This is a genomic window from Faecalibacterium sp. An122, assembly GCF_002160895.1.
Lineage (GTDB): Bacteria > Bacillota > Clostridia > Oscillospirales > Ruminococcaceae > Faecalibacterium.
Window position 1 is genome coordinate 1 of the sequence record NZ_NFLL01000010.1, and the last position, 55,904, is coordinate 55,904.

Annotated in this window: 51 protein-coding genes, 1 tRNA gene and 1 pseudogene; 30 read left to right on the plus strand and 23 right to left on the minus strand. The window is 62.4% G+C overall.

Going from position 1 to position 55,904, the window contains the following annotated elements; translation table 11 throughout:
- Window positions 1-312: 312 nt before the first annotated feature.
- From B5E67_RS07970 to B5E67_RS07985, 4 genes are all read right to left on the minus strand, one after another.
- Window positions 313-1,515: an ATP-grasp domain-containing protein gene (locus B5E67_RS07970; protein ID WP_087384559.1), complete on the minus strand. Its 1,203-nt coding sequence runs from the start codon at window positions 1,513-1,515 to the stop codon at window positions 313-315.
- Between the two features lie 127 nt (window positions 1,516-1,642).
- A complete protein-coding gene (locus B5E67_RS07975) occupies window positions 1,643-2,395 on the minus strand; it encodes an alpha/beta hydrolase-fold protein (protein WP_087384561.1) in 753 nt (250 codons plus the stop codon).
- 10 nt (window positions 2,396-2,405) lie between these two features.
- Window positions 2,406-3,176, minus strand: a complete 771-nt coding sequence (locus tag B5E67_RS07980; protein ID WP_087384563.1) for an alpha/beta hydrolase-fold protein — start codon at window positions 3,174-3,176, stop codon at window positions 2,406-2,408.
- Window positions 3,177-3,623: 447 nt separating this feature from the next.
- Window positions 3,624-4,703, minus strand: a complete 1,080-nt coding sequence (locus B5E67_RS07985) for a branched-chain amino acid aminotransferase (RefSeq protein WP_087247458.1) — start codon at window positions 4,701-4,703, stop codon at window positions 3,624-3,626.
- 309 nt (window positions 4,704-5,012) lie between these two features.
- Between B5E67_RS07985 and B5E67_RS07990 the strand changes: the two genes are divergently transcribed.
- The 3 genes from B5E67_RS07990 (at window position 5,013) to B5E67_RS08000 (ending at window position 7,014) form a co-directional block, all read left to right on the plus strand.
- The gene (locus B5E67_RS07990; RefSeq protein ID WP_087247460.1) at window positions 5,013-5,666 is read left to right on the plus strand and encodes an HAD family phosphatase; all 654 of its coding nucleotides are present in this window, start codon (window positions 5,013-5,015) and stop codon (window positions 5,664-5,666) included.
- Between the two features lie 4 nt (window positions 5,667-5,670).
- Window positions 5,671-6,474 (plus strand): Cof-type HAD-IIB family hydrolase, encoded by an 804-nt coding sequence (locus B5E67_RS07995; protein WP_087247463.1) that lies wholly within the window; start codon window positions 5,671-5,673, stop codon window positions 6,472-6,474.
- A 156-nt stretch (window positions 6,475-6,630) separates the two neighbouring features.
- The gene (locus B5E67_RS08000) at window positions 6,631-7,014 is read left to right on the plus strand and encodes a desulfoferrodoxin family protein (protein WP_343286519.1); all 384 of its coding nucleotides are present in this window, start codon (window positions 6,631-6,633) and stop codon (window positions 7,012-7,014) included.
- A 151-nt stretch (window positions 7,015-7,165) separates the two neighbouring features.
- Here B5E67_RS08000 and B5E67_RS08005 read toward each other — a convergent pair whose 3' ends face one another.
- Window positions 7,166-9,283 (minus strand): AMP-binding protein, encoded by a 2,118-nt coding sequence (locus tag B5E67_RS08005; RefSeq protein ID WP_087384565.1) that lies wholly within the window; start codon window positions 9,281-9,283, stop codon window positions 7,166-7,168.
- A gap of 71 nt (window positions 9,284-9,354) precedes the next feature.
- The gene (locus B5E67_RS08010) at window positions 9,355-9,876 is read right to left on the minus strand and encodes a hypothetical protein (RefSeq protein WP_087247467.1); all 522 of its coding nucleotides are present in this window, start codon (window positions 9,874-9,876) and stop codon (window positions 9,355-9,357) included.
- Between the two features lie 336 nt (window positions 9,877-10,212).
- Here B5E67_RS08010 and B5E67_RS08015 point away from each other — a divergent pair, with 336 nt between their 5' ends.
- On the plus strand, window positions 10,213-10,626 hold the full coding sequence (locus B5E67_RS08015; protein ID WP_087247469.1) for an EamA family transporter: 414 nt from the start codon (window positions 10,213-10,215) through the stop codon (window positions 10,624-10,626).
- 81 nt (window positions 10,627-10,707) lie between these two features.
- Here the strand turns inward: B5E67_RS08015 and B5E67_RS08020 are convergent, their stop codons facing one another.
- Entirely contained in the window at window positions 10,708-11,238 is a 531-nt protein-coding gene (locus tag B5E67_RS08020; RefSeq protein ID WP_087247471.1) for a MarR family transcriptional regulator, read from the minus strand.
- Between the two features lie 100 nt (window positions 11,239-11,338).
- Window positions 11,339-12,391: a hypothetical protein gene (locus tag B5E67_RS08025; RefSeq protein ID WP_087384567.1), complete on the minus strand. Its 1,053-nt coding sequence runs from the start codon at window positions 12,389-12,391 to the stop codon at window positions 11,339-11,341.
- A 298-nt stretch (window positions 12,392-12,689) separates the two neighbouring features.
- Between B5E67_RS08025 and B5E67_RS15600 the strand changes: the two genes are divergently transcribed.
- On the plus strand, window positions 12,690-12,833 hold the full coding sequence (locus B5E67_RS15600) for a hypothetical protein (RefSeq protein ID WP_158098861.1): 144 nt from the start codon (window positions 12,690-12,692) through the stop codon (window positions 12,831-12,833).
- A gap of 3 nt (window positions 12,834-12,836) precedes the next feature.
- Here the strand turns inward: B5E67_RS15600 and B5E67_RS08030 are convergent, their stop codons facing one another.
- The gene (locus B5E67_RS08030) at window positions 12,837-13,223 is read right to left on the minus strand and encodes a thioesterase family protein (RefSeq protein WP_087365216.1); all 387 of its coding nucleotides are present in this window, start codon (window positions 13,221-13,223) and stop codon (window positions 12,837-12,839) included.
- Window positions 13,224-13,475: 252 nt separating this feature from the next.
- On the opposite strand from B5E67_RS08030, the gene B5E67_RS08035 reads away from it, so the two are divergent.
- From B5E67_RS08035 to B5E67_RS08045, 3 genes are all read left to right on the plus strand, one after another.
- Window positions 13,476-13,793 carry a metalloregulator ArsR/SmtB family transcription factor gene (locus B5E67_RS08035; RefSeq protein ID WP_087384569.1) on the plus strand — a complete coding sequence of 106 codons (318 nt, stop codon included), beginning with the start codon at window positions 13,476-13,478 and terminating at the stop codon, window positions 13,791-13,793.
- A gap of 30 nt (window positions 13,794-13,823) precedes the next feature.
- Complete coding sequence (locus B5E67_RS08040; RefSeq protein WP_087247479.1) at window positions 13,824-14,045, plus strand: cation transporter; 222 nt, start codon at window positions 13,824-13,826, stop codon at window positions 14,043-14,045.
- 225 nt (window positions 14,046-14,270) lie between these two features.
- A complete protein-coding gene (locus B5E67_RS08045; RefSeq protein WP_087384571.1) occupies window positions 14,271-16,166 on the plus strand; it encodes a heavy metal translocating P-type ATPase in 1,896 nt (631 codons plus the stop codon).
- An 88-nt stretch (window positions 16,167-16,254) separates the two neighbouring features.
- Here the strand turns inward: B5E67_RS08045 and B5E67_RS08050 are convergent, their stop codons facing one another.
- Window positions 16,255-17,010 (minus strand): TIGR02206 family membrane protein, encoded by a 756-nt coding sequence (locus B5E67_RS08050; RefSeq protein WP_087384573.1) that lies wholly within the window; start codon window positions 17,008-17,010, stop codon window positions 16,255-16,257.
- 24 nt (window positions 17,011-17,034) lie between these two features.
- The gene (locus B5E67_RS08055) at window positions 17,035-18,042 is read right to left on the minus strand and encodes an asparaginase (RefSeq protein ID WP_087384575.1); all 1,008 of its coding nucleotides are present in this window, start codon (window positions 18,040-18,042) and stop codon (window positions 17,035-17,037) included.
- Between the two features lie 147 nt (window positions 18,043-18,189).
- Between B5E67_RS08055 and B5E67_RS08060 the strand changes: the two genes are divergently transcribed.
- The 5 genes from B5E67_RS08060 to B5E67_RS08080 all read left to right on the plus strand — a co-directional run bounded on the left by B5E67_RS08060 (window position 18,190) and on the right by B5E67_RS08080 (window position 22,784).
- Window positions 18,190-19,320 (plus strand): hypothetical protein, encoded by a 1,131-nt coding sequence (locus tag B5E67_RS08060; RefSeq protein ID WP_087384577.1) that lies wholly within the window; start codon window positions 18,190-18,192, stop codon window positions 19,318-19,320.
- 96 nt (window positions 19,321-19,416) lie between these two features.
- Window positions 19,417-20,289 carry an NAD(P)/FAD-dependent oxidoreductase gene (locus B5E67_RS08065; protein ID WP_087384579.1) on the plus strand — a complete coding sequence of 291 codons (873 nt, stop codon included), beginning with the start codon at window positions 19,417-19,419 and terminating at the stop codon, window positions 20,287-20,289.
- The gene (locus tag B5E67_RS08070) at window positions 20,279-20,998 is read left to right on the plus strand and encodes a Crp/Fnr family transcriptional regulator (RefSeq protein ID WP_087247491.1); all 720 of its coding nucleotides are present in this window, start codon (window positions 20,279-20,281) and stop codon (window positions 20,996-20,998) included. Before B5E67_RS08065 ends, B5E67_RS08070 begins: the two co-directional genes overlap by 11 nt.
- A 155-nt stretch (window positions 20,999-21,153) precedes the next feature.
- Window positions 21,154-22,485 carry a prolyl oligopeptidase family serine peptidase gene (locus tag B5E67_RS08075; RefSeq protein ID WP_087384580.1) on the plus strand — a complete coding sequence of 444 codons (1,332 nt, stop codon included), beginning with the start codon at window positions 21,154-21,156 and terminating at the stop codon, window positions 22,483-22,485.
- 35 nt (window positions 22,486-22,520) lie between these two features.
- Entirely contained in the window at window positions 22,521-22,784 is a 264-nt protein-coding gene (locus B5E67_RS08080) for a hypothetical protein (RefSeq protein WP_087384582.1), read from the plus strand.
- 270 nt (window positions 22,785-23,054) lie between these two features.
- Here the strand turns inward: B5E67_RS08080 and B5E67_RS08085 are convergent.
- Window positions 23,055-23,131, minus strand: a tRNA-Ile gene (locus B5E67_RS08085).
- A 761-nt stretch (window positions 23,132-23,892) separates the two neighbouring features.
- Between B5E67_RS08085 and B5E67_RS08090 the strand changes: the two genes are divergently transcribed.
- The 5 genes from B5E67_RS08090 (at window position 23,893) to B5E67_RS08110 (ending at window position 28,849) form a co-directional block, all read left to right on the plus strand.
- Window positions 23,893-25,197, plus strand: coding sequence for a family 10 glycosylhydrolase (locus B5E67_RS08090; RefSeq protein ID WP_087384584.1), 1,305 nt, complete (start codon window positions 23,893-23,895; stop codon window positions 25,195-25,197).
- A gap of 116 nt (window positions 25,198-25,313) precedes the next feature.
- Window positions 25,314-25,862, plus strand: a complete 549-nt coding sequence (locus B5E67_RS08095; protein ID WP_087365113.1) for a hypothetical protein — start codon at window positions 25,314-25,316, stop codon at window positions 25,860-25,862.
- Window positions 25,859-26,791: a DMT family transporter gene (locus tag B5E67_RS08100; RefSeq protein WP_087384585.1), complete on the plus strand. Its 933-nt coding sequence runs from the start codon at window positions 25,859-25,861 to the stop codon at window positions 26,789-26,791. Before B5E67_RS08095 ends, B5E67_RS08100 begins: the two co-directional genes overlap by 4 nt.
- Window positions 26,781-27,332 (plus strand): YgjP-like metallopeptidase domain-containing protein, encoded by a 552-nt coding sequence (locus tag B5E67_RS08105; RefSeq protein WP_087384586.1) that lies wholly within the window; start codon window positions 26,781-26,783, stop codon window positions 27,330-27,332. The genes B5E67_RS08100 and B5E67_RS08105 overlap by 11 nt, the downstream gene beginning before the upstream one ends.
- Window positions 27,333-27,352: 20 nt before the next feature.
- Window positions 27,353-28,849 (plus strand): polysaccharide biosynthesis C-terminal domain-containing protein, encoded by a 1,497-nt coding sequence (locus tag B5E67_RS08110; RefSeq protein ID WP_087384588.1) that lies wholly within the window; start codon window positions 27,353-27,355, stop codon window positions 28,847-28,849.
- A 1,424-nt stretch (window positions 28,850-30,273) separates the two neighbouring features.
- On the opposite strand, the gene B5E67_RS08115 is transcribed toward B5E67_RS08110, so the two are convergent.
- Window positions 30,274-32,370 (minus strand): AAA family ATPase, encoded by a 2,097-nt coding sequence (locus tag B5E67_RS08115; RefSeq protein ID WP_087384590.1) that lies wholly within the window; start codon window positions 32,368-32,370, stop codon window positions 30,274-30,276.
- 261 nt (window positions 32,371-32,631) lie between these two features.
- On the opposite strand from B5E67_RS08115, the gene pulA reads away from it, so the two are divergent.
- The gene (gene pulA, locus B5E67_RS08120) at window positions 32,632-34,587 is read left to right on the plus strand and encodes a type I pullulanase (protein ID WP_204246538.1); all 1,956 of its coding nucleotides are present in this window, start codon (window positions 32,632-32,634) and stop codon (window positions 34,585-34,587) included.
- A gap of 90 nt (window positions 34,588-34,677) precedes the next feature.
- Here the strand turns inward: pulA and brnQ are convergent, their stop codons facing one another.
- On the minus strand, window positions 34,678-36,027 hold the full coding sequence (gene brnQ / locus B5E67_RS08125; RefSeq protein WP_087384591.1) for a branched-chain amino acid transport system II carrier protein: 1,350 nt from the start codon (window positions 36,025-36,027) through the stop codon (window positions 34,678-34,680).
- A 986-nt stretch (window positions 36,028-37,013) separates the two neighbouring features.
- Between brnQ and B5E67_RS08130 the strand changes: the two genes are divergently transcribed.
- Together B5E67_RS08130 and B5E67_RS08135 are read left to right on the plus strand one after the other, a co-directional pair.
- Window positions 37,014-37,868, plus strand: coding sequence for a transketolase (locus B5E67_RS08130; protein WP_087384593.1), 855 nt, complete (start codon window positions 37,014-37,016; stop codon window positions 37,866-37,868).
- A gap of 1 nt (window position 37,869) precedes the next feature.
- Complete coding sequence (locus B5E67_RS08135; protein WP_087249616.1) at window positions 37,870-38,814, plus strand: transketolase family protein; 945 nt, start codon at window positions 37,870-37,872, stop codon at window positions 38,812-38,814.
- 204 nt (window positions 38,815-39,018) lie between these two features.
- Here the strand turns inward: B5E67_RS08135 and trxA are convergent, their stop codons facing one another.
- Complete coding sequence (trxA, locus tag B5E67_RS08140) at window positions 39,019-39,330, minus strand: thioredoxin (protein WP_087249614.1); 312 nt, start codon at window positions 39,328-39,330, stop codon at window positions 39,019-39,021.
- Window positions 39,331-39,731: 401 nt separating this feature from the next.
- Between trxA and B5E67_RS08145 the strand changes: the two genes are divergently transcribed.
- From B5E67_RS08145 to B5E67_RS08170, 6 genes are all read left to right on the plus strand, one after another.
- Complete coding sequence (locus tag B5E67_RS08145; RefSeq protein WP_087249612.1) at window positions 39,732-40,466, plus strand: UTRA domain-containing protein; 735 nt, start codon at window positions 39,732-39,734, stop codon at window positions 40,464-40,466.
- A gap of 184 nt (window positions 40,467-40,650) precedes the next feature.
- Window positions 40,651-41,175 (plus strand): nitroreductase, encoded by a 525-nt coding sequence (locus B5E67_RS08150; RefSeq protein WP_087384595.1) that lies wholly within the window; start codon window positions 40,651-40,653, stop codon window positions 41,173-41,175.
- Entirely contained in the window at window positions 41,172-41,843 is a 672-nt protein-coding gene (locus B5E67_RS08155; RefSeq protein ID WP_158098194.1) for a pentapeptide repeat-containing protein, read from the plus strand. Before B5E67_RS08150 ends, B5E67_RS08155 begins: the two co-directional genes overlap by 4 nt.
- Window positions 41,844-41,871: 28 nt before the next feature.
- A complete protein-coding gene (locus B5E67_RS08160) occupies window positions 41,872-42,363 on the plus strand; it encodes a GNAT family N-acetyltransferase (RefSeq protein WP_087384596.1) in 492 nt (163 codons plus the stop codon).
- A gap of 103 nt (window positions 42,364-42,466) precedes the next feature.
- Window positions 42,467-42,772 (plus strand): YerC/YecD family TrpR-related protein, encoded by a 306-nt coding sequence (locus B5E67_RS08165; protein WP_087384597.1) that lies wholly within the window; start codon window positions 42,467-42,469, stop codon window positions 42,770-42,772.
- Window positions 42,773-42,794: 22 nt separating this feature from the next.
- The gene (locus B5E67_RS08170) at window positions 42,795-43,370 is read left to right on the plus strand and encodes a DJ-1 family glyoxalase III (RefSeq protein ID WP_087249602.1); all 576 of its coding nucleotides are present in this window, start codon (window positions 42,795-42,797) and stop codon (window positions 43,368-43,370) included.
- Between the two features lie 142 nt (window positions 43,371-43,512).
- On the opposite strand, the pseudogene B5E67_RS08175 reads toward B5E67_RS08170, so the two are convergent.
- A pseudogene (locus tag B5E67_RS08175) lies at window positions 43,513-44,377 on the minus strand (P-II family nitrogen regulator).
- A 215-nt stretch (window positions 44,378-44,592) separates the two neighbouring features.
- Window positions 44,593-45,957, minus strand: a complete 1,365-nt coding sequence (locus tag B5E67_RS08180) for an MATE family efflux transporter (RefSeq protein ID WP_087384599.1) — start codon at window positions 45,955-45,957, stop codon at window positions 44,593-44,595.
- Window positions 45,958-46,101: 144 nt separating this feature from the next.
- On the opposite strand from B5E67_RS08180, the gene B5E67_RS08185 reads away from it, so the two are divergent.
- Window positions 46,102-46,560 carry an Lrp/AsnC family transcriptional regulator gene (locus B5E67_RS08185; protein ID WP_087365129.1) on the plus strand — a complete coding sequence of 153 codons (459 nt, stop codon included), beginning with the start codon at window positions 46,102-46,104 and terminating at the stop codon, window positions 46,558-46,560.
- A 118-nt stretch (window positions 46,561-46,678) separates the two neighbouring features.
- Window positions 46,679-47,224 (plus strand): helix-turn-helix domain-containing protein, encoded by a 546-nt coding sequence (locus tag B5E67_RS08190; RefSeq protein ID WP_087384601.1) that lies wholly within the window; start codon window positions 46,679-46,681, stop codon window positions 47,222-47,224.
- A 719-nt stretch (window positions 47,225-47,943) separates the two neighbouring features.
- Here the strand turns inward: B5E67_RS08190 and B5E67_RS08195 are convergent.
- Together B5E67_RS08195 and B5E67_RS08200 are read right to left on the minus strand one after the other, a co-directional pair.
- Window positions 47,944-49,554 carry a peptide chain release factor 3 gene (locus tag B5E67_RS08195; RefSeq protein ID WP_087384604.1) on the minus strand — a complete coding sequence of 537 codons (1,611 nt, stop codon included), beginning with the start codon at window positions 49,552-49,554 and terminating at the stop codon, window positions 47,944-47,946.
- A gap of 162 nt (window positions 49,555-49,716) precedes the next feature.
- Entirely contained in the window at window positions 49,717-50,583 is an 867-nt protein-coding gene (locus B5E67_RS08200) for a bifunctional GNAT family N-acetyltransferase/class I SAM-dependent methyltransferase (protein WP_087384606.1), read from the minus strand.
- 208 nt (window positions 50,584-50,791) lie between these two features.
- Between B5E67_RS08200 and B5E67_RS08205 the strand changes: the two genes are divergently transcribed.
- Window positions 50,792-52,135 (plus strand): trypsin-like peptidase domain-containing protein, encoded by a 1,344-nt coding sequence (locus B5E67_RS08205; protein WP_087365139.1) that lies wholly within the window; start codon window positions 50,792-50,794, stop codon window positions 52,133-52,135.
- 212 nt (window positions 52,136-52,347) lie between these two features.
- Here the strand turns inward: B5E67_RS08205 and B5E67_RS08210 are convergent, their stop codons facing one another.
- The 4 genes from B5E67_RS08210 to B5E67_RS08225 form a co-directional block, all read right to left on the minus strand.
- Entirely contained in the window at window positions 52,348-52,713 is a 366-nt protein-coding gene (locus B5E67_RS08210; protein WP_242956882.1) for a helix-turn-helix transcriptional regulator, read from the minus strand.
- 95 nt (window positions 52,714-52,808) lie between these two features.
- Window positions 52,809-54,125: a M23 family metallopeptidase gene (locus B5E67_RS08215; RefSeq protein WP_242956884.1), complete on the minus strand. Its 1,317-nt coding sequence runs from the start codon at window positions 54,123-54,125 to the stop codon at window positions 52,809-52,811.
- A gap of 151 nt (window positions 54,126-54,276) precedes the next feature.
- Complete coding sequence (locus B5E67_RS08220; protein WP_087246117.1) at window positions 54,277-54,498, minus strand: phosphatase; 222 nt, start codon at window positions 54,496-54,498, stop codon at window positions 54,277-54,279.
- Between the two features lie 301 nt (window positions 54,499-54,799).
- A complete protein-coding gene (locus B5E67_RS08225) occupies window positions 54,800-55,855 on the minus strand; it encodes an A/G-specific adenine glycosylase (RefSeq protein WP_204246539.1) in 1,056 nt (351 codons plus the stop codon).
- Window positions 55,856-55,904 lie beyond the last annotated feature (49 nt).

Genomic DNA, 55,904 nt, shown 5'->3' on the forward strand with positions numbered 1-55,904 from the left:
AGTCCCCCATCCGGCCCTGCGGGCCGCCTTCCCCCTTGGGGAAGGGCGTACCAGAACGCCCCGGCCCGCCTGGCGGCCCCGGAAGGTACCGCACGGTTCAGCGGAGTCCCCCCTCCGTCGCCTTCGGCGACAGCTCCCCCGCTGGGGGAGCCTGCGTCCCAAAGGCCCCCGGCCGGATCGGGTGGATTTCAAAAAACAAAAAATATTTTTCCTTTTTTGGCGCCCGCGCAAGCGGGCGCTTTTCGTTTGGAAAAGGCCGGACAACAAAAAATCCCCGGCCCAGAGGGTCGGGGATGAAAGACGGGAAATGTTTTACTCGGTGGCCAGAACGTCTTTGTAGAACTGGTTCATTTCCTCCTCGGTGGAGAAGGTGGCCACATACATCTGGTTGCCCATGGCGTCGGCCAGCGCGGCAGGAATGCGGTCCACCATCCGCATGTTGTTCTGGTAGCGCTGCATGATCTGCTCGTGGCTCAGGGCAAAGGGCTTGCCGTCCCGGCGGCCGGCGTAGGCGCAGTAGAAGTGCTGGCCCACCGGCATGTCGGTGCCGCCGAAGGCCACCATGTCCGCCCAGATCTTGTAGACGTTGGTGGAACGGGCAAAGTTGATCATGTCGGGGGTAAAGCCGCCGCAGGGCCGCATGTTGACCTCCAGGGCCACAATCTTGCCCTTTTCGCCCATGCTGGCCTGGTCCTCGGTCATGCGGAAGAACTCAAAGTGGACAAACCGGCTCTTGACGCCGAAGCTCTTGACCGCGGCCCGGCCGGCGGCGCGGGTGTCGTCGGGCAGGTCCTTCACAATGTAGTAGATGGAGTTGTCGCTGTTGTTGACGATGTCCATGATGGACATGGGGGTCACGTTGCCCGCCTCAAAGATGGGATTGCCGTGGGCGTCGATGATGGCGTCGTAGCTGTTCACCTCGGCGTGGACAAACTCCTCCATGATGTAGGGTGCAAAGGGATGGGCGGCGTACTTGTAGGCCAGGAACTCCTGCAGTTCCCGGTCGGAGGACAGCTTGTAGGTGTCGGAAGCGCCCACGCCGTTGTCCGGCTTGACCACCACAGGATAGCCCACCTCGTCGATGAACTTGCGGCAGCTCTCAAAGTTGTCCACCATGTGATACCGGGCAGTGGTGATGCCGGCCTTCTGGTAGAAGGGCTTCATCTTGCTCTTGTACTTGATGCGGGGAATGTCCTCCAGATGGAAGCCGGTATTGATGTTGAAGTCGGTGCGCAGCCGGGCATCCTGCTCCAGCCAGTACTCGTTGTTGGACTCCAGCCAGTCAATCTTGCCGTACTTGAAGGCAAAGAAGGCCACGGCGCGGTACACCTCGTCGTAGTTCTCCAGGCTGCCCACTTTGTAGTACTCGTTCAGGCTCTCCTTCAGCTCGGGCATCAGTTCGTCGTAGGGCTGGTCGCCGATGCCCAGAACGTTCATCCCGTTGTTCTGCAGCTCATGGCAGAACTGCCAGTAATTGGTGGGGAAATTGGGGGAAATGAAGATGAAATTTTTCATATGGATTCCTCTTTTCACAGTTCAGAACGGCCGGACCCCGGCCGGGGGCGATGTCGGAAAATACCGTTCCCGCCAGGGACGGAAACGGCCGGGCGCCGCAGCCCGTGCCGCCGGACCAGCCGGTCCGTCAGCCCAGCAGATGGGGCATGTAGTAGATCACCTGCTTGTACCACCAGGGCCAGTCGTGGCAGACGTCGCTGCCCCAGATGTCCACCCAGACGGGGATGCCCTTCTGCTCGAAGATCTCCTTCATCCGCCAGGTGGTGGCGGGCTGCTCCCAGTCGCCCTGGCCGCAGCAGACCACCGCCTTTTTGGAGCGGTAATAGTCCATGAAGGGGTGATCGGTGGGGAAATTGGCCATGTAGTCCACCGGCGAATTGCGGTAGACCACCTCGTCCATATACCCGTCGAAGCCGTAGCTGGCGGTGTAGATGCCGCTGAGGGCCAGGCACCCGTCGAACAGGTCGGGGTGGCGCAGGTAGAGGTTGAGGACGTGGGTGGCGCCCAGGCTGCACCCGAAGGGGATGATGCCGGGCAGGCTGTCCCAGCCGTTCCGCTCGCAGGCGATCCGCTGCAGCATGGGGCAGGCCTCCTGGACGATGTAGTCCAGCCACTGCTCGTAGCGGCGAATCCGCCAATAGGGGTCCCCGGTCTTGTCCGACCAGGTCTCCTTGTCCATGGTGTCGATGGACAGGACCATCAGCTGGCCCGACTCAATCCAGGGCGCCAGGGTGCCGGCCATGTGGTAATTCTCAAAGTCGAAGAACCGCCCGTCCTGGCAGGGGATGAACAGCATGGGCCGCCCGGCGTGGCCGTACAGCTTGCACTCCATCTCCCGCCCCAGAGCGGGGCTGTATTCCTTGAAATATTGCGTCTCCATTGCTGCCTCCTTAGACGTCGAGACCGTAGAACAGGGTCTCCATCACGAAGGGGAGCTGCCGCTCCCAACTGGCTTCGCTGTGGGTGCCGCCCGGCACAATCCGCTGGGTCAGATGCACCCCGCGGTTCATGACCTTGGTGCCAAAGGAACCAAAGTCCCGCCGCATGGTCTTATGATTTCCCATTTCCTCCGAGCCGTAGTCCATATACAGGATGGTGTCGGGCTGGATCTTGGCCCGGGTCACCAGGGCCTTGAGCTTGTCGGGAGCCACCCAGATGGAGGGCGACAGGGCCGCCGCCCGGCTGTACACGTCGTTGTACTTGAACAGGGCGTACAGGCTCATGAGGCCGCCCATGGAACTGCCTGCGATGAAGGTGTGTTCCCGGTCGGGCAGGGTGCGGCATTCGCTGTCCACAAAGGCCTTGAATTCCTGGATGAACCACCCCATGGTGTCATCCCCGTGGCCCTCAAACCGGCCCAGCTCCTTTTCCTCAAAGCGATAGGGGGAATATTCGTCCAGGCGCTCGTAGTGTTCCCCGGTGTTGCACTCCAGGGCCGCCACAATCAGGGGCACCCGGTTTTCGTCCAGAAACCGCTCCATCCCCCAGCTCTTGCCGTAGGTGGCATCGGAATCCCAAAAGACATTCTGCCCGTCGAACATATACAGCACCGGATACCGGCGGTCCGGTTCCCGGTCATAGTCCACCGGCAGATAGAAATAGGCGGCACGTTCTTCCTCCCCGTTGACTGCGGGATAAGGCACGCTCCATTTTCTGACCATGGTTCATTCCTCTCTGGGCGGGCCGCTGCATCCGTCAGAAGCCGCTGCGGCCCTTCCCCACGCCCCGGCCTCCGGCCGCGGGCGTGTACATATAGTTTATCACAGTAAAGCAAAGTAGTAAAGGCTTTCTGCACCAAAAAACTCCCGCCGGACTTGCGGGGCGGGAGTAGAAACCGGCGGCAGCCTTTTAAAATCGGTCCGGCCTGGATGACATGTGCGTACAGGCCGGACACCGACCGGGAAATGTTGCGGCCAAGCTGTGCCCGCCGCAGGGCGGGTGCGGGCTTGGCCGGGACATTTTGTCGGAAAGGGGGGTACTGGGGGGAAAGCGGGACGGTCGTGCGAATGCACGCCGGAGCGGGTTCCCCTCAGGGCGTGTCGGCCCCCGACACGCCAAACTCCCGCCGGACTTGCGGGGCGGGAGTTCTTTCTATCAGCAGACTGCGCTTAGTAGACCTTTTCCACGGGGACGATCCAGCCCTTGGTGTCGGGCAGGCGGCCCCACTGCATACCGGTCATGGTGTCGTACAGTTTCTGGGTGACGGGGCCGATCTTGCCGTCGCCGATGTAGGCGTGCTCGCCCTTCCAGACCAGTTCCTTGACGGGAGAAACCACGGCGGCGGTGCCGGTGCCGAAGACTTCCTCCAGCTTGCCCTCCTGGGCGGCCTTCATGACGTCGGCGATGGCCAGCTTGCCCTCGATGACCTCATAGCCCCAGTCCTTCAGCAGCTCGATGCAGCTGCGGCGGGTGACGCCGGGCAGAACGGTGCCCACGGTGGCGGCGGTGTAGACCTTGCCGTCGATCTTGAACATGATGTTCATGCTGCCGACTTCCTCGACGTACTTCTTCTCGACGCCGTCCAGCCACAGAACCTGGGCATAGCCCTGCTCCTCGGCCAGCTCGCCGGCCTTGATGGAGGCGGCATAGTTGCCGCCGCACTTGGTGAAGCCGGTCAGGCCGGGTGCGGCGCGGATGTAGTCATCCTCCACGTAAATCCGCACCGGGTTGATGCCCTCGGCGTAGTAGGCGCCGGAGGGAGAGCAGATGATGCAGAAGGTGTAGTGATGGGAAGCGTGGACGCCCAGGCCCACGTCGGTGGCAAAGACAAAGGGACGGATATACAGGGAAGCGCCGTCGGCATGGGGCACCCAGTCGCGGTCCACATCCACGATGGCCTTGACAGCCTGGATGTAGTCCTCCTCGGGGATGGTGGGGATGCACAGACGGTCAGCCGAATCCTGCATCCGCTTGGCGTTGCAGTCGGGGCGGAACAGCTGAATGGTGCCGTCGGCGGTGCGGTAGGCCTTCATGCCCTCAAAAATCTCCTGGGCGTAGTGCAGGACGGTGGTGGCAGGGTCGATCTGGAAGGGACCATAGGGCACGATCCGCGCGTCGTGCCAGCCCTGACCGGCGGTGTAGTCCATCACAAACATATGATCACTGAAGATCTTGCCGAAGCCCAGCTTCGACTCATCCTGCGGCTTGGCCTTAGGAGAGGCGGTACGGGTGATTTTGATATCCAACATGATGTTCCCTCTTTTCTCACTCTTGCACGAAACGCGCCCGGGCCCACCGCCCTTGCCGCTTTCGCCAAATGTTAGTTCTTATTATAATAACAAGTGAAAAATTTACAAGAGGGACGGCAGATATTTTCATCTTAGGGTGCTGTAAGTTGCGCGGGATTGTGCTATAATAGCACTGGGTTTCGGGGCCGCTGCAAAGCGGCTTCCAGGGCCTCATTTCGCGCAGCTGCGGCCAAAACGCCGTCCCGTCCCGCCGGTGAGGCGGCCCGGTGCAAAAGCTGTTCCACGCAACAAACAACAAAGGATGACTGTATGATACAAGGTGTTCTTTTCGATATGGACGGCCTGATGTTCGACACCGAACCGCTGTGGGGCGAGTCCTGGGCGCCGGCGCTGGAAGTGTTCGGCCTGCCCTTCAAAACCGGCCTGGATCAGGCGGCCCGGGGCGCCGCAGGGGAAAACCTGCGGGCGGTGCTGCGGAGCTATTACGGCCCCGACTGCCCCGCCGAGGCCATCATCCAGACCTTTGACCGGATCGCCCACGAGAAATTCCTGGCGCCGGTGCCCAAGAAGCCGGGCCTGGATGAGCTGATGGACTGGCTGGACGCCCAGGGGATTCCCATGGCCGTGGTGTCCTCCAGCGGGGCGGACGTCATCCGCCGCAACCTGGACAACTGGAATCTGACGTCCCGGTTCCGGGCTCTGGTGTCGGGAGAGATGGTCACCCGCTCCAAGCCCGACCCCGAGGCCTTCCTGCTGGGAGCCAAAGCGCTGGGTGTGGAGCCGGCCTCCTGCCTGGTGCTGGAGGACAGCCACAACGGCGTCCGGGCCGGCGCAGCCGGCGGCTTTGTCACCGTCATGGTCCCCGACCTGATGCCCGCCGACCAGGAGATGCAGAGCCTCTACACCATGAAGTGCGACAGCCTCTGCGAGGTGCTGGACAAGCTCAAGGCAGGTGAACTGTAATACAATGGGGAATATTCGCGCTGCATTTTTCGATATTGACGGCACCCTGCTGAGTTTTGCCACCCATCAGGTGCCCCCTTCCACCCTGCGGGCCCTGAAAGAGATGAAGGCCGCCGGCATCAAGCTGTTCATTGCCAGCGGGCGGCCTCCCTTCTACATGAAAGGGATGGAGGAAACCCTGGGTGTGCCCTTTGACGGCTATGTGCTGACCAACGGCCAGTGCTGCACCGACGGGGACCTGAACCCCTTCTACATCCAGGCCCTGCCCAAGGAGTCGGTGCCTGCCCTGCTGCGGTGGCTGGAAGCCCACCCTGACACCCTCTGCGCCTTCTGCGAGGACGAATACGTCTACCTGAACCGCCCGGCGGATCTGGTGGAGAAACGGTGCGAGGACGCCCATCTGAACCCGCCCCGGCACCCGGTGGGCGACCCGGCCCGGGCTCTGACCCATACCACCTACCAGCTGAATCTGTACATGCCCCCTGAGATGGACGCCCCCTTTGCCGAGGCGGTGCCGGGCTATCGGGCGGTGCGGTGGAACCCGGTTTTTGCGGATGTGATCCCCGCCGACGGCGGCAAGGCCGAGGGCCTGGCCCGGATGATGGCCCGCCACGGCCTCACCGCCGACCAGTGCATCGCATTTGGAGACGGCGGCAACGACATTGAGATGCTGCGGGCCGCCGGTACCGGCGTGGCCATGGGCAACGCCTCCCCCACTGTCCAGGCGGCCGCCGACTACGTCACCGATACGGTGGACCGGGACGGCATCTGGAAGGCTGCGGTGCATTTCGGACTGATTCAGGAATAATTCCTGAAAAGTGATGCAGTCACAGACAAACGGCAGAAAATCGGGTATACTAGGACCATCGAAAGCGAGATGCTTCGAAACCAAAAACCAAACGAAACGGCCGCGCCGTGCGGCCCCCACGATACAACAAAGACAAACCAAAAAGGAGAGACTACCATGAAAGAGTTGAAGTTCTACGTTTGCAGCCACTGCGGCAACCTGGTCGAGATGGTCCACAGCTCGGGCGTTCCCATGATCTGCTGCGGCGAGGCCATGAAGGAACTAGTCCCCAACACCGTGGACGCTGCCGGTGAGAAGCACAAGCCGGTGGTCACCGTGGACGGCAGCACCGTCACCGTGGTGGTCGGCTCTGTGGCACACCCCATGACCGACGCTCACCTGATCCAGTGGGTGGTTCTGGAGACCGAGCAGGGCGTCCAGCGCAAGGAGCTGGCTGCCAACGCCGAGCCCAAGGCCGTCTTCACCCTGGCCGAGGGTGACAAGGCTGTGGCCGCTTACGCCTACTGCAACCTGCACGGCCTGTGGAAGACCGAGGTCTGATTCCCCATCTGACCGGATCTGACATCCAGACATAGCATCGCCCCCGCCCGGACCTGGCGCTCAGCCAGCCGGACGGGGGCGATTTTTGCTTTGCCGAAAAAGCAAAAAAGGAGTTGGAAAAAGGAATCGTGAATTGCAAACAGAAAATCCCTCAGCCCCGGACCATCTTGCCCAGAGCGTTGCGGGGAAGGGGCTGGTCGGTGAATTCCACCGACGTAATCCGCTTGTAGAGAGGCAGAGACCGGTTGGTCTGGGTCACAAAGGCCCGCACCTCGTCCCGGACGGCCTCCCGGCAGGAAATCCGGGCGCAGATTTTGCCGTCCTTCTGCTCCACCAGCACCTCCCGCACCGCGGGGTTCCGGCTCAGCAGAGTTTCCAGCTCCTCGGGGCTGACGTTTTCCCCGCTGGGCAGAATCATCAGGTTGTTTTTCCGCCCGGTGAGGTAGATATAGCCGTCGGCGTCGATGCGGGCCAGGTCTCCGGTGTGGAACCATCCGTCCCGCAGCACCGCCGCCGTTCCCTCGGGGTCTTTGTAGTAGCCCAGCATGACGGCGTCGCCCTTCATGCACAGCTCGCCGTCCTCCAGACGGTATTCCATGTCCGGGTCCCGCAGGCCCACCGAGGACAGATGGGCGGCGTCCTGGGCGCTGTTCCAGCCGCCGTCCCCCACCGTCTCGGTGAGGCCGTAGGTCTGGATGATGGTAAAGCCCTGGGCGATGAGGTCGGCCAGCATCTGGGGGTCGTACATGGCGGCCCCGCAGGTGAACAGGCGCAGCTTGCCCAGGCGGGCCCGCTTCCCTTTCATCACATCGTGGTGGATGGATTTCAGGAGGGTGGGCACCACCGCCATGGCGTCGCTGGGCATGGCGGCCAGGTCCCGGTAAAAGCGCCGCAGATCGGTGCAGAAGTGCACCGCGTTCCCGCTGATGCTCCAGGAAATCAGGCTGCTGAGGGCCGCGATGTGGAACAGGGGCAGGACGCTGAAGGCGGCGAACTGATAATCCTCCGGCAGGCCAAACTGGTGCCGGACGGTCTCAAAAGGCTCGGTAAACAGCCGCATGGGGGCAAAGAGGTTGCGCTGGCTCAGCATAACCCCCTTGCTGCGGCCGGTGGTGTCGGAAGTAAAAACGATCAGGGCCAGAGCGTCCTGGTCGGGGCATTCGGTCAGCTCGGCCAGTTCGGTGCAGCCTGCAAAGGCGTGGATGTCCAGCACCGTGCCCTTATAGTCTGCAAAGGCCGGCTCCCGGTCGGAATAGACGCCGTCCGCCAGCAGGCAGTCCACGTCGGCCCGGGCCAGCTCATCCGACAGCTGGGCCCAGCTCTTTTCGATGTTCAGGGGGACGGCCACCGCCCCCGCCAGAATGCACCCGAAGATGGCCACCCCGTAGGCGTAGCCGCTGCGGGCCAGCAGGCCGATGTGACGGCCCTGCACGTCGGGCAGGCTCCGCCGCAGATAACCCACCATCCGGCGGATGTCGGCGGCATAGTCCCGGTAGGTGACCTCACGGACCCCGCCGGCTTCCTCGTCATACCACCGGACCGCCACCCGCTGGGGCCAGGCGGACTCCATGTTGATGACGTTCTGATAGACGGTGGAAATCCAGAAAGTCTGGTCCAGAGACTGCTCCATGGCCTCCCGGGCCCGGGCGGAATCCCGGGCCTCAAAGGCCGCCAGAATCTCCCGGTACCAGTGGAGGGCCACCGGCACGCTCTGGCGCCGGGCGTTCTGCCGGTAGGAGGACTGGATGGCGTCGTCGATGATCTGGTAGATCTGCTGCATCATGTTGCTGCGGGTCAGCCGGGCCAGCATGCAGTGGAACCGGCTGTCCAGCCGGGCAAAGGCGGCCAGATCCGCCTCGGACCGCTCCATCTGGTCCAGTAGCTCCCGCAGCTGGGCGATTTCGCCGTCGGTGGCCCGGCGGCAGGCGATCTCACAGATGGGCCCCTCCACCATCCGGCGGAAGGTCAGGATGTCCTTCAGGGTTTCCCGGCCCAGATACAGCATGGGCACCAGCTGGTTCAGGGCGGCCCCGGCCTCGGGACCCCGGATAAAGGAGCCCTCGCCGAAGCGGGTTTCCAGCAGGCCCAGACCGCTGAGCTTCTGCAGCGCGTTGCGGACGGTCACCCGGCTTACCCCGAACTGGGCGGCCAGTTCATTTTCGGAGGGCAGTTTGTCGCCGGGTTTCCAGCTGCCGGACAGAATCTGCTGGCGCAGCTGGTCAAAAACCTGCTGGCTGACGCTGCTCTTTACCACTTTTTGAATCGCCATCGTCGGATGCTCCTTTGTTCCATAATACACTCTTATTGTAGCATCCGGCCGGCGGTTTTACAATCCGGCTTTCACTTTTTGGCTTCGGAGTGGCCTGCGGCGGCGATCTTGTTGCCGATGGAGGCGAACAGCAGAGAACCGCCCAGAATGACGGCGCCGCCCACCCAGAAGGTGATCAGCTGGGAGCCGATGATGGCGGGGGTGATCTCCTCAAAGTTGACGGTGGCCACCGTCAGATAGGCAAAGGCCACGTTGTTGCAGACCACGGGGCAGACGGTGCCGCCCAGGATGATGACGGTGAGGATGACGCCGATGCTGAGGGCGAATGCACCCAGCAGGCCCATGTAGGGAGCCAGGCCGAAGGTGCCGGCATAAAGGGCCAGCGCTGCCACCAGACCCAGGGTGCCGCCGGCGAAAATCATGGGAATGTTCTTCATGTCTGCGCCCAGGGCGAAGAAGAAGATGGTGACGAAGTACAGGGGCCAGCCGGCAATGCCCAGGGCGACGGCGGCCACGTTGACAATGAAGATCCAGACCAGCACGCTGGCGGTCACGATGACGTGATGACGGTCAGGTTTTTGGAAAATGGACATAAGGCTCCTCCTATGGATGCACAGCCGCCCTCCATCGGGCGCCGCATGCAGGTTTTTCTCGGTCTACCTGTAATACAGGTGCTTCAACAGGATACCATGTATACCTTTCGGTGTCAATCCTTTCCCCAGATTTTTACCGCCCGGGCGAAAAAAGGTTGTTTTCTCCCCTGCCCGGCGTCCGGCGCCCCGGAAAAAGGGGCGGTTTGGGGCCGGCGGCCGGGGACTTTGGTGACTCTGGCTCACCATACAACCCCCTGACCCGGCAAAAATCGGGAAAAGCCCTTGCCCTTTGCCCCGGGATGTGCTTATAATGGGCGTAGAAAGAAGGCATTTTCCATGTGGTTTTTCTTCGCATTGGGGTCGGCAGTGTTTGCGGCCCTGACCTCCATCCTGGCAAAAGTCGGCATCGAAGGGGTGAACTCCACCCTGGCCACCGCCGTCCGCACCGGCGTGGTGCTGGTGATGTCCTGGGGCATGGTGTTCCTCACCAATACCCAGGGCGGCCTGAAGGACATCAGCCCCCGCAGCTGGATGTTTCTGGTTTTGTCCGGCCTGGCCACCGGCGCGTCCTGGCTGTGCTATTACCATGCCCTCCAGATCGGCGACGCGTCCATGGTGGTGCCGGTGGACAAACTCAGCGTGGTGATTACCCTGGTGCTGGCCTTTGTGTTTCTGCACGAGCCCTTCACCGCCAAGTCCCTGGTGGGCTGCATCCTCATCACCGCAGGCACCCTCTACATGGTCCTGTAATAACGGCATGAAAACACAAACCGCCCCCGCTGCCATAAGGCACAGCGGGGGCGGTTGTACTGTTTTGGGTGGGGTTGGCTGTTATTCTGCGCACTCCGGTGCAGCACCGGCATCGGGCGCAGCGGCGGGCGACTCGGGCCTGGCCTGCCGGATGGGGGCGGCGGCCTTGGTGGCGGGCAGCTGCAGCTCGGGCATCAGCTCATCGTTGATGATGGTCAGCATTTCTTCCATTTTGGCCACATCTTCGGGTGAGAACCGTTCCCGCACCCGCTCGATGACGGTGTGCAGGTAGGAGTAACTGATGCTGTAGTAGTCGATATACTTCTGGGTGGGGCGCAGATGATACTCCCGCCGGTCGGTGGTGGATTGGATCTTTTCCACGTAGCCCTTGCGGACCAGGCTGCCGATCTTATAGGCGGCGTTGGGGGTGGAAATCTGCATCATGCGCGAAAACTCGGCGATGGTTGGTTCGCCCAGGGCCATGATGCCCTCCATGCAGAAGGATTCCACAGTAGTGAGCGTGGCTTCCCGCGTGGCGAACCGATGAAATACCTTTTGGTAAAAGTGAAGCTTGAACTTGGTATAGACGGCCTGGAACGCGTCCTCCAGCATGGGTTTGCCCCCTTTCTGAGCGTATCTAAAGACAGTATATCATATTTTCGACCGGAGGGAAAGACCCTGCATGAGGAAAGTATGACCGCCGGCGGAATATTTACTCCGCCGCAAAGCCCACGGTGGTGGGCATACCCTGCCAGGAAGTGCCGTCGGCCCGATAAAAATGCCGCTGGGCCGACCCGTCGGCCAGGAGATAATCCACCGCAAAGACCTCCCCCTGCTGGACCGGCCAGGGGAAGTTATTGTAAGGCAGCACATCTCCGATGAGGGGCAGGGCCTGGACGTCCTCATAGGCGTCCTGAATCAGCCAGAAGGTTCGGGACTGGTACTGCGGCATCCGGCCGGACAGGTCCTGCACCGCCAGGCAGAGGGCGGAATACTCCTTCCCGCCCAGAGCGACGGCGGAAGTCAGGCCGGCGGTGGTGTAGTCCACCCCGGCGGTCAGATTCCGGGCCAGAAGGTTTTCCCCATAGATCTGCCGCAGCTGGTTGGCCAGACAGGGCACTGTCCCGGTGGAAAGATCGTTCTGATAGATGTCCGAATGGGCCGACCCGGTGATGACCATGACGCTGGTGCCGGCGGGCAGGGCGTCAAAGGCTTCCTTGAAGTTGAGCACCATCTGGTTTTCCCGGTAGGCGCCGTCCAGGGTCTGGTAATAGGTTTTGCCCTGGCCGATGATTTTCTGGGTCAGGTCCCAGTCGGATGAGCCCATCTGGCCGGTGAGCATCAGGCCCATCAGATACCGGCGGCCGGTGGTGTCGTACTGGTGGCCCACGTCAAAGCCGTGGAACACCGTCTCGGGGCATTCCGCCTTGATGGCCTGGTAAAAATCCCAGGTGGCCTGGCTGTTGCCGGCGGTTCCTTCGGTGTCCTCGTACAGGCGGGTGAGGATGGCGTCATCCTCCGCCTTGATCCACAGGTTCATAAAGGCAGCCGTATAGGAGGGCACCTCGATGAACAGGTCCCGCATCCCCTGGTTGTGATAAAAGTCTTTCCAGGCGGCCAGCTCCTGATCCAGATGGGCCTGGGTGGAGTGGTTTTCGCCGTAGAGATAGATCCTCCCTGTCCCCTGCTGGGCCGAAGCCGGCACAGCGGCCAGGGTCAGCAGCAGAAAGCAGAGGGCGAACAGTCCTGCAAATGCCTTTTTCATGGTGAAACGGAACCTCCTTTCCGATGGGAAAACCTCCCCGCCCGCATGAAGGGGCGGCGCGCCGGGCAGACTAGGGTGGATCTGAGAATGCATCTATGCTGGACCGTTCGCCCCAAAGATGCAGCTGCAAGGCGCAGGAGCGCCGCACTCCTTTGTGGAATGCAAGCGACTGCAACGCGGCAGATGCGCTTTGGGGCAGAATGAGACAGTGTGGAGGTATTTTCAGATCCACCCTGACCTCACATTCACCGAAAGGGGGCGTATTGCCGCGCCGGATTACAGAGAGCTTTACTTTGAAATGTTCCGGGCCAGCGAGGCGGCCATCCGCCTGCTGCAGCAGGCCCAGGCCCGGGCCGAAGAGGCCTATCTGGCGGCCCAGCCGCCGCCGCTGGAACTTCCCGACGACCCGCCCGACGACCGCCGGGCCGGGCCGCCCTGCTGAAGGTCAGCCCCGCTTGGCCTGGGCCTTGGCGAAGAACTTGGCGTCGTCGATGACAAACCGCTGATGCACCCCGTGGCCCACCGGGCCCTTTTCGTCCCGCATGGTCACCGAGAAGGTCAGCTTCCGGCCGTCCACCGCGATCAGCTCGCTTTCACAGGTGACGGTCATTCCCACCGGGGTGGGGGCGGTGTGCTCCAGCGACAGCTGGGTGCCCACCGTGCCGCAGCCCGGGTCCAGCTGGGGGGCTACGCTCTCCCAGCAGGTCTTTTCCGCCAGGGCCGCCAGGGCCGGGGTGGCGAATACCTCCAGGGTCCCGCTGCCCATGGCGCGGGCGGTGTTTTCAGGGGTGACGGCCACAGATGCCTGGCCGCGGATTCCAGCTTCCAACATGATGTATTTCCTCCTTGCAGGGGCCGGGCCTTTGGGGCTGCGGCCCTGATTTTTTGTCTGTCTTAAGAATACCACATTTTGGGCCCCGGCGCACCTGTTTTTGACCGCTTTTTCCAGGGAATTCCCGGCGGGGCGGAGTTTGTCAGAACATACGTGATTTTTTTATCATTTCCCTCTTGACTTCCCGCGGCGCGGTGCTATAATGAACACATGAACAGATGCTCATATATTGAGGACAAAGGAGGATGCAAGATGGAACAGCAGGCCAAGACCACAGCCGATGGGATGCCGGACGACGAGATTCTGTACGAGCTGGCGGACCTGTTCCGGGTGTTCGGCGACTCGACCCGGATCAAAATTCTGTATGCGCTCCACGACCAGGAGCTGTGCGTGCAGGATATTGCCGCGGCGGTGGCCCTGAGCCAGTCGGCGGTGAGCCATCAGCTGCGGGTGCTGAAGGACTCCAAGCTGGTGCGCTTTCGCCGGGAGGGCAAGACCGTCTATTACGCGCTGGACGACGACCATGTGCGGAGCATTCTCTCCCTCGGGATGGAGCACATCGAAGAATGACACCAAGCGGATGGAAAGGACTGGTACATCATGAAAAAGACCTATAAGATCGACGTGGACTGCGCCAACTGCGCCAACAAGATGGAGGCCGCCGCCCAGAAAACCCCCGGCGTCAAGAACGCCACCGTCAACTTCATGACCCTCAAGATGAGCGTGGAGTTTGAGGAGGGCCAGGACCCCAAGGCTGTGATGCCCCAGGTGCTGGCCAACTGCAAAAAGGTGGAGAGCGACTGCGAGATCTTCGGGATCTGAGAAGCGGTTTTCCACAGAACCGGGGGATAAAAGCGGCAGTTTTCCACTTTTTCCACCGGTTTTTCCACGGTTTTTGAGGAAAACTTCAAAAATAACGAGAAAAAGTGGTTTTTGTTCCACAGATTTCTGGGGAAAACCTGTGGAATCTGTGGACAAACGCCGCCCTGTGTCGAAATGGTGTGGAAAAACAGGGCCGGACAGCCTGCAAAAGGAGGCTTTTGTGATATGAACGCCAAGCAAAAGAAGATGCTGTACCGGATCATCGCGGCGGCGGTGCTGCTGGTTGTGCTGCAGCTGCTGCCGGCGACGCCGGTGCCGGTGGGGGTGCTGTATCTGGTTCCCTATCTGGTGGTGGGCGGGGACGTCCTGCGCAAGGCCATCAAGGGCATCCAGAACCGCCAGCCCTTTGACGAATGCTTCCTGATGGCAGTGGCCACCGTGGGCGCCTTCGCCCTGGGGGAGTACATGGAAGGCTGCGCCGTCATGCTGTTCTATCAGGTGGGCGAACTGTTCCAGGCGGTGGCCGTGGGCAAGAGCCGCCGGAGCATTGCGGCCCTGATGGATATTCGGCCCGACTACGCCAACCTGGAGCAGCCCGACGGCACCCTGGAACAGGTGGACCCCGACGAAGTGGAGGTTGGGTCGGTGATTGTGGTGCAGCCCGGCGAGCGGGTGCCCATCGACGGCGTGGTGGTGGAGGGCACCTCCACCCTGAACACCGCGGCCCTCACCGGTGAGAGCCTGCCCCGGGACGCCAAAGCCGGGGATGATGTGATTTCGGGCTGTGTCAACCTCAGCGGCGTGCTGCGGGTCCGCACCACCCGGGAGTTTGGGGAGTCCACCGTCTCCCGGATTCTGGACCTGGTGGAAAACTCCAGCATGAAGAAGGCCCGCACCGAGAACTTCATCACCCGGTTTGCCCGGGTGTATACCCCGGCGGTCTGCTACAGCGCCCTGGCCCTGGCGGTGCTGCCGCCTCTGGTGCTGATGCTGCTGGGCCAGCCCGCACAGTTTGGGGACTGGGTCTACCGGGCCCTCACCTTCCTGGTCATCTCCTGCCCCTGTGCCCTGGTCATCTCGATTCCCCTGAGCTTTTTCGGGGGCATCGGCGGAGCCAGCACCTGCGGCATTCTGGTGAAGGGCTCCACCTATCTGGAAGAGCTGTCCCGCACCAAAATCGTGGTCTTTGACAAGACCGGCACCCTGACCCGGGGCGTCTTTGAGGTCACCGGGGTCTACCCTGCCGACGGCGGGGACCGGGATTCCCTGCTGGAGACCGCCGCCCTGGCCGAGAGCTATTCCAAACACCCCATCTCCCAGAGCCTGAAACAGGCCTTTGGCAGAGAGCTGGACCCGGCCCGTGTGTCGGACGTGGAGGAGCTGGGCGGCTATGGCATCACCGCCCGGGTGGACGGCCGGAATGTGGCGGTGGGCAATGCCCGCCTGATGGCCAAACTGGGCCTGACCCCCACCCCGCCGGAACAGACCGGCACCGTGATTTATCTGGCCGTCGATGGCGCTTACGCCGGCGCGGTGGTGATTTCGGATGTCCTCAAGCCCACCGCCGCCAAGGCCATTGCGGGCCTGAAACGGGCCGGCGTCCGCCGCACCGTCATGCTCACCGGCGATACCGAGCCGGTGGCCAAATCGGTGGCGGATCAGCTGGGCATCACCGAATACCATGCGGGCCTGCTGCCCGAGGATAAGGTCAACCGGGTGGAATCCCTTCTGGCCGAAAAAGGCCCCCGGGAGAATCTGGCTTTCGTGGGTGACGGCATCAACGACGCGCCGGTGCTGTCCCGGGCGGATCTGGGCATCGCCATGGGCGCTCTGGGCTCGGATGCCGCCATTGAGGCGGCGGACATCGTCCTGATGGACGACGACCCCGCCCGCATCGCCCTGGCCATGGACATTTCCCGCCGCACCGTGCGGATTGTCTATCAGAACATCGTCTTTGCCCTGGCGGTCAAGGCCGCCTGCCTGCTGCTGGGCGCTCTGGGCCTGGCCGGGATGTGGCTGGCCATCTTCGCCGACGTGGGCGTCATGGTGCTGGCCGTCCTCAACGCCACCCGCGCCCTCTATACCCGGGATCTGGTCCGCCGCAACGGCCTGAAATCCTGATCCCCTGCCCCATCCGCATTCTGAAACAACACAGCGCCCCGGAGGCATCCCAAACGGATGCGCCCCGGGGCGCTTTTTGCGTGCAGAATCAGATTTTTTTCCGCCGTTTGCGGAGCAGGTCCGCCGCCGTCCAGGGCAGGTACAGGACCGCCCAGACCGCGAAGACAATCAGCAGCAGGCCCAGAATGTAGGCGGGACCAAACAGCTGTTCGATGACCTTCAAAGCGGCGTTGCCGTAGGAACCCCGCAGAAACATAAAGTTGGTGTCCAGGAAATGGTTGCAGAGGGCCGCGGCGGCGGTGTCCAGCGCCAGCACCCCAAAGACCGCCGGCAGCCGCCGGACGCTGGGCCGGAACCCGCCTCCCAGCAGCAGAACCGGGTACAATACCAGCATGATGTGGACGGTGCTGGAATGAAGATGCATCACGTTCCACAGGGGCAGGGCCTGCCAGGAGGGAAACAGCAGAGCCGCCAGCGCCCCCGGCAGACAGAGGGCGTAGAGCACCTCGGCGGCGATGGGGTTGGGCCGCAGGGTGTACCACAGACAGATGAACAGGTTGATGCTGCACAGATGAAAGGGCAGAAACTGCCAGACGAACTGGCCGGTGGCCAGAGCGGAAACGTCTTTCAGCAGTTCGTCGGCCAGCAGCAGAAGGGTCAGAACGGCCAGCACCCGCCGCCGTCCCCGGTCCCCCAGCCGCCGGAACCCGAAAAAGCCCGCCGTGCACAGAACCGCGCACAGTCCCAGCCAAAAGAGATGCACCGGGCCGAACAGGGCAAAGGACTTGTAATCCCCGCCCCGCAGCTGGAGCATGGTGTCGATGGTGTCCCAGAATGGAGACATAGTGCCCTTCCCCCTCCCGGACGATCAGTGATAGAAGGTGTCGAAGTTGATCTGGCGATAGAATTTTTCCTGCAGCTCCTGGAAGTGGTCGCACTTCTGGGCCAGCAGCCACATGCTCTTGGTGATGACGGCCTCGATGGTCATGTCGTGGGCTTCCAGGAAGGCAAACTGATCCTTGACCCGGCGGCCCACCTCGTAGATGCCCACGTCGCTGCCCTCGTAGGTGACCTGGGTGGTCATAATCAGCACCTTGTGGGTGTCCTCGTACCGGCCCAGACCCCGGGCAAAGCCCTCCATCAGGGATTCCGGGATGCCGCCGGCGCCAAAGCTTTCCACAATCACGCAGTCGTACAGTTGAAAAATTGCCGGCAGCAGATCGGGCCGCATGCCGGGGGTCAGTTTCAGCAGAAAGACCCGCTGGTCCAGGGCGTGGCTGAACTGGACCGGCCCTTCGGGCAGCGGGGTCTGGATGTAGTGGACCAGCCGGTCCCCCTGGACCTGGGCCAGATGGGGGAAATTCACCGATGCAAAGGCGTCGTAGCTGATGGTCTTGTTTTTCTTGGCCCGGGTGCCGGCAATGACCAGGCCCCCGAACACCACCATCACCCCGTGGCTGCGGGGATCCAGCGCACAGATGACGCTGTCCCGCAGGTTCTTTTTGGCGTCGGTGATCTCGTTGGAAATGGGCTGCTGGGAGCCGGTGAGGATGATGGGCTTGGCCGCGTTCTGGACCAGATAGCTCAGCGCCGCCGCCGTGTAGGCCAGGGTGTCGGTGCCGTGGCAGAGGATGAAGCCGTCGTAGCGGTCGTAGTTTTCTTCGATGGCCCGGGCCATGTCCAGCCAGTGGGCGGGGCTCATGTCGGTGCTGTCGATGCTGCACAAGGCCAGGGTGTCGGGCTGGCACAGCTTGGCCAGACCCGGAAGATGGGCCAGCAGTTCCCCGCTGGAAAGCACCGGCCGCAGGCCCTGCGGGGTCCGCACACAGGCAATGGTGCCGCCGGTGGTAATAAACAGAATTTTCTTTAAACTCATAGAGTGCCTCCGTGATATTGGATCCCGTCCAGTATAGCACAAACCGGCCCGCTGGTGTGTAAAATTTCCTGGGAAAGTCCCCGCCTTGCTTTTTGGTCCGGGGTGCGGTATCATGAGGGCATCCAAACCAACGACGGGAGGTGCGCTGTGAAAAAGAGCAAAAAGAATGTCCTGGGCAAACTTTTGACCTGGGTTTTGATCCTGCTGCTGGGCATGGCGGCGGGCTATCTGGGGGCCTCGCTGGCGGCCGAAATCGGGATGGCGTCCGACGCCCTGCCCTTCCTGATTCTGGGTCTGCTGGCAGGCTTTTTCATCCAGATTATTCTCCACGAGGGCGGACATCTGGTGTTCGGCCTGGCCACAGGCTACGGCTTTGTGTCCTTCCGGGTGGGCAGCCTCATGCTGATCCGCCGGGACGGCCGGTTCCAGTGGTGCCGCTACCGCCTGTCGGGCACCGGCGGCCAGTGCCTTCTCGCCCCGCCTCCCTGGCGGGAGGAAGGGTTCCCGGTGTTCGCCTACAATCTGGGCGGACCGCTGATCAATTTTGTGTCGGTGCTGCTGTGCGGGGCGCTGGTGGTATTGTTCCGCCGGAGCAGCCCGGCACTGGCCTGCATCTGGATCGGAATCGGCCTGGCGGGTCTGTATCTGGGCCTGGTGAACGGCATTCCCCTCAAGATCAGCGGGATGCCCAACGACGGCTACAACGCCCTGCATCTGGGAAAAGATCCGGTGAGCCGGCGGGCCTTCTGGGCCCAGCTGGCCATCAACGCGGCCCAGATGGAAGGCCGGCGGCTGCGGGATATCCCCGAAGAATGGTTTATTCTGCCGGGGGATGCAGGCCCCGACGACCCCATGAAAGGGGCGGTGTGGGTGTACCGGTACAGCCGGCTGGTGGATCAGGGCCGCTATGAGGAGGCCTCCGCCCTGCGGGAACAGCTGCTGCAGGAGAACGGCAAACTGGCCGCCGTCCATCAGTATGCACTGCAGGCAGACCAGGGCCTTTTCGACCTGATGGATGGCCGCATCAGCCAGGGGCTGGACATTCTGGGCAGCTCTGAGATCAAGGCGTTTTGCCGCCAGATGAAGGGCAACCCGGGGATTGTGCTGGTGCAGTATGCGGCGGCCCGTGCCGCCGGCAAAACCCAGGAGGCGGACCGCCTCCGGGCCCGGCTGGAAAAGGACCTGGATGCCTGGCCCTACCCCGGGGACGCCGACGCCACCCGGGAACTGCTGGCCCGGGTGGAGGACCGGCTGGCCAGCGCGGCGGAAAAGGAATAAAAAGGGCCGGTTTGTAAGTCAGTTACAGACCGCGGGCGGAAAATGTGCCATACTTATTTAGAAGAGAAAACAACGATACCCAGGAGGAACAAGGATATGGCGAATGTGGTGATTATTGGTTCGGGTCCGGCGGGCATTTCCGCCGCGCTGTATACGGCGCGTGCCGGGGTGGATACCACCGTCCTGACCAAAGGCCCCGGGTCGCTGGCCCGGGCCGAGGGCATCGAGAATTATTACGGCGTGCCGGGTAGCATCTCGGGCGCCGAGCTGGAGCGCCGGGGCATCGAGGGCGCCAAGGAAGTGGGGGTCAAGTTTGTGGAGGCCGAGGCCGTGGGCCTGACCTTCACCGACAAGCTGACGGTGGAGACCCTCAGCGGAGAGTATCCCGCCGACGCGGTGATTCTGGCCACCGGTGCGTCCCGCACCGCGCCGCCGGTGCCGGGCCTGAAGGACCTGGAAGGCCGCGGCGTGAGCTACTGCGCCACCTGCGACGCCTTTTTCTACCGCGGCAAGGATGTGGCGGTGATGGGCAGCGGCGAATACGCCCTGCATGAGGCCTCGGCCCTGCTGCCTCTGGCCAAGAGCGTCACCCTGCTGACCGGCGGCGCTGAGCTGACCGCCCAGTTCCCCCCGGAAATCACCGTCCGCACCGAAAAGGTGGAGGCCATTCTGGGCCAGGGCAAGGTGTCCGGCGTCCGGCTGGCCGGCGGCGAGGAACTGCCCCTGGATGGCGTCTTTATCGCCCTGGGCGTGGCGGGCAGCACCGCCCTGGCCCGCAAGATGGGCGCCGAAGTGGACGGCAACAAGATTGTGGTGGATGCCAACATGATGACCACCATTCCCGGCCTGTTTGCCGCCGGCGACTGCACCGGCGGCCTGCTGCAGGTGGCGAAGGCGGTGTATGAGGGGGCCGTGGCCGGCAACGAGGCCGCCAAGGCCCTGCGAAAGGGCGGTTTCTATGGAGCGTAAAGAAGCAGAGGACAAAGGCTGCCTGGCCTGCTGCTTTCCCTTTTGGGACAAGCTGACGGCGGAACAGCAGGATTTTCTGTGCCGGTTTGCACGTCCGGTCCATTACGACAAGGGGGCCCACGTCCACAGCCCCACCGAAAACTGTGTGGGCATTCTGCTGCTGCGTTCGGGCCAGCTGCGGGCCTACCTCCTGTCGGAGGAGGATGGCCGGGATGTGACATTGTACCGGCTGTTTGCGGGGGATGTCTGCATCCTGTCCGCCTCCTGCGTGCTGGATTCGGTGACCTTTGACGTCCACATCGACGCCGAGGAACCGGTGGAGGCCTACTGCATCGGCGCCGGCGCCTTCAAGCGGGTGATGGATGAGAACATCTACGTCCGCTGCTATGCCTATCAGATGACGGCCGAGAGCTATTCTGAGACCATGTGGGCCATGCAGCAGATTCTGTTCATGAGCGCCGACCGGCGCCTGGCCATTTTCCTCACCGACGAGCTGGCCAAGACCGGCGGCAATGACCTGCGGATGACCCACGACCAGATTGCCCGCTATATGGGTAGCGCCCGGGAAGTGGTGAGCCGGATGCTGAAATATTTCGCCCAGGAAGGGCTGGTCAAGCTCTGGCGCGGCGGCCTGACGGTGCTGGATAAACCCCGGCTCCAGAAGCTGGCCCGGGGCGAGGCCGGCAGCCGCCCCCGCCGCAGGCAATAACAAAAAACAATCCGGGCATCGTCCCGCTCCTTTCGGGCAGGCCCCCGCCTTTCGAGGCGGGGGCCTGTTCTGCGTCTGCCGCAGGAAAAAGGGTTTGCAAATCCATTTTCCCGGCGGTACAATGGGGAAAAATGAGGAAAGGCGCGTGATGTCGGATGATGACCCATGGATCAAAGCCCGCCCTGTGGGAAGCGGTTCCCGTTCTGCGGGCATCGGGACAGCCGGGCGCCCCGGGCACCCAGCTGGCTCTGGTGGAGGGCTGCCCCTGGGGGCCGGCGGTGTCCCGGGTGCTTCTGGTGCTGCCTAGGCCGGTTTGCAGCGATTCGGTGACGGCGGACCGGTTCCAGGTGTGGGAGGAAAAGGAAGCTTTTGATAAGGCCGAGCCGGTCCCGGCCCGGATGTTGTCCAGAACCCGGCGGACCGTCCGGCAGGCGGCCGCCGTGACGGCCGCCGGGGCCCCGACCCGTCAGGATAGCCCCTATATTCTTCTGACTCTGGCGGTGAGCCCGGCAGAGGGCTGCCCCTTCTGTTTCAATCCCCTGACCCAAAAGGCGGACTGGTGCGATCCCTACCGCCTGACAGTGACCCTCACCGCTCCCCTGTCCACCCCGGAAGGAAAACCGCTGGACCATCTGGAACTGGACCCGGAGCCCTCCATGGGGGTGCCCTGCCTGGCGGGAGTCCGGCTGGATGGGGTGTTCACCGGTTCCGGGGGCCATACCCTGCACTATGCCTTCTATGGGCTGGACCACCCCGCCGGAGAAAAGCATCCGCTGGTGATCTGGCTCCACGGCACCGGCGAGGGCGGCACAAACCCGGCGGTGGCGGCGCTGGGCAATCAAGTGTCGGCCCTCTGGGGCGAGACCTTCCAGAAGGAAATGGGCGGGGCCTATGTTCTGGCTCCCCAGACCCCCACTTACTGGATGCAGTACACCGAAAAGGGCGACTGGAAGGACAACCCCGGGGTGTCCTCGGTGTACCATCAGGATTTGATGGAGCTGATCCGGGCCGTCCTGGCGGAATACCCCGACATCGACCGCGACCGCGTGACGGTGGGCGGCTGCTCCAACGGCGGTTACATGACCATGGACCTGGTTCTGGATGACCCGTCCCTTTTTGCGGCGGCCTATCCCATCTGTGAGGCCTACCGCGACGCCGGCATCTCTGACCGGCAGCTGAAAGCGCTGGCGGAATCCGGCCTGCCCCTCTGGTTTGTCTATGCGGAAAACGACCCCATCGTTCCTCCGGCGGCCCACGCCGCCCCCACCATCCGGCGGCTGCGGGCCATGGGGGCTGACCTCCACGCCACCGTCCTGCCCAAAGTGGTGGATGAAACCGGCCTTTATACCCGGCCGAACGGCTCCCCGTATGAGTACAACGGACATTTCAGCTGGGTGTATTTCTTCCAGGGCCTGTGCACCGACGGCGGCGAAAGCCTGTGGCCCTGGCTGGCCCGGCAGAACCGGAGCGGGCGAAACAAGATATAACCCCCTGAACGTCACCAGACGAAAGGAGCGCGGCAATGGACATCAAAGAGAAACTTCAAACGCTTTCCCGTTATGGGGTCGAGCTTTTGCTGCTGGCTGCCTGGGCGGTGCTGATGTTTTTTCCCGGGTGGGCGGACACGAGAGGATTTCAAATTTTTCTGGCGGTTTCCATTGCCTGCGCCGTGATCCATTCGCTGTGCAGGAAACAGTTTTTCCCCGGGCAGAACATCAGCAGAGCGGAGAAAACCGCGGCGGCTTGTTTGATCGCGGCGCTTTTTCTTAGGCTGGTGTTTTTCTGAGAGGGGGAGGCAAATTTTATTTTGGTTCGCCGCCCTGTTCAAGTCGGGCTTGGCCACCGCTTCGCTGCACAAAAAAGCAAAAACGCCCGGCGGGATACGCCGGACGTTTTGTTTTTAGTGGGCCAGCCAGGACCACCCGCGGGCTAAAAACGGTCCACAGGACCGTTTTTGCGAGCTGCGGCTCGCCGCCCTGTTCAAGTCGGGCTGGCCACCGCTTCGCTGCACAAAAAAGCAAAACGCCCGGCGGGGTACGCCGGACGTTTTGTTTTTTGGTGGGCCAGCCAGGACTTGAACCCGGGACCAAGCGGTTATGAGCCGCCAGCTCTGACCAACTGAGCTACTGGCCCGCAAATGCTTTGCATATGCTGTAACAGGCGGTTTGCAGTGCACTAATAAAATTATTATAGCAGATTTGTGCTCAAATGAAAAGACTTTGGCTCGATTTCGCTCTGTGGAAAAAGCGCACATAAAGGCGGGATTGTGGTATAATAGCTGCGAGAGCAGCTATTTGACCAAGAAGTGCACGCTCCGCGCGGATTGGTATTTGTCCGCTCCGGCGGACACGGTATAATAACCGCTAAGGCGGTTATTTGACCAAAAGGTGCACGCTTCGCGTGGGTCGGTTTTTGTCCGCTTTGGCGGACACGGTATAATAACCGCTAAGGCGGTTATTTGACCCAGAAGTGCACGCTCCGCGTGGGTCGGTTTTTGCCCGCTCTGGCGGACACGGTATAATAGCTGCAAAAGCAGCTATTTGACCCAGAAGTGCACGCTCCGCGTGGGTCGGTTTTTGCCCGCTCTGGCGGACACGGTATAATAGCTGCAAAAGCAGCTATTTGACCCAGAAGTGCACGCTCCGCGTGGATTGGTTTTTGTCCGCTTTGGCGGACACGGTATAATAGCTGCGAGAGCAGCTATTTGACCCAGAGGTGCACGCTCCGCGCGCGGGGCATTTGTCCGCCCGAGAATACAGGAAACGGTGCGGCGATCGAACCGATTGATTTCGGGAGAAAGGGCACAGAACAGCATCCGGGCGATGCGGCCCGGTCAGAGAGAGCGGAGGGGTTGGGATGAAACACAACAAGCTACAGTACAGGGAGGCGGTCTGATGCCCCAGACGAAAAACACCCGAACCACCACCCGGACGGCTCCCAGAGGCCGGAGCCGGGGCCGGAAAAAGTCCGGGGGCAAGGTAACCCGGCGGGCTTTTCTGGCGGGAGCCGGGGCGGCGGCCGTGGGGGCGGGAGCCCTCTGGCTGAGCCGGCAGAGCTGGATAACAGGCCCCGAGTCCCGTTCTTCCGGGCCGGGGGCCGGAGAATACCGGGCCATGTGGATCAGCTACATTGAGCTTCAGGGGATGGATTATGCCTCGGCGGAGGGGTTCCGGGCCCAGGCCGCCGCCATGATGGACAACTGTGCCGCCCTGGGGCTCAATACGGTGCTGGTTCAGGTGCGGCCCTTTGGGGACGCCCTCTATCCCAGCGCCCTCTATCCCTGGAGCCATATCTGTACCGGCACCCAGGGGGTGGACCCCGGCTTTGACCCGCTGGACATTCTGTTGACCGAGGCCCACAACCGGGGCCTTTCCCTGGAAGGCTGGATCAACCCCTACCGGCTGCGGGCGACGGCCTCGTCGCCGGCCCAGCTGGCGGCGGAAAATCTGGCCAACACCCACCCGGAATGGGTGGTGGAGGTCAACGGCGGCCTTTATCTCAACCCGGCCATCCCCGAGGCGGCGGCCTATGTGGTGGAAGGGGTGGCCGAGCTGGTGCGGAATTATCCGGTGGACGGGGTGCATTTTGACGACTACTTCTACCCCACCACCGACCCTTCCATTGACGCGGCCCAGTTTGCCGCCAGCGGCGCCGCCGATCTGGCCGGCTGGCGGCGTCAGAATGTCACCGCCCTGGTCAAGGCGGCCCACGACGCCGTCAAGGCCAAGGACCCCACCCTGCGGTTTGGGGTCAGTCCCCAGGGCAACCCCGACAACGACCTGAACCAGCAGTACAGCGACGTTTACGCCTGGCTGGAGGCCTCCGGGGAGGAGGCCGTGGTGGATTACCTCTGTCCCCAGCTGTACTGGGGCTATGGATACCGGCTGTCCAGCGGGTCGGACCGGTTCGCCTATGAGAACATCCTCCCGGAATGGCTGGCCATGCCCCGGGGGTCTGCGGCCCTGTACATCGGGCTGGGGGCCTGGCGGATTGGGGACGGCGACGGCGGCTCGGACGAAAACAGCGTGGCACGGTGGTCCACCGGGCGGGCGCTGGCCGATCAGGTGGCGGACCTGCGGGCCCAGGGGGCCGGGGGTTATGCCTTGTACCGGTACGGTTCCCTGTTCGGAAATGAGGCCTGGCCCCAGCTGGCCGGGGCCGAGTGCGCGGCCCTGACCGAGGCAAACGCCCCAGAATAAGGCCGGAAAAGGTTGTGTCTAAGAGGAAAATGCGGTATACTAACAAGAAGTGATTGGAACACAACCACCAACGAGAATGAAAACGGGGCAAAGCGGCGTCTCTGCCCGGAGGTCTTATGGAACGGAAAACAAAGATGAAACGGTTTTTTGCGCTGGTGCTGGCGGCGGCGCTGACCCTCAGCCTGGCGGGATGTGAGAGCATCAAAAACGGGGTGGCCAGCCTGATGGGCTTTTCCAACACCGCCCAGGAAGAGGACACCGAAAACTGGGCGGCGGCCACCACCGATCCCATCATGCTGCCCGAGGGCACCGATTCCACGGCCCAGTGGGCCAACGTGGTGTCAAACGGCACCCTCTACGGCATTTACAATGGCATCTGGAAGCGGAACACCGGTTATTTCCAGGTGGCGGGGGATACTCTGACCATCACGGCCTGCGGCACCGCCGAGGGCGTCCAGGAGTACAAGCTGGCTCTGTGGAAAAAGGTGGACGGCGGGGCCCAGTATGTGGACGGCTCCACCGGCTATATCCGCACCGACGGCACCAATTACCGCTATACCATCACCGGGCTGGACCCGTCGGCCCAGTACCGCATCACCGTCTCGTACGACTCGAGCCGGTATTATCTGTACGGAATGTTTGCAGCTGAGGGAATTGTGGGATGAAAGTACAAACAAGAAACACCTTTTTGCTGGTGCTCTGCGCCCTGATCTGGGGCCTGGCCTTCGTGGCCCAGAGCGCCGGCTCGACGTTGGCGCCCTTTGCCTTTCTGGCCTGCCGCAGCTGGCTGGCCATCGTGTTCCTGTGGCCCCTGTGCCGCGTCTTTGATGCGGTCCATCGCCGCCGCGGGGAGCCCGCCGGCCCGCCCCAGGGGGAGGCCCGCCGCATTCTGCTGCGGGGCGGCCTGATCTGCGGCACCTTCCTCTTTGCCGCGTCGGCGGCCCAGCAGATTGGCATTACCCTCAACCCCTCCACCGCCAAGGCCAGCTTCATCACCGCCATGTATGTGGTCCTGGTGCCGGTGGTGGGGCTTCTGTTCAGCCGCAAGAGCCCGGCCCAGATCTGGGGCTGTGTGGTTCTCTCGGTGGCGGGCCTCTACCTGCTGTGCATGCAGGGAGACTTTGGCGGGGTGGAGCTCAGCGACGGCATTCTGCTGCTGTGCGCCGTGCTGTTCACCTTCCAGATTGTGTCGGTGGACCACTTCTCCCCCCAGGTGGACGGCGTGCGGCTGAGCATGCTGCAGTTTCTGGTGGTGGCGGTGGAGAGCACCATCGCCTCCTTCCTCACCGAGACGGTGACCCTGGCCGACATCACCGGCGCGGCTCTGCCGGTGCTCTACTGCGGCATCCTGTCCAGCGGCGTGGGCTATACCCTCCAGATTCTGGGCCAGCGGGACCTGAACCCTGCCATTGCCAGCCTGGCCATGTGCCTGGAGAGCGTCTTTGGCGCCCTGGGCGGCTGGCTGCTTTTGAGCCAGAGCCTCTCGGTGCGGGAACTGTGGGGCTGCGCCCTGATCTTTGCCGCCGTGGTGGGCGCTCAGCTGCCGCTGGGCCGCCTGATCCGGCGGCCGGCCCGCAGCAGCCGTGGCGGCTAAGCAAGAGACAACCCAGCTGCGTCAGGCCGGCGGCATCTGCTACCAGCTGACCCGGCGAAGGGTGAAAAATCTGAATCTCCGGGTCCGTTCCGACGGCACCGTGGCGGTGAGCATCCCCATGCGGGCCTCCCTCCGCCAGGCGGATGCTTTCGTGACGGCCCATGCGGAGTGGATCCAACAGGCCGTCCTGCGCCAACAGCGCCGGGCGGCCCGTCCTCTGCCCGACCGGGCCGCGGCCCTGGAACATTTCACCGCCCTGAGCCGGGCGGTGTTTCCCTCCTTTGCCGAGGCGCTGGGGGGACAGATGCCGGTCATCAAGGTCCGGGCCATGACCAGTCGCTGGGGCGTCTGCGTCCCCGCCAAACGGCAGATTACCTTTGCCCTGGCCCTTTGGAACGAGCCCGCTGCGGCCCAGGAATATGTGGTGGTGCATGAATTCTGCCATTTCCTGGTGCCCAACCACAGCCCGGCCTTCTGGGCCCAGGTGGAACAGCGGATGCCCGACTGGAAAGCCCGCCGCGCCCTGCTGCGGGAGAAATAAAAACCGGGAGGTACAAATCTTTGGAAAACCGTCGTGTCCCCCAGGAGGGACAGAATAAATACAGCAAGCTGGCCGGCAATACCCTGATTTTTGCCATTTCCAGCTTTTCGTCCAAACTGCTGACCCTGATTGTCCAGCCTTTCCTGACCTACGCCATGCGGGACGTGGAGAGCATGGGCATTTCCAAGCTGCTGAGCCAGTGCGCCAACCTGCTGATCCCCTTTGTGTCCATGGGCATGAGCAACGCCATCATCCGCTTTGGCCTGGACCGCGGCAACAGCAAAAAGCAGGTCTTTACCAACGGCCTGTTGACCATTCTGCTGGGCTATGGCATTCTGCTTTTGTTCTGGCCGCTGCTGCGGCAGGTGCCGGGCGTGCAGGGGTATGAGATTCTCCTGTGCGTGTATGTGCTCACCAGCTGCCTGCGCACCCTCTGCACCCAGTTCATCCGCAGCCGCGAGATGAACCGTCTGGTGGGCGTGGACGGCGTGCTGTGCACCTTCGCCACCCTGATGTTCTATGTGCTGTACCTGGTGGTGCTCAAGATGGGCGCCGAGGGCTACCTGCTGGCCATCATCTGCGGCGACGTCACCAGCAGCCTGTTCCTGTTCTTCACCGGCAAGCTGTGGCAGTACATTGATTTCAGCTACATCAACCGCACCCTCTGGAAAGAGATGCTGCGGTTTTCCCTGCCCATGATCCCGGCCCAGATCAGTTTCTGGATCATCAACGCCTCGGACATGTTCTTTGTCAACGCCATGTGCGGCGGCATCCAGGGCCGCAGCGGCGCCGAGTGGAGCGGCCTTTTGTCCACCGGCTATTTCCTGCCCACCATCCTGAGCACCCTGGGCACCATCTTCTACGACGCCTGGCAGCTGTCGGCGGTCACCGAAGAACAGGACCGGGGCCGGTTCTTCACCACCGTGTTCCGCAGCTATTCCAGCGTCATGTTCTGCTGTGCGGCGGGCATCCTCTGGCTGTGCCGGCCGGTGATGCTGGTCATGAAGTCCAGCTATTTTGATGCCTGGCAGTTTGTGCCCTACCTGACCCTGGCGGCGGTGTTCACCTGCTTCACCCAGTTCATGAACAGCATCTATGTGGTCTACAAGCGCTCCACCCACAGCCTCTACACCATGCTGGCGGGCGCCATTGCCAACTGCATCCTCAACTATCTGGGGATTCTCTGGTTTGGCCCGGTGGGCGTCACCTATGCCTCTTTCCTGTCCATGGCGCTGGTCTTTGTGCTGCGGGCCATCGACAGCCGCAAGATGATGGATCTGCGGCTGGAGCCCATGCACGTTCTGGTGAACGTGGTCTTTCTGGTGATTGAGGCGGGCATCACCCTGGCGGAGGTGCCCTGGTACGGCCTGTGGACCGGCCTGCTGTGCGCCGTGGTCATCCTCTACAATTTCAAGGGCGTCTGGGCCATGGGCCGGGTCATCCTTCCCCGCCTGCTGGGCCGCCGCGCCGCCCCCCTCGTCGCCTTCCTGGACCGTTACTTCTTTGAAAAAAAGTAACCCCCGCTTTTTCGAGAAAAAGCTTGGCAAAAAGCTTTTTACCTGGTACCGCTGACTGCTGTGGGCCTCACAAACCCCTGCCGGCGACGAGGTCTCAGCGGCTTTAGGAGGCTCCCGGGCTGCGCCCCGGTACGATGCAAGGCTCAAGCAGAACCTGATTTTCTCTTTTTGAGAAAAAGCAGGCAAAAAGCTTTTTACCTGGTACCGCTGACTGCTGCGGGCCTCACAAACCCCTGCCGGCGACGAGGTTTCAGCCGCTTTAGGAGGTTCCCGGGCTGCGCCCCGGTACGATGCAAGGCTCAAGCAGAACCTGATTTTCTCTTTTTGAGAAAAAGCTTGGCAAAAAGCTTTTCACCTGGTACCGCTGACTGCTGCGGGCCTCACAAACCCCTGCCGGCGACAAGGTTTCAGCCGCTTTAGGAGGTTCCGGGGCTGCGCCCCGGTACGATGCAAGGCTCAAGCAGAACCTGATTTTCTCTTTTTGAGAAAAAGCTTGGCAAAAAGCTTTTCACCTGGTACCGCTGACTGCTGTGGGCCTCACAAACTCCTGCCGGCGGCAAGGTTTCAGCCGCTTTAGGAGGCTCCCGGGCTGCGCCCCGGTACGATGCAAGGCTCAAGCAGAACCTGATTTTCTCTTTTTGAGAAAAAACAGGCAAAAAGCTTTTCACCTGGTACCGTTGACTGCTGCGGGCCTCACAAACCCCTGCCGGCGGCAAGGTTTCAGCTGCTTTAGGAGGCTCCCGGGCCGTGCCCCGGTACGATGCAAGGCTCAAGCAGAACCTGATTTTCTCTTTTCGAGAAAAAGCAGGCAAAAAGCTTTTTACCTGGTACCGCTGACTGCTGCGGGCCTTACAAACCCCTGCCGGCGACGAGGTCTCAGCCGCTTTAGGAGGTTCCCGGGCTGCGCCCCGGTGAGTCCAAAGTTTTGCGAGGCCGAATCTGTCTTTTATTTTGATGTGCTGTTTTCCAGTAGATGGGAAAGCTCCATAAGTACAAGATCTCCGCTTCTGCTTCCCGCAGGGGCGGGGATTTTTGGTTTTATAGAGCTTTTGCGGGGGCCTGAAAACCAGGTTTGAGGTGGTTTGCATCGTACCGTGCCGCAGGCACAAACGCCGGGTGCGAGCCGGAACATAACGGTCCCGCGGAACCTTGGGAGACCCGGAGAGTGTATGGTACACAGTGAAAAGTCTTTTGCTTACTTTTCTTCTAGAAAAGTAAGGGGCTTGACGCAGAGAGGAAAATCCCTTAAAATAAGAGCAGGCCCTGTGGTGGGGCCTACAAAACTTTTGTTTTGGTGCGGGAAAAGGCCCCGGGTCAGCTGTCCCTTATGGGACGGTGAGCTCGGGGCCTTTTCTATGGATACGGAAAACAAAAAGCCCCTGTCCGGCCGGCGCATGCCGGGGCAGGGGCTTTGGTGTTGGGGGTTAGTCGTCGTCCAGATCCAGGTCCCCGGGAAGGATCAGATCCAGGGGCGCGTCCGGCTCGGCCACCAGACGGCGGCTCTGGTTGTAGATGGCCCGTTCCAGGGTATTCCGGGCCAGGCGTCCGTTGCCGGCGGTGCGGCTGTCGGCCGCCTGCCGCCGCTGGTAAAAGCCCAGCAGCGGGAAGGTGCACTGTTCGTCCAGACGGTATCCCCGGGCCGACGCCAGCGCGGCGGTGATGTCCAGCAGCTGGTCGGCGGTGTAGTCGGGGAACTCAATCTGGTTGGGGAACCGGCTGGCCAGGCCGCTGTTGGCGGTCAGGAACTGCTGCATTTCTTTGGTGTAGCCTGCCAGAATCACCACCAGATCGTCCCGGTGGTCCTCCATTCCCTTCACCAGGGTGTCGATGGCCTCCAGGCCAAAGCTGTCCTGTTCCCCGCGGTAGAGGCTGTAGGCCTCGTCGATGAACAGCACGCCGCCCAGGGCGCTCTCGATGACGCTGTTGGTCAGAGGGGCGGTGTGGCCGGTGTACCGGCCCACCAGGTCGCCCCGGCTTACCTCCACCAGCTGACCGCCCCGCAAAGCGCCGATGGCTTTCAGATACCGGGCCACCAGCCGGGCAATGGTGGTCTTGCCGGTGCCGGGGTTGCCGGTGAAGATCATGTGCATGGACAGGCTGGCGGTTTTCATTCCCGCGTCGGCCCGCCGCTTCTGAACCTGTACGTTGTCCGCCAGGCCAAAGACGTATTCCTTCACTTCTTTCAGGCCCACCAGGGCGTCCAGCTCCCGGCGCACCTCGTCGATGTCCCCGTTCCAGGCCGGGGGCAGCAGGTCCAGCAGGGGGGCCGGCTCGCTCTTGTCGATGGAGAACCGCAGCACCCCGTCCTGAACGTCCAGAGCCACGCTTCCCTGGCGGAAACTGTCATTCCGCAGGCAATACTCGCTGAGGGCCCGGAACATCTGGTCGCAGCAGGCGGCCAGACCGGCGGCCCCTTCCCGCTCGGTGGTGAAATCCGCCACATAATCCCGGACGTTGGCCCCTGCGGTCAGGGTCAGTTTCAGCTGGCGGAGGCAGCGGCGGGCCAGCTCGTTGATCTGCTGGGCCGCCAGGGCCTGGAGATGGTCGGCGGTAAAGGGCTGGGTCTGGCACACATCCCCGATGGCCGACACAAACCCGGCCCCCAGCAGGTCGGCCATGGCGTCCCGGCCCTTGTGGGAGAAGAAGATCAGATATTTCCCCTGGGGGGTAATGCGGCTGACGGCGCCGGGCGCCAGGGCGCTGCCGGCGTCCACCAGAATCCCCTCCCGGTTCACCAGATAGCGGGAGGTCAAAGGCGCGGAACCCTTCACCGCCAGGCTGGCCAGGGTCTTGAGGAAGGCCGGACAGCACCGCTCGTAGTGGTCAAAGAGAACCATCTCCCCCGGGGCGTACAGGGCGGCATACAGGTCCTGCAAAAAGAGCCGCTCGGCGCCGGGGTCGGCGTAAAGGGCCAGATCCATCCGGGCGGCCTGGTCGCTCTGGAGCAGGCCCCGGGCCGCCATCAGGCGGGCGGTCTCGGCCAGGGCAAAGTGGCGCCCCGTCCCGCTGGGGCCCCACAGCAAAATCACATTCCGTGCCCGGGGACCCGAAGTCCCCAGCACAAAGGGCCGCCGCATGGCCCGCACCAGGGCGTCCACATAGGCGTCCTGGCCCAGAACCGTCTTTTTCACCTCAGCGGCCAGACCCTCAAAGCTGCCCATGTGCTCGACCGGGGTGTCGGAGGTGCCCCGGGCCAGCAGCCCGTCCGCCTCCATGTCCCGCAGAAGCTGGCGGCTCTCCTCCAGGGCCTGGCGGGTGCTGCTCTGGTCCTGGGCCCGCAGGGCGGCATTCTGCTTTTTCAGGAGGGCGTCGAGGGTTTTCTGCTGTTCCTGCAGGGCTTTGTTCAGGTCAGGCATCCCGCTGGCCCGGGCCGGACGGGGTCCCGCGGCCTTCCCTGCCGGCTTTCCCGACGGCTTTGCGTCCTCTTTGGCGGCTTTTTCGGCCGTGCCGCCGCTGCGCACCCGACCCTGTGAGCCGAATACACTGTTCATCAAACTTTCCCAGTCGTCGTTGTAGCCCATAGCACCCTCCGGTTGTTCTTTCTCTGTTGATTCAAGTATAGCGGGTGCCGTGGTTTTTTGCAAGCGGCAGCCGCGGGCAAATCCGGCCCTTTTGGGCAGAATATCCAAATCCTTGCAACAAAATGCGGATTATATAGGAATAGCTCTTGCAATGCGGCCCGGTGTCCTTTAAAATAAAGATATCATAGAATGCAGTGGGAACAGGCCGGCCTGCGGGCCGGTCTGTCCCTCAGCGCAGTTGACAGAAGGATGTGACGAGGTGTGAGCGTAAAGACCCCGAAAAGCCTGAGATCCTACTACGACAGCGAGAGGTTTGAGAAGGATTCCCTTTACGACGGGCCCCTGGGGCCGGACTATTCCCGCGAGGGGACCCGGCTGCGCCTGTGGGCCCCCACAGCGGAACAGGTCATGGTCAACCTCTACCGTCAGGGGGACAAGGGTTTCTGCATCGGTTCCCTCGCCATGGAGCGGCGGGAACACGGCTGCTGGACCATCTACCTGCCCGGGGACCAGCACGGGATGTACTATACGTTCTCGGTGCGGGTCAACGGCCAGATCCGGGAAACCGGGGACCCCTACGCCCGGGCGGCGGGGGTCAACGGCCTGCGCAGCATGATTGTGGATCTGCGCCGCACCGATCCTTCCGGCTGGCAGTTTGACCGCCGGCCGGTGATCCCGCCTTCCCGGCGGGTGATCTGGGAGGTCAGCGTCCGGGATTTTTCCTGGGACCCCAACGGCGGGTTTGCCCGGCCCTGGCGGGGCAAATATCTGGCCTTCACCCAGGAGGGCACCACCCTGGCGGGGGACAACGTCTTTCCCACCGGGCTGAATTACCTGCGCCGCCTGGGAGTGACCTACATCCAGCTGATGCCGGTGTTTGATTTCGGCAGCGTGGACGAGGCCCGGCCCCTCCGGCTTCAGTACAACTGGGGCTATGACCCCACCAACTATAATATTCCCGAGGGCAGCTACTCCACCGACCCCTATCACGGGGAGGTGCGGATTCATGAGTTCAAACAGATGGTGGCGGCCCTCCACAAGGCGGGATTCGGCGTGGTGATGGACGTGGTGTACAATCACATGTACCGCCACGAAAACGTCCTGAACAACACGGTGCCCTACTATTTTTTCCGCCAGAATCCCGACGGCACCTTCTCCAACGGCAGCGGCTGCGGGTGTGAGTTCTGCTGCGAGCGGCCCATGGCCCGCCGCTATATGATTGACTCCATCCTCTACTGGGCCAGAGAATACCACATCGACGGCTTCCGGTTTGACCTGATGGGCCTGTTTGACGTGGAGACCATGAACGAAATCCGGGCCGCCCTGGACAGACTGCCCCGGGGCAAGGAGATTCTGATGTACGGCGAGCCCTGGCAGGGCGGCCAGAGCATGCTGCGCCGGTACGAGGCCAACAAGGCCAACCTGCAGATGCTCAGCACCCGCATCGGCGTGTTCAGCGACGACACCCGGGACGCCATCAAGGGCAACTGCTTTGACGCCCGGGACCCTGGCTATGTGGAGGGTAAACAGGGGGCTTTCTGGGATATCGGCGCGGCGGTGGGGGCCTGGTGCCTCCACGACCGGGTGAATCCCCGGGCTCCCAGCCAGATCATCAGCTATGTGTCGGCCCATGATAACCTGACCCTCTGGGATAAGCTGATGGCGGTCCGGTTCAAAAAACCCGACTACAACGCCAGCCCCGACGTGATTGTGGCCCAGAACCGGCTGGCGGCGGGGATTTATCTGACCTGCATGGGCACGCCCTTTATGCAGGCCGGCGAGGAATTCGCCCGCACCAAAAAGGGCATCAAGGACAGCTACCGCTCCCCTGCCTCCATCAACCAGCTGGACTGGAGCCGGGCGGCCAGTTTCCATGGCCTGGTGGACTATTACCGGGGGCTCATCGCCCTGCGGGCCCGGTTCCCCCGGCTGGGGGACGGCAAACTGGAGAGCGCCCACGCCGTCGAATTCTTCTCCCTGGAGCCGCCCCTGGAGGGGTGGCATCTGGAGGCCGCCGACGGCGACGGCGCCGCCTGGCCTGAAATCGCCGTGTTCTATAACCCCACCGGCAGCGAGGCCACCGTTTCCCTGCCCGAGGGCCGGTGGCGGCTGCTGTGCGACGGCGTTTCCTCCAGTCTGTGGCGGGGCGGCGAAATCATCCGCACCGGCAGCACCGTCCTGCTTCCCTACAGTGCAACCATCCTGGGCGCAGTCTGAGGGCGCCCTTCTCCCCTTGTGCGCCCCTGCCCCATTGAAAAAAGCCCCGCATCTTGCTGAGAGGATGCGGGGCTTTTTGACGTTTTCAGATCAGGCGCGGGCCGGACGCAGGAAGTGGAGGGCCAGGCCGACGGCCAGGCCCACCGCGGCGGGACAAACCCAGCCCAGACCCAGGGTGAACAGGGGCAGATACTGTCCGACGGCCTCCAGGAAAGGTTTCAGGCCCAGAGCGGTCTGGGCCCCGGCGGGCAGGGCGTGAAGGAAGTCCACCACCGCCGCCGGCAAAGTAAAGGCGGTGACGCAGGCGTAAACCCGCTGGTCGTTGCCGAACAGGCCCCCGGCCAGGGACAGCAGAATCAGGGTGATGGCCAACGGATACAGGAACATCAGCACCGGCGTGGCCCAGGCCAGAATGGTTTCCAGGCCAAAGTTGGCAGCTCCCAGAGAGAACAGCGAGAAGCCCACCGCCCAGACCCGGTAGGACGGGCCCTTGGGGAACAGGGCGCAGAAGGTCTCGGAACAGCTGGTGATGAGGCCCACGGCGGTTTTCAGGCAGGCAAAGGTGACGGTGACCGCCAGCAGCACCGCCCCAAAGGAGCCGAAATAGTGCTGTGCCATGGTGAGGAGCACCTCGCCGCCGTTGGAGGCGGTGGGATAGAGGGCCCGGGTCTGGGCGCCGGCCACCGCCACCGCCAGATAAATGACCCCCATCAGGCCGCAGCCCAGGCAGCCCGCCAGGACGGTGTTGGCGGCGATGGCTCCCGGCTCGGTGACGCCCAGGTCCCGGATGACGTTGACCACCACAATGCCGAAGGCCAGCCCGGCCAGGGCGTCCATGGTGTTGTAGCCTTCCAGAAAGCCGCTGACAAAGGCGGACTGGGCATAGCTGCCCTCGGGCGGCAGGTCGGCGATGGGGCCCATGGGCTGGACCAGAGCGGTCACCAGCAGAATGGCCAGGCAGATCAGAAACAGGGGGTTCAAAACCTTGCCCACCCAGGTGAGGATCTTGCCCGGCCGAAGAGAAAACCACAGCACCGCAGCGAAAAACACCAGGGAGAACACCACCAGAGCACCCTGGGAGCCCTGCCCGCCCAGAGCGGGCACCACGCCCACCTCAAAGGGGACGGTGGCGCACCGGGGAATGGCGAAGAAAGGCCCGATGGTCAGATACAGCAGGCAGGTGAAAAACAGGCCGTAGGGCTTGCCCACACGGCTGGAAAGAGAGGCCAGGCCGTCGCACCGGCTGATGCCCAGAGCGGCGACGCCCAGCAGAGGCAGGCCCACGCCGGTGATCAGCAGGCCGGCCGATGCGGTCAGGACGCTGCCGCCGGCCAGCTGGCCCATGGACGCGGGAAAAATCAGGTTGCCCGCGCCAAAGAACAACCCGAACAGCATACTGCCCACCGCCGCCAGCTGGCGGAAAGAAAGGTTCTTTTTCATCCAAACACCTTCTGTCATGGTATTCTATTTCTTTCATGATAACATACTTAAACATGAAAGTACACATCCTTTTTCTTGATCCTTTTTCTTGAAAGAAAAAGGATGCAAAAAGAACTTCACTGGGTACCATGCACTCTCCGGGTCTCCGAAGGTTCCGCGGGGCCGTTACGCTCCTGCTCGTTTGCTGCGTTCGGGGCTGTGCCCCGGTACGATGCAAAGTCTTTTTGCAACCTGGTTTCTCTTTTTCAGAAAAGGCGTTCACTGGGTACCATGTACTCTGGCCGCTCTTTATAGGGTGACAGAGGGTTGCAGACTGTGCCGCACTCACGTTGGGTCCGGGCTGTGCCCGGGTACGATGCAAGGCCCGGCATAGCCCGATTTTACCCAGCGGCCGGGCTCAGGCTCGCTCCCGGCGTTTGTTCCTCTTGCGCTTAGTCGGTTTTTCGGCGCACCACGGTGGGGGGCTTGCAAAAACTGAAGCACTGCTCCGGGTTGCCGTTACCCAAATTTTCTGCGCCGGATGCAGTCCGCTTGAAAATTTGGACGGCGGCCCCTGCTCCGCCTCGGCTGCGCAGCCAAATACAGCCCCCTGTTTTACAGCATTCTTTAGTACGCTTCGTACTCTAAATCCCGGGCTACACTCAAGTTTGCATCGTACCGTGCCGCAGGCACAAACGCCGGGAGAGAGCTTGGAACATAACGGCCCCGCGGAACCTTCGGAGACCCGGAAAGTGTATGGTACCCAGTAAAGCTTTTTGCCAAGCTTTTTCTCGAAAAAGCGGAAGGAGGGCAATTTCCACAAAAAAGGCGCGACTGCGGCACAAAATTCCCCTCTGCTGTACATTTTGACAAAATCATCTTGACCTTTCCGGGCAGAATAGATAATATTAAGTTGGAATACAGCGTGTCTCCGGCATTCCGGCATCAGTGCTCATGATGTATCTACCCATCCAGGAGACGAACCAGTGCAAATGGAAGGACGATCTATGACAAACGCAGAAAAACTTGCCCTGCAAAAACACGCCTGCCATATTCGGATCGGCGTGATCGAGAGCACCCACAGTGCCAAATGCGGCCATCCCGGCGGCAGCCTGTCCATCGCAGAGGTGCTGTCCTTTTTGTACTTCCGGGAAATGCGGGTGGACCCCGCCAACCCTGCCTGGCCTGAGCGGGACCGCCTGGTCCTCTCCAAGGGCCACGCAGCGCCGGCCCTCTACTCTGCTCTGGCCGAGCGCGGTTTCTTCCCCACCGAGGAGCTTTTGACCCTGCGCCATATGGGCAGCCGCCTGCAGGGCCATCCCAATATGAACACGGTCCCTGGCGTGGATATGTCCACCGGCAGCCTGGGCCAGGGTATTTCCGCTGCCTGCGGCATGGCTCTGGGCGCCAAGGTCAAGGGCCTGGACGACGTGCGCGTCTACGCCATCGTCGGCGACGGCGAGATCGAGGAGGGCGAGTGCTGGGAGGCTTTCATGTTCGCCTCTCACTACAAGCTGGATAACCTCTGCGTGTTCCTGGACCTGAATCACCTGCAGATTGACGGCGCCATCGAGAAGGTCATGAACAGCGCGCCCCAGGACAAAAAGCTGGAGGCCTTTGGCTTCAACGTGCTGTCCATCGACGGCCATGACTATGACCAGATCGAGGCCGCCGTGGAGGCGTTCCACGCCGAAAAGGGCCGCCCCACCTTCATTATCCTCAACACCACCAAGGGCAAAGGCGTCTCGTATATGGAGAACGACGCCGACTGGCACGGCAAAGCCCCTGGCGACGCCGACTATGCCACCGCGATGGACGAGCTGAAGGCCGCTCTGGCCCAGCTGGAAAAGGAGGAGGGCTAATATGGCAGAAGTAAAGAAGATCGCCACCCGCGACAGCTATGGCGCTACCCTCCGGGAGCTGGCCGCCGAGCATCCCGACCTGGTGGTGCTGGACGCCGACCTCTCGGCCGCCACCCGCACCTCCATGTTCCAGTCGGTGGCTCCCGACCGGTTCTTTGACTGCGGCATCGCCGAGGCCAACATGATCGGCGTGGCAGCTGGCCTATCCACCATGGGCATGACCCCCTTTGTGTCCAGCTTCGCCATGTTTGCCGCCGCCCGCGCCTTTGAGCAGATTCTCAACTCCATCGCCTACCCCCGCCTGAACGTCAAGATTGGCGCTTCCCACGGCGGCATCTCGGTGGGCGAGGACGGCGCATCCCACCAGTGCTGCGAGGACTTCGCCCTGATGCGTTCCCTCCCCGGCATGACCGTGATCTGCCCCTCCGACGACATCGAGGCCCGGGCTGCCGTCCGCGCCGCCTACGAGATGAAGGGCCCGGTCTACCTGCGGTTTGGCCGTCTGGCTGTCCCCGTGTTCCATGACCCCGACAACTATACCTTCACCATCGGCAAGGGCGAGAAGATCACCGACGGCAACGACATCGCCATCATCGCCACCGGCCTGGAGGTCAATGAGGCCCGCATCGCGGCCGAACATCTGGCCGAGCAGGGCATCAGCGCCCGGGTGCTGAACATCCACACCATCAAGCCCTTGGACGAGGAGCTGATCCTGGAGGCCGCCCGCGACTGCGGCCGGGTCATCACCTGCGAGGAGCACAGCGTCATCGGCGGCCTGGGTGAGGCTGTCTGCTCGCTGCTCAGCGAGAAGTACCCTGTTCCTGTCCGCCGCATCGGCGTGCAGGACTGCTTCGCCTGCTCCGGCCCCGCATGGGACCTGATCCACGCCTTCGGCCTGGATGCAGCCACCATCGAAAAGACGGCCCACGAAATGCTGGGCCGCTGATCCCTCACCGGACAAAAAGCAAAACCAAGAGCCGGCGCAGATTTCTGCGCCGGCTCTTTTTGCGCTGGCGGCCCCGGCCCGGCCGCCCGAAAGGGTGTCCCGCGGCAGGGCTCCCAAAGGTCAAATCCCAAAATGGCATAGCAAAAGCGGCGCGCCCGGAGGAATGGGCGCGCCGCTTTGATTTGTTGTTTCAGGTCCTATCTCTTACACATCCAGCAGGGCCAGGACGCCGGCCTTGGGACGGGAACCCACAGACTGGTTCACCAGTTTGCCGTTCTTGAACACCAGCAGAGTGGGGATGCTCATGACGCCGAACTGAGCGGCCAGGTCGGGCTGCTCGTCTACATTCACCTTGCCGACCTTGACGTCGGGGCGCTCATCTGCCACCTGGTCCACAATGGGGGACAGCATCCGACAGGGGCCGCACCAGGTTGCCCAGAAGTCCAGCAGGACGGGCTTGTCGCTCTGCAGCACCTCGCTGTTAAAGTTCTCTTTGGTAATGGTCACAACAGACATCTTTTTCTACCTCCCACATTTCAGTTTGCGCTGTGCGCGGTTCGTTTTTTCTGAGCTTAGTATAGCCCAGACGGGGCGGTTCTTTCCGTAACTGCGTCACCGAAAAAAAGACCCTAAAAAAACACGCGCCTTGCCGTCAAAAGGCCAGGCGCGGAAGTCTTGTTTATACAAGGATATAAAGCTATATATAGCACACATGTGCACACAAGTCAAGAGAAAATAAGATTTTTTCTCACTTTTTGGCATGGCGCACAAAATTGCGGGTTGATTTTTGCAAGTTTTTGCTGTAAACTTGTAACAGTAAACTAGCGGGTTTGACGCCTCATCCGCTTTTTGAAATTTCCGGCGGACCAACAGTCTGTTCGCCGGCGCCCAGGCAGGCAGCAGAGAGGAAGACCTTTATGCCCCGTTCCAAATTTGGTGATATCTACCGCGACTTAAAAACCAAGATTGAAGATGGCGAGTACCCCTACCAGTCCCTTGTCCCGTCCGAAAATACCCTCGTGTCGGTGTACGGGTGCTCCCGCAACACGGTGCGGCGGGCTCTGGCTGGCCTGATCGAGGCCGGCTATGTCCAGCCCATCCAGGGCAAGGGGGTGCGTGTGCTCTACCGACCCGCCGCCAAGGCTCCCTTCACCCTGGGGCGGATGGAGAGTTTTCACGACACGGCGGTCCGCTGCCGCACCCACTATGAAACCCGGGTGGTCCATTTTTCCATGACCCAGACCGACAACGCCCTGGCGGCCGCCAGCGGCTTCCCTGCCCGGATGGACGTCTACCATGTGGAACGGGTGCGGATCGTGGAGGGCCGGGCCCTGATCCTGGACGTGAGCTATTTCCTGCGGTCGGTGGTGAACACCCTCACCCCCGAGGCCGCCGAACAGTCCATCTACGCCTATCTGGAAAAGGAGCTGGGCATCCAGATCATGACCAGCAAGCGGACCATCACGGTGGAGCGGGCCACCCCCGCCGACCGGCTGTATCTGGACATGGGGAGCTTTGACTGTCTGGCCGTGGTCACCAACCAGGCCTTCAACGCCGACGGCATCCTCTTTGAGTATACGGTCTCCCACTATCACCCGGAGTACTTCCGCTTTCAGGACACCGCCTGCCGCCGCACCCGTAAAACCGAATAAGACCGCTTTGCGTCTTTGTGCCATTTGTGAAGGAGCCGCTGCGCCCAAAAGCAGCCGGGCTCCTTTTTGATTTTTGGGGGCGTGGGGCCGGATTGCTTTCTACCCATTTCTGCGGTATACTAAACCTATCGGGATGCTGTGGTGCATCCGCCCAATTCTTTATAAAAAGGAGGGACTGCTTTTTATGACCAATGAAACCCTTGAGACACTCAAGACCCGGCGCAGCTGCCGTGCCTATAAGCCGGACCAGGTCTCGGAGGAGGAGCTGAACGCCGTGCTGGAAGCCGGCACCTACGCTCCCACCGCCATGGGCCTGCAGAGCCCCAAAATCGTGGTGATTCAGGACCCCGAAACCCGGGCCCTGCTGTCCCGGATGAATGCCGCCGTCATGGGCCGCGAAGGGTCCGACCCCATGTATGGGGCCCCCACCTATCTGCTGGTTCTGGCCGATGCCGCCCGGCCCACCGCCCAGCAGGACGGCAGCCTGGTGATGGGCAACCTGATGAACGCCGCCGCCAGCCTGGGGCTGGGCAGCTGCTGGATCAACCGCGCCCGGGAAATGTTTGACTCGGCCGAGGGCAAGGCCCTGCTGACCCGGTGGGGCATCCAGGGCGAATGGCAGGGCGTGGGCTTCTGCATTCTGGGCTACCCTGCCGCCGATCCCAAGCCCGCCGCCCCCCGCAAAGCCGACTATATCGTCCGGGTATGATGCGCCGGGACCGTCTGCCGAATCTTCCCGCCGACGGGGCGGGCCTGACCTGTCTGGAAGGCCCCGAGGGGGCCGCCTGCCTCTATGAGCTGGCCCAGGGCCAGGAAGAAGGCGCCGCCCTGCGGATTCGGGGCGCCGACCTCACCGGCGAGGAGCTGGACGGGCTGGACCTGTCCCGCTGTCTGCTGGAGGACTGCCGCTTTACCGGCGCAGGCCTGCGCCGCCTCTCCCTCACCGACTGCATCCTGGTCCGCTGCGACTTGTCGGGAGCCCAGGCCTACGACAGCAGCCTGACCCGGTGCCGGTGGCAGGGGTCCAAGGCCCTGGGCTGCAGCCTGGCCGGAAGCCGGGCCCGGGGCTGGGAGGTGGTGGACTGCCGCCTGGACGCCCTCCGCCTGGACGGCGCCGCCCTGGAATCGGTCCATGTGGTCCGGTCCAGCCTGGCGGGCGCCAATCTGTCCGGCCTCCGCTGGAAACAGGTGGAGCTGGACGAGGCGGACCTGTCAGGGGCCAATGTGGCGGGTACCTCCCTCAAGGGGCTGGACCTGCGGTCCTGCCGCCTGGAAGGCCTCACCGCCGGCGACTCCCTGCGGGAGCTGCGGGGCGCCATTGTGGACCCCATCCAGGCCGCTGAGCTGGCCCGCCTGCTGGGCCTCGACATCCGATGAAACCAATCCCCACGCTGAAAGGAACGCTATGAAGCCTGATTACAAGCTGGTCGCCAAGGCCAAATACATCCATTTGACCGCAGACCTCGCCGCAGAGCTGTGGCAGGAGTGCTACAAGAAGTATTATCCCCCCAAGCAGCTGGCCGCCCTGATCGAAAAACTGCAGAGCGCCGACGCCATCGAGGAGGACATCGACCGGGAGGTCAACTACTTCATCGTCCAGATGGGCGGCAAGCCCATCGGCTACTTTGCCTGGAAGATGGACAACACCGCCCTTCACCTGCTCCACGTCTATCTGCAGCCCGCATGGCGGGGCAAAGCCCTGGGCCGGGATATCCTCAGCTCCTGTGAGCGTCTGGCCCGCAGCGACGGCAAGGGCCGGGTCTACGCCGAGGTCCACACCAAAGCTCTGCTGGTGCTGGCTTTCTTCAAGGAGCGGGGCTACCGCCCCGGCGCCCCCGTCCAGAACGATGTGGACGGCATCCTGATGGACCTGACCCCGGTGGAAAAATTTCTCTGATTTCAGCACATTCTGCGCAAATAATGATTGCAATTTTGTTCAGTATGGTATACACTTGCATTAAACCATTAAAGCGTATCTTGCAATCAGTGAGGATTCTATCATGGGTAAAGATCATCCGACCGGTAAATCCGGTCTGTACCAGGCCATCCTCCGGCTGGAAACGCCGGAACAGTGCTACCGCTTCTTTCAGGATGTGTGCAGCTACTCCGAGCTGAGCGCCATGGAGCAGCGCTACGACATCGCCGAAATGCTGGCGGACAAACGGATTTATGCCGACATCAAGGAAAAGACCGGCGCGTCCAGCGCCATCATCAGCCGGGTGAACCGGGTCTTGTCTTCGGAGGGCAGCGTCCTGCTCCAGTTTGTGGAACAGGCCGGCCCCGACAGCCCGGATGACCCGACATAACATCAAAATGGAGGTAACACCTATGAGCAAAGCAGTTGTATTTTTCGCTGAAGGCACTGAGGAGTGCGAGGCCCTTCTGGTTGTGGATCTGCTGCGGCGCGGCAAGATCGAGGTTGTGGTGGCTTCTGCCTCGGGCAGCCTGACGGTCACCGGCAGCCACAAGGTCACCATCACCGCCGACGCTCTGGCCGAGGATGTGGACTACAGCGATGTGGACCTGGTGGTGCTGCCCGGCGGCATCCCCGGCACCCCCAACCTGGCCGCCAATTCCACCGTGACCAGCACCGTCAAGGCCTTTGCCGAGGCCGGCAAGAAGGTGGCCGCCATCTGCGCCGCTCCCAGCATCCTGGCCGATCTGGGCCTGCTGGAGGGCAAGAAGGCTACCTCGCATTTCACCTTCCAGGATAAGCTGACCGGCGCTGTGGTGCTGGACCAGGAAGTGGTGGTGGATGGCAACATCACCACCAGCTACGGCCTGGGCGGCGCCATCCCCTTCGGCCTGGAGCTGGTGCGCCAGCTGGTGGGCCCCGATGAGGCGGCCCGCGTCCAGAAGGCCATCGCCTACAAGCACAGCCTGCTGTACAAGACCCACCGCTGATCCCACCCCAAAAAGCAAGGCAGACCCCCACCGGGGCCTGCCTTTTTTGTTTGCAGAAAAGAGCCCCCGTCCACAGCGCGGAACGAGGGCCCTTTTCAGAGGAAATGGATGGTTTCCCTTGCGGGAAAGGAACAGAGAAACGTTACTCTACGTCCTGCAGGGCGGCATAATCCTGCTCGCCGGTGCGGACCTTGACCACCTTGGCCACGTTGTAGACAAAGATCTTGCCGTCGCCGATGTGGCCGGTGTACAGGGCTTTGGTGGCAGCGTCGATGATGGTGTCCACCGGGATCTTGCTGACCACCACTTCCACCTTGACCTTGGGCAGCAGGGTGGCGTCCACCTCGGCGCCGCGGTACTTGGTGCCGCTTCCCTTCTGGAGGCCGCAGCCCATGACCTGGGTCACCGTCATGCCGGTGACGCCCACCTTGTTCAGGGCCTGCTTCAGGGCGTCAAACTTGGCCAGCTGGACAATCATGGTCACCTTGTGCATGCCGGTGTCCAGGCTGGCGGTGACGCCGCCCACAAAGTGGACTGCGGTGGAGCCCGCAAAATCATGGAAGCCCAGCTGTGCCAGCCAGCCGCCGCCCCAGATCCAGTGGCCCGAGATGGGATAGACAATCAGGCTGATGGCCGCCGAGTAAACGCAGTAGGCGCTGAACTTGGTGCGCTCGGCCATGGAGCCGGACACGATGGTGGCGGCGGTGGCACAGAACACCGTCTGGAACACCACATACACCCACAGAGGCAGACCGCCGAAGTCGTAGCTGCCCCGGATGAAGGGGTCAAACCCGCCGATCAGCGCGCCGGTGCCGCCGAACATCAGGCCGAAGCCCACGATCCAGAAGCAGGGTGTCCCGATACAAAAATCCATCATATTCTTCATGAGAATATGATGGATTTTTGGCCCGGGTGAGTCCTGTCTCGCACAAGGCGAAGCCGGCCTGCATGAAAAAGACCATGAACGCTGCAACCAGCGTCCAGGTGACGTCCGCAGAATTGTACATGAATCAAAACCCCTTTCTAACCCCTCAAACGACAAAGGCACCGGGCGGAATGTTCCGCCCGGCGCCTTTGCCATCTGGTTTGTTGCGCTTATGGTAGCACAGCCCGACCGCGAGGTCAAGCAAAAATTGATTCACGGCAGTGAATTTCGGCGTCTTGCCCGTCCGCCGCCCCGCGCAGGACCGTATTTTTGGGGACTTCGACGGGAAATCGGGGGTCAGGAACGGGAGGACGCCCCCTCCTCCGGCCAGGCCAGCAGGCGGTTTTTGCGGAGCAGATAGTAGCCCACGCCGGCGGCGTCGGCCAAAAACCAGCCGATGGGCACGGCGCTCCAGATGCCGCTGACCCCGATGGCGGGGATGGCCGACAGGAGGTAGGCCAGGGCCACCCGGGTGCCCAGAGAGATGACGGTGAGAACCACGCTCATCCCGGGGCGGCCCAGGGCGCGATACAGGCCGTAAAGGAGGAACAGACAGCCAATCCCGCAGTAAAACGCCCCTTCAATGTGGAGATAGAGGACGCCGGCCTGGATGACGGCCACCTCCCCGGCCTCCACAAACAGGCCCATCAGAGGCTCGGCAAAGACCCACACCAGGGCCGACAGCACCACGCCAAAGCCCATGGAGGTCACCACCGCCCCTTTCAGCCCGGCGCGGATGCGGTCGGCCTTTTTGGCGCCGTAGTTCTGGGCAATGAAGGTAGAAAAAGCGTTGCCAAAGTCCTGTACCGGTAGATAGGCGAAGGAATCGATCTTGACGGCGGCGGCGAAGGCGGCCATGATGGTGGGGCCGAAACTGTTCACCAGGCCCTGCACCATCAGAATGCCCAGGTTCATCACCGACTGCTGGATGCAGGTCAGGAAGGAATAGCTGGCCACCTCCCGCAGGCAGCTGCCCCGCACCCGCAGATAGGGCCGCAGGCCCCGGAACTGGGGGCACCGGGCCAGGGCATAGAGGGTGATGCCCACCCCCGAGACATATTGAGCAATGACGGTGGCCTCGGCGGCGCCGGCCACGCCCCGGCCCAGACCCAGCACAAACCACAGGTCCAGGGCGATATTCAGGCAGGCGGACACCGCCAGAAAGGCCAGGGGCGCCACGCTGTTCCCCACCGCCCGCAGGAAGGAGGCGAAATAGTTGTACAAAAAGATGGCAGGAATTCCGGCAAAAATCACCACCAGATAGGCCCGCATCAGCCCCCACACCTGGTCCGGCACCTGGAGAAAGACCTGAATCCAGTCCAGACAGGCAAAGGACACCAGATTGAGGACCACCGACACCCCGGCAATGAGGACAAAAGAGGAAACAATACTCTCCCGCAGGCCCGCCTCGTCCCGGCGGCCGAACCGCATGGAGAACAGGGCCCCGCTGCCCATGCACAGGCCCAGCAGGATGGAGGTCAGAAAGGTCATCAAGGAATAGGAGGAGCCCACGGCGGCCAGGGCGTCGGTCCCGGCGAACCGGCCCACAATCAGGGTGTCGGCCACGTTATAGCACTGCTGCAGCAGATTCCCCAAAATCATGGGGATGGCAAACAGCAGCATCGACCGCATGACCGGCCCCCGGGTCAAGTCCTGATTCATGGCGTTACCTCCAAACCGAAAGTTATAACTTACGTTTCGCAACCCATTATAGCGCCGGGGCGCGGCGGTGTCAACGGGCGGTTTCTTTTTTGGGGATGGGGTGGTATACTGTGGAAAAAACCACATGAGGGAGGCGTTTTGCGTATGTTTCTGGAGGGGTTGGACGCGCTGGACCAGCGCATTGTCCGGCTGCTGATCGAAAACGCCCGGATGTCCTATTCCGACATCGGGCAGGCGGTGGGGATTTCGCGGGTGGCGGTGAAAGCCCGGATTCAGGCCCTGGAACAGCGGGGAGTCATCGAGGAATACACCACCATCATCAATCCCCAGAAGATCAGCGGGGCGGTGTCCTGCTATTTTGAGATCGAGACCCGGCCCGACGCCCTGGCCGAGGTGACCCGGCGTCTGGCGGACAACGAAACCATTACCCAGATTTACCGGGTCACCGGCAAAGATAAACTCCACGTCCACGCGGTGGCGGCCTCGGGCGAGGAAATGGAAACCCTGATCCGGGAGGTTATCGACCCGCTGCCGGGGGTGGTGAGCTGCAGCTGCAATACCATTTTGTCCCGCATCAAGGATATCAAGGGCCTGCGACTGTAAAAAACGCAACTTTTTCCACCCGACACACCGTGTCCGGTGGAAAATTGGTCGGTTCCCGGCCTGCGTCCTGGTTTTGGGCGGGGCGCTGTGGTATGCTGGGGTAAAAGGAGGCGGCGCAATGGATCAAAAGAAGATCGGGGCCTTTCTCAAGGCCCTGCGGGCCGAGAAGGGCCTGACCCAGGAACAGCTGGCCGGTCAGATGCAGGTGTCCAGCCGGACGGTGTCCCGGTGGGAAACCGGGTCCAACCTGCCGGATTTGAGTATCCTGCTGGCTCTGGCGGATTTTTACGGGGTGGGGCTGCGGGAGCTTCTGGACGGAGAGCGGCGGCCCCAGACCCCGGCCCAGGACCCCGACAGCGAAGCCCGCGATACCCTGCTGAAGGCGGCGGGCTATTCGGAGGAGATCAACCGGCGGATTACCCGGAATATCCACTGGAGCGCCTGGCTGGGTGTGGCGGCTCTGGGAGTGTACATGGTGCTGGAAAGCCTGGGCTTTGCGGACAGCGGCCTGGCCGCAGCGGCGGCAGGCTTTGTGCTGGGGCTGGCCTGGGGGATTCTGCTGACCTTCGCCCTTCTCACCGGCCCCTGGGGCAAACTCTTCCATCGGGTCAAGATGAAGGTTTTGGGCCGCTTTTTTGACAAAAAGACAGACCCCGGCGCCTGAATGATATTCCAAATGGGAGCGGATGGAGAAATGTTGCTCCTATACAATCTGTATTTATACGCCTTGTAAACGTAGGCTTGATCGGAGAAACCCCTCTCCCCTGCTCCGCCGGAGACGGCATGGCAGGATGAAAGCAGAAAAGGAATAAATCCTCGCCCGCTTGAAACGCAAATTGAAAACAGCCCGAAAAAATCCCCGTTCCAACCGGAGCGGGGATTTTCTTATTATTAAAAGAGGGAGAGCACGGCCGGCCACGACCCGCGGATTAAAAGGGGCCATGGGACGCGGCTCCCTGCTTTATTCACTGGATGTGGTCGACGTTCGTGTCTCTTGCGAAAATTGGGAGCGCGGCTCCGGGTTGCGGTGCCCTGCTTTTGCTTCGGGCGTCGCCGCGCCCTTGCAAAAGACAGACCGCGGCGCCAAGCACGCCTCGCTGCTTCGTCCACTGGACGCGCTTCGGTGTGCTTGCCCTTACTCCACCTCGGCTGGTTCTGCCGCAGGATGCGCTTGGGTGTACTTGCTATTGGACGCGGCCGCTGTTTTTGTCATAGGGACAGAAAAAATCCGTCTATGACGAACTTTGCATCGTACTCGGGCGCAGCCCGGACGTAACGTGAGCGCGGCATAGCCTGCAACCCGCTGTCACTTTATAAAGAGCGGCCAGAGTGTATGGTACCCAGTAAAGCTTTTTGCCAAGCTTTTTCTCGAAAAAGCGGGGTTTAGGTGTCGATGTTGCCGAATTCGCTGAGCTTAAGGTCTTCGTTGTGGTCGGTGGCCCAGCGGACAGCCCACTCGGAGGTGAAGAGGAGCAGACGGTTTCCGCGCATGTCCTCCACCGGTTTGGTATCGCTGGTCAGATCCAGATCCCGCAGGGTGTAGGTGTCGGGATCGTTCTGAATCCACCGAATCTGCTCAAAGGGCAGATGCTGCATCCGGATTTCCACGTTGTACTCGGTGTTCAGACGGTACTCCAGCACTTCCAGCTGCAGAACGCCCACGACGCCAACCACAACTTCCTCCATGCCGCCGCCCACTTCGCGGAAAATCTGGATGGCGCCCTCCTGGGCGATCTGCTCCATGCCTTTCACGAACTGCTTGCGCTTCATGGTGTCCTTCTGCTCGATGCGTGCAAAATGCTCGGGCGCAAAGGTGGGAATGCCTGCAAACTGCACCTTCTTCTTGCCGGTGCACAGGGTGTCGCCGATGGAGAAGATGCCCGGGTCAAACAGGCCGATGATGTCGCCCGCATAGGCTTCGTCCACAATGGCACGGTCCTGGGCCATCAGCTGGGTGCCGGTGGCCAGCTTGATGTTCTTGCCCTCCTGGACATGGTAGGCGTCCATGCCGCGCTCGAACTTGCCCGAGCAAATCCGCATAAAGGCAATGCGGTCCCGGTGTGCCTTGTTCATGTTGGCCTGAATCTTGAAGATGAAGCCCGAGAACTCCTCACGGCAGGGGTCCACGGCCTTGCCGGTCAGGCTGTCCACACGGGCCAGCGGGGTGGGAGTCAGACGCAGGAACTCCTGCAGGAAGGGCTCCACGCCAAAGTTGGTCAGAGCCGAACCAAAGAACACCGGGCTCAGCTCGCCCCGCAGAACCTTGTCCAGATCGAACTCCTCGGCGGCGCCGTCCAGAAGCTCGATTTCGTCCACCAGCTGCTGGTGCAGATAGGGGGTCAGCAGCTCGTCCAGGCCGGGATCCCCCAGCTCCAGGGTGATCTCGTCCACCTTCTTGACGCCGTTGGCGCGGCCGTCGCTCTCAAAGGCCAGAACCTTGCGGCGCATCCGGTCAAAGACGCCCTTGAAGTCCTTGCCGCAGCCGATGGGCCAGTTCATGGGGAAGGTCTTGATGCCCAGAATTTCCTCGATGTTCTCCATCAGCTCAAAGGGATCCCGGGCTTCCCGGTCCATCTTGTTGATGAAGGTGAAGATGGGAATGTGCCGCAGGGTGCAGACCTTGAACAGCTTGATGGTCTGGGCCTCGACGCCCTTGGCGGCGTCGATGACCATGACCGCCGAGTCGGCCGCCATCAGGGTGCGGTAGGTGTCCTCCGAGAAGTCCTGGTGGCCCGGGGTGTCCAGAATGTTGACGCACTTGCCGGCGTAATCAAACTGCAGCACCGACGAGGTGACCGAGATGCCGCGCTGCTTCTCGATGTCCATCCAGTCCGACACAGCGTGGCGGGCGCTCTGCTTGCCCTTGACCGAGCCGGCCTGGTTGATGGCTCCGCCGTAGAGCAGGAGCTTTTCGGTGAGGGTGGTCTTACCTGCGTCGGGGTGGCTGATGATAGCGAACGTGCGGCGGCGTTCGATTTCTTCGCGATTTGTCATAGTACCTCTTGTCTTTCTCTGTCAATCTCTATAAAAAGGCTGCATAGCTTCGAGATGCACCGGGATTTACATGGGTGGTTCTCCTGTCTGTTGGATTCTGTTCCTAAAAAACACACATACATATATATTACGCCAAAACGGCCCCCGGTGCAAGGGGCTGGACTACTTTTTTATGACAAAACAGGGCAGAGGGGCGGTGTCGGCCCAGTTGGCGAAGCGGCAGACCAGGACCGTATACTTAGTTAAAGGCAGCGCTTCCAGCCAGGCCAGGGCGGCCAGCTTCTCGCTGTTCCCGATGACTGCCCCGCTGTAGAGCACCGCCGACAGCACCCCGCCGGGGCGCAGGGCCTGGAGGGCGGCCTCCAGGGCCGGGATGCTGGTGTCGGCGCCGCTGTGGACCGAATGGTCGGCGCCGGGCAGCCAGCCGAAGTTAAAGACCACCCCGTCGGCGGTGCCGGGCTGGACGTAGTCCAGAAGATGGGCGTGGCTGTCCAGAATCAGGCGGCAGCGGCTTTCGGGGATGCCCTCCCGGGCCAGCCGGGCCTGGGTGGAGTCCAGGGCGGCGGGCTGGATGTCAAAGGCCAGCACCCGCCCTTCCTCCCCGGCCAGACGGCAGAGAAAGGCGGTGTCTCCCCCGTTGCCGCAGGTGGCGTCGATCAGGAGCCGGGGCCGGTCCAGGTGTCCCGCCAGAAAATCCTGGGCCAGCCGGACGGCGGTCAGGTCGGGCTTGCGGCGGCGGACCAGGCGGCCCCCTTGGGGCACAAAATCAAACTTGGCCCAGAACGCGGTTTCCTCCGGCACGTCGGGCAGGGGCGCGGTGAAGCAGCTGGCCGCCTCCCGGTCATAGCCGCCCAGCTGGTGAAGCACCTGGCGCAGAAGATAGGAGCCATAGCCCCGGCGGCGCCAGTCGGGCGCAATCCACAGGGCCGAAATATGGGTCTCGGGCCCGCTGGAGGCCACAGCGCAGCGGCCGATCTCGGACTTTTCTTTATAAAGGGCAAAGCCCTCCTCTGTTTGAACAAGGCGCATAAAGACCTCCTTTTGGGGCGGCCTGCTTTGGGAATGCAAGCAGGGGCCGCCTCCGCGCCGGAAAACGACTGGATTTCACATTTTCTTCACGGCGGCATGAAGCGGTTTTCACAATTTCAGGTTACACTATAATCAGCCAGAAGGGAAAGGTCAAGACCCTATCCCCCGCCTTCCCTTTTCCGCTCCTCCTGAAAGGATGATTTGAACTATGGATAACGAGAATAAATGGGAATACGACTATTCTTCCCTCTACCATTCCTCCGGCAACGGCAATGATACCGGCTATGCCAACGTAGGCAGCAGCGGGACCAACGCCGCCAATCAGTACGACGCCAACGGCGGCGGCAATCCGCCGCCCGTCACCCCCGACTACCGTCCGGTCCCCAACCCGGAGGAGCCTCCCCGCAAACCCCGGCGCGGCCGGGCCGGCCGGGTGCTCCGCAGCGTGCTGGCCCTGGTGTTGGCCGCGGCGGTGGGCTTTGCCGGCGGCTACGTGGGCAGCATGGTGGGCAACGAGCACCGTCTGGTGATCCAGGCCTCCGACCGGTCGGAGCAGATCAGCAATGCGCTGGCCTCCTCCACCTCCACCGGCGGGGACGACCTGTCCACCGCCCAGGTGGCGGCCCTGGTCACCCCCAGCGTGGTGCCCATCACCACCGAAGAAGTGATCTACTCCAACTGGTCCTGGTTTGGCCAGCGCCAGGTTGAGTCGGGCGCAGGCAGCGGCGTCATCATCAGCGACGACGGCTATATTCTGACCTGTGCCCACGTGGTGGACGGCGCATCCAACGTCACCGTCACCATCGACGACGTGGACTATACCGCCACCGTCATTGGCTCGGACACCGCCAGCGACGTGGCTGTCCTGAAAATCGAGGCCGAGGGCCTGACCCCCGCCGTGGTGGGCGACAGCAACGCCCTGGCGGTGGGCGAAGAAGTGGTGGCTGTGGGCAACCCTCTGGGTAATCTGAGCGGCACCGTCACCAACGGCATCGTCAGCGCGCTGGACCGCGATGTGGCCATCGAGAACAACGACGGCTCCATCCTGAATCTGTCCCTGATCCAGACCAACGCCAGCATCAGCCCGGGCAACTCGGGCGGCGGCCTGTTCAACATGGCCGGCGAGCTGGTGGGCATCGTCAACGCCAAGTCGGAAGCTTCGGGCGCTGAGGGCCTGGGCTTCGCCATCCCCATCAACACCGCCATCGACATCGCCCAGGATCTGCTGGAGAACGGCTACGTCAGCGGCCGTCCCTATCTGGGCATCACCTATGTGGCTGTCACCGATGAGTCCACCGCCCAGCAGCTGGGCGTGTCGGCCTACGGCATCTATATTGTGGATGTGGCCGCAGGCTCCGGCGCCGCCAACGCCGGCCTGGAGCCGGGCGACCGGATCATCAGCATCGACGGCGCGGAGATTGCCTCCCGCGACGATGTCACATCGATTGTGGATCAGCACACCGCCGGAGACACCATCTCCATCACGGTGGCCCGGAACGGCCAGATGCTGACCGTCTCCGCCACCCTGGGCGAGCAGACCCCCAACAACTGAGTTTCATTGAAAACCCACCAAAACAGGTTTTACAGGTCCATTTTCCGGAATACAGAAACTCCCTTCTGATTTTCCTCCTTACAAAAGACTCCCCCGTCCCTAGACCCGGCGGGGGAGTTTTTTGCGCGTCCGGGCGGCTTGGGGCACAGAAAACGGGCCGCCGCAGGGCTTCGCAGACACCGAAACCCATGCAGCAGCCCGCTGCGCTGATTTTACGTCACGTCCTCCAGCAGCTGGGCCAGGCTGACGCCGTAGACTTTGGCCAGCAGGGTCAGATTGGACATGGTGGGCTCTGACTCCCCCGTCTCCCACTTGCTCACCGCCTGGCGGGATACCCCCACCGCTTCGGCCACATATTCCTGGGTGAGCTTGCAGCGGGTGCGGTGATCTTTCAAGGCCTGGGCCAGGGTTTTGGAAGGGGCGGCGGCCGCTTCCTGCCGGTCCTCCGGGGGCCGGCTGTGGCTTTTGACGTAGGTCCGCAGGGCCCGGATGAGGAAGACCACCAGGGTGACAAACAGGCCCAGAAACAGCAGCCCAAATACCAGGTTCACCGCAATTTCAATCATTGCCAAGCGCATCGAATCAACTCCTTTCCGGTAGTTCCAGGATACAAAAAAGGAGCGGTTGCGTCCACCAACTGCTCCGCAACCTCAGGTTGCAGAGCGAAGGCGCGTTAAAATTCCCGCCAGAACAGCCCGCCGCTGGTCTGGAACAGGGGCCAGGGACTGATGCTCTTGCTGCCCAGCTTGAAGTCCATGGTGAGGGTCTCCCCCACCTGGCCCACGGCGTCGCCCCGGGCCACCGTCTGGCCGGCTTTGACGTGGATGTCCGCCAGGCCGTAGAGATAGCTGCGCAGGCCGCAGCCGTGGTCGATGACCACCGTGTTCCCGGTGAGGCCCAGGTTCTGGGCCACCACAACCACCCCGTCGGCGGGGGCGCGGACCGCATCCCCCGGCACCGCATACAGCAAGGTGGAGTTGGACTGGCCCGCCCGGGCTCCGCTCATGACTTTGGTCTGGCCGTAGTCCAGCAGGACGGTGTAGTTTTCCAGGGGGCAGAGGAAGGCCCCGTGCCACATCTTGTCCCGGGCCTCGGTGTCGTAGAGGGACCAGATCACGTTCCGGAACTCCTCGCCGGCGCCGTCGGGGGCGGGCGGGTCGGGCTGGGCCTCCGCCTCGCCGAAGTTCTTGGCGGTGACCACCAGAGAGGTGGTGAGGGTCTCGCCGTTGACGGTGACGGCGATTTCGTGGCCGCCGGCCGAGGCGTTGTAGGCCGCCGGTATGTAGCACCGCCAGCCCGCCGGGCTGCGGACACACTGGACGCTGCCCAGATCGGTCTCGATCTGGGGCTTTTCACTGCCCACCATGCCGCTGATTTCCAGGGCGGCCACCCCGCCCAGCTCGATCCGCTCGGAGGACAGTTCCAGCTGGGCCGAGGCCTGGATGGTGAACCGGAAGGAATGCTGATAGCAGCCCGATGCCCGGGAAGGCCGTTCCAGGCCGGCGTTGCGGAGGATGGCGCCGTCGGCGGGCCAGGTGAAGTCCGCCGGGGTCATCCCCTCCGGCAGACGCCAGACCGTCAGCTGGGCCTTGTATTCCCCGTTGGACGGGTAGAGGAAGCTGGCGTATTCGGAGATATCACCCTGGAAATAATAGGCGTCCCCCATGCCGTCGGCGGTGATGGTCAGCTGGGCGGAGGTGGCCCATTCGGGCAGGGTCAGCTCGGGGTGGGCGTCGTAGAGGACCCCCAGCTTCTGGACCGACAGGGTGGAGGGCGAATAAAAGGCCTTGTCCAGCATCCCGCCGATCAACGGCACCTGCCAGCAGCTGCCGTTGACTTCCAGGTCCGCCCCGCCGAACTGGGCCGCCGGGTCGGGCTGGCTGCCGCTGGTGGTAAAGGAATAGCTGGCGGCCATGACGGCGCCCAGCAGGACGGCCACACCCAGCACCACTCCCACCAGCCACAGCAGAATGTTTTTCACGATCTGCATCTTGATTCCTCCTGTTTGGATTCACAGCACCCGCCGCCGTCCGCATCCGGCGCGGGATAGAAAAAGGGCGCACCAGCAGAAGCCGGTCAAAGGCTTCCACGGTGCGCCCTGCATGCATCTTGGCAGATTTTCTGCGCAGAGCCTTCGAAACTTACTCTGCGGTGTCCTCGTCGGCCTGCTCCACAGCCTCGGTGGCGGGGGCAGCGTCGGTGTCATCGACATCGGCGGGGACGGCCTCGTCCTCACCAAACAGCAGACGCTCGTATTCGTCCAGTTCCTTCTCGCGGCGGCGGAGATAGACAGCCACGGCGACCAGGGCGCCAGCCACGGCGGCCAGCGCAGCGACGACGGCGATCAGACAGGATTTCTTCATAGGTTGAGCACTCTCCTTTTTACGCATCAAGCGTTTTTTCAAATCATTGTACCGGCAGACAAGGTACAGCGCGATTTTCAGCATTCCAGTCAGTGCTGAAAAGATATGGATGGAAGTTTGAATGACGAGAGACATTTGAAATACCCTCCCAGCCGGCGGGGGCCGAAGTGTTCTGCCCCCGGAATAACTCTATTATACCCGCTGTCGAACAAAATTACAACCGGAATCCACAAAATTTCCGTTGCCTGCCTCCGAAAAGTATTCCATATTGACCAACGCCTCGTCCTGCCTTTCTGGAAATTTATCCCAGCAACACCTTGCGGTAGGCCTTGAAGGCCCCGGGCAGGGCGTAGCGGCCCTCCAGGTCCTCCCGGCTGGCCCAGACGCAGCCCTCCGGGGCGGGCTGAGCCGGCAGGGTCATCACCCAGCCGCTGAGATGCCATTCCACATGGCTGAAAATGTGCTTGGCGGCGGGCCGGGGCCGGGGCGCATCGCTGCCGGGCACAAGGCCCAGCCCGGCGGCCGCCTGACGGACGGCGTCGGGACCCTCCAGACAGACCCCTTCCAGGGCCGGGGGCTGCCACAGGCCGGCCAGCAGGCCGGTCTCGGGCCGCTTCTGGAGCAGCCAGGCCCCGGTCCCCTCCTGCCGGATCAGCAGCACCGTCACCGGCACCACCCGGCGGGGCTTGGGCTCGGCCTTTTTGGGCAGTTCCAGGGCGGTGCCGGCCTTCCGGCCCTGGCACAGGTCGGCCAGAGGGCACCGGCCGCACAGGGGCTCGCCTCCGGGCAGGCAGACCAGAGCGCCCAGCTCCATCAGGGCCTGGTTGTAGTCCCCGGGGTTGTCGGGGGGCTGGTGGGCCATCACCCGCTGGGTGAAGGTCCGCTTGACGGCGGCGTCGGTGACGGGGGACGGGTCGTTGTACAGCCGGGCAAACACCCGCAGGACGTTGCCGTCCACCGCAGGAGCCGCCAGCCCGAAGCCGATGGAGGCGATGGCCCCGGCGGTGTAGGGCCCTACCCCGGGCAGGGCCAGCAGGGCGTCGTAGTCGGCGGGCAGGGCGCCGCCGTACTGCTCGCATACCACCTGGGCGGCCTTCTGCAGGCTGTGAACCCGGCGGTAGTAGCCCAGGCCCTCCCACAGCTTGTCCAGCCGTTCGGGCGGGCAGGCGGCCAGGGCCGGGATGTCGGGCAGTTCCTCGATGAACCGCTCATAATAGGGCAGCGCCGCCGACACCCGGGTCTGCTGCAGCATGATCTCGCTGACCCAGACGTGGTAAGGGGTGGGGTCGTCCCGGAAAGGCAGGGAGCGGCGGTTCTGGTTAAACCAGTCCAAAAGGGCGGGGGCAATGTTTTCCACAGGCGTGGTCCTCCATGGTGCAAAATGAAAAAAGAAACGTCCGGTCTGG

What these genes read in the sequence shown, in the direction of transcription:
- B5E67_RS08080 (WP_087384582.1), top strand. Translation starts at nt 22,521, where the DNA reads ATGGACATCAAAGAGAAACTTCAAACGCTTTCCCGTTATGGGGTCGAG.
- B5E67_RS07975 (WP_087384561.1), bottom strand. Translation starts at nt 2,395, where the DNA reads ATGGAGACGCAATATTTCAAGGAATACAGCCCCGCTCTGGGGCGGGAG.
- B5E67_RS08190 (WP_087384601.1), top strand. Translation starts at nt 46,679, where the DNA reads ATGGATCAAAAGAAGATCGGGGCCTTTCTCAAGGCCCTGCGGGCCGAG.
- B5E67_RS07990 (WP_087247460.1), top strand. Translation starts at nt 5,013, where the DNA reads ATGATACAAGGTGTTCTTTTCGATATGGACGGCCTGATGTTCGACACC.
- B5E67_RS08135 (WP_087249616.1), top strand. Translation starts at nt 37,870, where the DNA reads ATGGCAGAAGTAAAGAAGATCGCCACCCGCGACAGCTATGGCGCTACC.
- B5E67_RS08205 (WP_087365139.1), top strand. Translation starts at nt 50,792, where the DNA reads ATGGATAACGAGAATAAATGGGAATACGACTATTCTTCCCTCTACCAT.
- B5E67_RS08115 (WP_087384590.1), bottom strand. Translation starts at nt 32,370, where the DNA reads ATGGGCTACAACGACGACTGGGAAAGTTTGATGAACAGTGTATTCGGC.
- B5E67_RS07995 (WP_087247463.1), top strand. Translation starts at nt 5,671, where the DNA reads ATGGGGAATATTCGCGCTGCATTTTTCGATATTGACGGCACCCTGCTG.
- B5E67_RS08155 (WP_158098194.1), top strand. Translation starts at nt 41,172, where the DNA reads ATGATGCGCCGGGACCGTCTGCCGAATCTTCCCGCCGACGGGGCGGGC.
- B5E67_RS08055 (WP_087384575.1), bottom strand. Translation starts at nt 18,042, where the DNA reads ATGAGTTTAAAGAAAATTCTGTTTATTACCACCGGCGGCACCATTGCC.
- trxA (WP_087249614.1), bottom strand. Translation starts at nt 39,330, where the DNA reads ATGTCTGTTGTGACCATTACCAAAGAGAACTTTAACAGCGAGGTGCTG.
- B5E67_RS08095 (WP_087365113.1), top strand. Translation starts at nt 25,314, where the DNA reads ATGGAACGGAAAACAAAGATGAAACGGTTTTTTGCGCTGGTGCTGGCG.
- B5E67_RS08070 (WP_087247491.1), top strand. Translation starts at nt 20,279, where the DNA reads ATGGAGCGTAAAGAAGCAGAGGACAAAGGCTGCCTGGCCTGCTGCTTT.
- B5E67_RS08100 (WP_087384585.1), top strand. Translation starts at nt 25,859, where the DNA reads ATGAAAGTACAAACAAGAAACACCTTTTTGCTGGTGCTCTGCGCCCTG.
- B5E67_RS08065 (WP_087384579.1), top strand. Translation starts at nt 19,417, where the DNA reads ATGGCGAATGTGGTGATTATTGGTTCGGGTCCGGCGGGCATTTCCGCC.
- B5E67_RS08170 (WP_087249602.1), top strand. Translation starts at nt 42,795, where the DNA reads ATGAGCAAAGCAGTTGTATTTTTCGCTGAAGGCACTGAGGAGTGCGAG.
- B5E67_RS08040 (WP_087247479.1), top strand. Translation starts at nt 13,824, where the DNA reads ATGAAAAAGACCTATAAGATCGACGTGGACTGCGCCAACTGCGCCAAC.
- B5E67_RS08130 (WP_087384593.1), top strand. Translation starts at nt 37,014, where the DNA reads ATGACAAACGCAGAAAAACTTGCCCTGCAAAAACACGCCTGCCATATT.
- B5E67_RS07970 (WP_087384559.1), bottom strand. Translation starts at nt 1,515, where the DNA reads ATGAAAAATTTCATCTTCATTTCCCCCAATTTCCCCACCAATTACTGG.
- B5E67_RS08145 (WP_087249612.1), top strand. Translation starts at nt 39,732, where the DNA reads ATGCCCCGTTCCAAATTTGGTGATATCTACCGCGACTTAAAAACCAAG.
- B5E67_RS08015 (WP_087247469.1), top strand. Translation starts at nt 10,213, where the DNA reads ATGTGGTTTTTCTTCGCATTGGGGTCGGCAGTGTTTGCGGCCCTGACC.
- B5E67_RS07985 (WP_087247458.1), bottom strand. Translation starts at nt 4,703, where the DNA reads ATGTTGGATATCAAAATCACCCGTACCGCCTCTCCTAAGGCCAAGCCG.
- B5E67_RS08010 (WP_087247467.1), bottom strand. Translation starts at nt 9,876, where the DNA reads ATGTCCATTTTCCAAAAACCTGACCGTCATCACGTCATCGTGACCGCC.
- B5E67_RS08050 (WP_087384573.1), bottom strand. Translation starts at nt 17,010, where the DNA reads ATGTCTCCATTCTGGGACACCATCGACACCATGCTCCAGCTGCGGGGC.
- B5E67_RS07980 (WP_087384563.1), bottom strand. Translation starts at nt 3,176, where the DNA reads ATGGTCAGAAAATGGAGCGTGCCTTATCCCGCAGTCAACGGGGAGGAA.
- B5E67_RS08020 (WP_087247471.1), bottom strand. Translation starts at nt 11,238, where the DNA reads ATGCTGGAGGACGCGTTCCAGGCCGTCTATACCAAGTTCAAGCTTCAC.
- B5E67_RS08075 (WP_087384580.1), top strand. Translation starts at nt 21,154, where the DNA reads ATGATGACCCATGGATCAAAGCCCGCCCTGTGGGAAGCGGTTCCCGTT.
- B5E67_RS08045 (WP_087384571.1), top strand. Translation starts at nt 14,271, where the DNA reads ATGAACGCCAAGCAAAAGAAGATGCTGTACCGGATCATCGCGGCGGCG.
- B5E67_RS08025 (WP_087384567.1), bottom strand. Translation starts at nt 12,391, where the DNA reads ATGAAAAAGGCATTTGCAGGACTGTTCGCCCTCTGCTTTCTGCTGCTG.
- B5E67_RS08150 (WP_087384595.1), top strand. Translation starts at nt 40,651, where the DNA reads ATGACCAATGAAACCCTTGAGACACTCAAGACCCGGCGCAGCTGCCGT.
- B5E67_RS08090 (WP_087384584.1), top strand. Translation starts at nt 23,893, where the DNA reads ATGCCCCAGACGAAAAACACCCGAACCACCACCCGGACGGCTCCCAGA.
- B5E67_RS08030 (WP_087365216.1), bottom strand. Translation starts at nt 13,223, where the DNA reads ATGTTGGAAGCTGGAATCCGCGGCCAGGCATCTGTGGCCGTCACCCCT.
- B5E67_RS08180 (WP_087384599.1), bottom strand. Translation starts at nt 45,957, where the DNA reads ATGAATCAGGACTTGACCCGGGGGCCGGTCATGCGGTCGATGCTGCTG.
- brnQ (WP_087384591.1), bottom strand. Translation starts at nt 36,027, where the DNA reads ATGAAAAAGAACCTTTCTTTCCGCCAGCTGGCGGCGGTGGGCAGTATG.
- B5E67_RS08160 (WP_087384596.1), top strand. Translation starts at nt 41,872, where the DNA reads ATGAAGCCTGATTACAAGCTGGTCGCCAAGGCCAAATACATCCATTTG.
- B5E67_RS08210 (WP_242956882.1), bottom strand. Translation starts at nt 52,713, where the DNA reads ATGCGCTTGGCAATGATTGAAATTGCGGTGAACCTGGTATTTGGGCTG.
- B5E67_RS08005 (WP_087384565.1), bottom strand. Translation starts at nt 9,283, where the DNA reads ATGGCGATTCAAAAAGTGGTAAAGAGCAGCGTCAGCCAGCAGGTTTTT.
- B5E67_RS08165 (WP_087384597.1), top strand. Translation starts at nt 42,467, where the DNA reads ATGGGTAAAGATCATCCGACCGGTAAATCCGGTCTGTACCAGGCCATC.
- B5E67_RS08035 (WP_087384569.1), top strand. Translation starts at nt 13,476, where the DNA reads ATGGAACAGCAGGCCAAGACCACAGCCGATGGGATGCCGGACGACGAG.
- B5E67_RS08215 (WP_242956884.1), bottom strand. Translation starts at nt 54,125, where the DNA reads ATGCAGATCGTGAAAAACATTCTGCTGTGGCTGGTGGGAGTGGTGCTG.
- B5E67_RS08185 (WP_087365129.1), top strand. Translation starts at nt 46,102, where the DNA reads ATGTTTCTGGAGGGGTTGGACGCGCTGGACCAGCGCATTGTCCGGCTG.
- B5E67_RS08200 (WP_087384606.1), bottom strand. Translation starts at nt 50,583, where the DNA reads ATGCGCCTTGTTCAAACAGAGGAGGGCTTTGCCCTTTATAAAGAAAAG.
- B5E67_RS15600 (WP_158098861.1), top strand. Translation starts at nt 12,690, where the DNA reads ATGTTCCGGGCCAGCGAGGCGGCCATCCGCCTGCTGCAGCAGGCCCAG.
- B5E67_RS08195 (WP_087384604.1), bottom strand. Translation starts at nt 49,554, where the DNA reads ATGACAAATCGCGAAGAAATCGAACGCCGCCGCACGTTCGCTATCATC.
- B5E67_RS08220 (WP_087246117.1), bottom strand. Translation starts at nt 54,498, where the DNA reads ATGAAGAAATCCTGTCTGATCGCCGTCGTCGCTGCGCTGGCCGCCGTG.
- B5E67_RS08000 (WP_343286519.1), top strand. Translation starts at nt 6,631, where the DNA reads ATGAAAGAGTTGAAGTTCTACGTTTGCAGCCACTGCGGCAACCTGGTC.